The organism is Chelativorans alearensis, assembly GCF_010993735.1.
Lineage (GTDB): Bacteria > Pseudomonadota > Alphaproteobacteria > Rhizobiales > Rhizobiaceae > Chelativorans > Chelativorans alearense.
In genome coordinates, this window is record NZ_WQNI01000008.1 from 106,063 (window position 1) to 162,938 (window position 56,876).

53 protein-coding genes and 1 pseudogene (1 of these 54 running past the window's edge) are annotated in these 56,876 nt (G+C 62.1%); 35 read left to right on the forward strand and 19 right to left on the reverse strand.

All coding sequences use genetic code 11. The annotated features are described in order from the left end of the window. The first annotated feature begins 138 nt into the window (after positions 1-138). The 13 genes from GPJ75_RS13490 to GPJ75_RS13550 all read left to right on the forward strand — a co-directional run bounded on the left by GPJ75_RS13490 (position 139) and on the right by GPJ75_RS13550 (position 14,773). Positions 139-1,014: a helix-turn-helix domain-containing protein gene (locus tag GPJ75_RS13490; RefSeq protein WP_163268853.1), complete on the forward strand. Its 876-nt coding sequence runs from the start codon at positions 139-141 to the stop codon at positions 1,012-1,014. A gap of 31 nt (positions 1,015-1,045) precedes the next feature. Then, entirely contained in the window at positions 1,046-4,057 is a 3,012-nt protein-coding gene (locus tag GPJ75_RS13495; protein ID WP_163268854.1) for an autotransporter domain-containing protein, read from the forward strand. Between the two features lie 42 nt (positions 4,058-4,099). Continuing rightward, the gene (locus GPJ75_RS13500) at positions 4,100-4,360 is read left to right on the forward strand and encodes a hypothetical protein (protein WP_163268855.1); all 261 of its coding nucleotides are present in this window, start codon (positions 4,100-4,102) and stop codon (positions 4,358-4,360) included. Positions 4,361-4,394: 34 nt separating this feature from the next. Then, complete coding sequence (locus tag GPJ75_RS13505; protein WP_163268856.1) at positions 4,395-4,835, forward strand: hypothetical protein; 441 nt, start codon at positions 4,395-4,397, stop codon at positions 4,833-4,835. Next, complete coding sequence (locus tag GPJ75_RS13510; RefSeq protein ID WP_163268857.1) at positions 4,832-5,125, forward strand: hypothetical protein; 294 nt, start codon at positions 4,832-4,834, stop codon at positions 5,123-5,125. The genes GPJ75_RS13505 and GPJ75_RS13510 overlap by 4 nt, the downstream gene beginning before the upstream one ends. Before the next feature lie 33 nt (positions 5,126-5,158). Then, the gene (locus GPJ75_RS13515; protein WP_163268858.1) at positions 5,159-5,608 is read left to right on the forward strand and encodes a hypothetical protein; all 450 of its coding nucleotides are present in this window, start codon (positions 5,159-5,161) and stop codon (positions 5,606-5,608) included. Between the two features lie 52 nt (positions 5,609-5,660). Further along, a complete protein-coding gene (locus tag GPJ75_RS13520) occupies positions 5,661-6,152 on the forward strand; it encodes a hypothetical protein (RefSeq protein WP_163268859.1) in 492 nt (163 codons plus the stop codon). A 124-nt stretch (positions 6,153-6,276) separates the two neighbouring features. Continuing rightward, positions 6,277-8,109: a mechanosensitive ion channel family protein gene (locus GPJ75_RS13525; protein WP_163268860.1), complete on the forward strand. Its 1,833-nt coding sequence runs from the start codon at positions 6,277-6,279 to the stop codon at positions 8,107-8,109. A gap of 794 nt (positions 8,110-8,903) precedes the next feature. Next, a complete protein-coding gene (secDF, locus tag GPJ75_RS13530; protein WP_163268861.1) occupies positions 8,904-11,462 on the forward strand; it encodes a protein translocase subunit SecDF in 2,559 nt (852 codons plus the stop codon). Positions 11,463-11,506: 44 nt separating this feature from the next. After that, a complete protein-coding gene (tatB, locus tag GPJ75_RS13535; RefSeq protein WP_163268862.1) occupies positions 11,507-11,845 on the forward strand; it encodes a Sec-independent protein translocase protein TatB in 339 nt (112 codons plus the stop codon). Between the two features lie 15 nt (positions 11,846-11,860). Then, complete coding sequence (locus GPJ75_RS13540; protein WP_163268863.1) at positions 11,861-12,235, forward strand: hypothetical protein; 375 nt, start codon at positions 11,861-11,863, stop codon at positions 12,233-12,235. Between the two features lie 9 nt (positions 12,236-12,244). Further along, positions 12,245-14,020 (forward strand): SLC13 family permease, encoded by a 1,776-nt coding sequence (locus tag GPJ75_RS13545; RefSeq protein ID WP_163268864.1) that lies wholly within the window; start codon positions 12,245-12,247, stop codon positions 14,018-14,020. Between the two features lie 72 nt (positions 14,021-14,092). Further along, a complete protein-coding gene (locus GPJ75_RS13550; protein ID WP_163268865.1) occupies positions 14,093-14,773 on the forward strand; it encodes a DUF502 domain-containing protein in 681 nt (226 codons plus the stop codon). A gap of 84 nt (positions 14,774-14,857) precedes the next feature. On the opposite strand, the gene GPJ75_RS13555 is transcribed toward GPJ75_RS13550, so the two are convergent. Then, positions 14,858-16,117, reverse strand: coding sequence for an Hsp70 family protein (locus tag GPJ75_RS13555; protein WP_163268866.1), 1,260 nt, complete (start codon positions 16,115-16,117; stop codon positions 14,858-14,860). A gap of 525 nt (positions 16,118-16,642) precedes the next feature. On the opposite strand from GPJ75_RS13555, the gene GPJ75_RS13560 reads away from it, so the two are divergent. The 3 genes from GPJ75_RS13560 (at position 16,643) to GPJ75_RS13570 (ending at position 18,444) form a co-directional block, all read left to right on the forward strand. Beyond that, positions 16,643-16,888 carry a hypothetical protein gene (locus GPJ75_RS13560; RefSeq protein WP_163268867.1) on the forward strand — a complete coding sequence of 82 codons (246 nt, stop codon included), beginning with the start codon at positions 16,643-16,645 and terminating at the stop codon, positions 16,886-16,888. Between the two features lie 16 nt (positions 16,889-16,904). Next, entirely contained in the window at positions 16,905-17,582 is a 678-nt protein-coding gene (locus tag GPJ75_RS13565) for a DUF899 domain-containing protein (RefSeq protein WP_163268868.1), read from the forward strand. Between the two features lie 271 nt (positions 17,583-17,853). Next, positions 17,854-18,444 carry a peroxidase-related enzyme gene (locus GPJ75_RS13570; RefSeq protein ID WP_163268869.1) on the forward strand — a complete coding sequence of 197 codons (591 nt, stop codon included), beginning with the start codon at positions 17,854-17,856 and terminating at the stop codon, positions 18,442-18,444. A gap of 10 nt (positions 18,445-18,454) precedes the next feature. Here GPJ75_RS13570 and GPJ75_RS13575 read toward each other — a convergent pair whose 3' ends face one another. From GPJ75_RS13575 to GPJ75_RS13585, 3 genes are all read right to left on the reverse strand, one after another. Next, positions 18,455-18,727 (reverse strand): hypothetical protein, encoded by a 273-nt coding sequence (locus tag GPJ75_RS13575; RefSeq protein ID WP_163268870.1) that lies wholly within the window; start codon positions 18,725-18,727, stop codon positions 18,455-18,457. A 125-nt stretch (positions 18,728-18,852) separates the two neighbouring features. Beyond that, complete coding sequence (locus GPJ75_RS13580) at positions 18,853-19,620, reverse strand: glycerophosphodiester phosphodiesterase family protein (RefSeq protein ID WP_163268871.1); 768 nt, start codon at positions 19,618-19,620, stop codon at positions 18,853-18,855. A 170-nt stretch (positions 19,621-19,790) separates the two neighbouring features. Beyond that, positions 19,791-20,936, reverse strand: coding sequence for an AraC family transcriptional regulator (locus GPJ75_RS13585; protein WP_163268872.1), 1,146 nt, complete (start codon positions 20,934-20,936; stop codon positions 19,791-19,793). 75 nt (positions 20,937-21,011) lie between these two features. On the opposite strand from GPJ75_RS13585, the gene GPJ75_RS13590 reads away from it, so the two are divergent. From GPJ75_RS13590 to GPJ75_RS13625, 8 genes are all read left to right on the forward strand, one after another. After that, positions 21,012-21,806, forward strand: coding sequence for a methyltransferase domain-containing protein (locus GPJ75_RS13590; protein ID WP_163268873.1), 795 nt, complete (start codon positions 21,012-21,014; stop codon positions 21,804-21,806). A 252-nt stretch (positions 21,807-22,058) separates the two neighbouring features. Beyond that, positions 22,059-23,171: a LacI family DNA-binding transcriptional regulator gene (locus GPJ75_RS13595; RefSeq protein ID WP_163268874.1), complete on the forward strand. Its 1,113-nt coding sequence runs from the start codon at positions 22,059-22,061 to the stop codon at positions 23,169-23,171. Continuing rightward, entirely contained in the window at positions 23,165-24,187 is a 1,023-nt protein-coding gene (locus GPJ75_RS13600; protein WP_163268875.1) for an ABC transporter substrate-binding protein, read from the forward strand. Before GPJ75_RS13595 ends, GPJ75_RS13600 begins: the two co-directional genes overlap by 7 nt. A gap of 77 nt (positions 24,188-24,264) precedes the next feature. Beyond that, the gene (locus tag GPJ75_RS13605) at positions 24,265-25,092 is read left to right on the forward strand and encodes an ABC transporter permease (protein ID WP_163268876.1); all 828 of its coding nucleotides are present in this window, start codon (positions 24,265-24,267) and stop codon (positions 25,090-25,092) included. Beyond that, positions 25,089-25,868, forward strand: coding sequence for an ABC transporter permease (locus tag GPJ75_RS13610; protein ID WP_159588307.1), 780 nt, complete (start codon positions 25,089-25,091; stop codon positions 25,866-25,868). The genes GPJ75_RS13605 and GPJ75_RS13610 overlap by 4 nt, the downstream gene beginning before the upstream one ends. Then, entirely contained in the window at positions 25,861-26,886 is a 1,026-nt protein-coding gene (locus GPJ75_RS13615; protein ID WP_163268877.1) for an ABC transporter ATP-binding protein, read from the forward strand. The genes GPJ75_RS13610 and GPJ75_RS13615 overlap by 8 nt, the downstream gene beginning before the upstream one ends. Before the next feature lie 8 nt (positions 26,887-26,894). Next, positions 26,895-27,815, forward strand: coding sequence for a nucleoside hydrolase (locus GPJ75_RS13620; protein WP_163268972.1), 921 nt, complete (start codon positions 26,895-26,897; stop codon positions 27,813-27,815). Continuing rightward, positions 27,812-29,599 carry an adenine deaminase gene (locus tag GPJ75_RS13625; RefSeq protein ID WP_163268878.1) on the forward strand — a complete coding sequence of 596 codons (1,788 nt, stop codon included), beginning with the start codon at positions 27,812-27,814 and terminating at the stop codon, positions 29,597-29,599. The genes GPJ75_RS13620 and GPJ75_RS13625 overlap by 4 nt, the downstream gene beginning before the upstream one ends. A gap of 7 nt (positions 29,600-29,606) precedes the next feature. Here the strand turns inward: GPJ75_RS13625 and GPJ75_RS13630 are convergent, their stop codons facing one another. Continuing rightward, positions 29,607-30,776, reverse strand: a complete 1,170-nt coding sequence (locus tag GPJ75_RS13630) for a M20 aminoacylase family protein (RefSeq protein ID WP_163268879.1) — start codon at positions 30,774-30,776, stop codon at positions 29,607-29,609. Positions 30,777-30,914: 138 nt separating this feature from the next. Between GPJ75_RS13630 and GPJ75_RS13635 the strand changes: the two genes are divergently transcribed. The 5 genes from GPJ75_RS13635 (at position 30,915) to GPJ75_RS13655 (ending at position 35,568) form a co-directional block, all read left to right on the forward strand. Next, a complete protein-coding gene (locus GPJ75_RS13635; protein WP_163268880.1) occupies positions 30,915-31,628 on the forward strand; it encodes a phosphoribosyltransferase in 714 nt (237 codons plus the stop codon). Positions 31,629-31,661: 33 nt separating this feature from the next. Beyond that, positions 31,662-32,837, forward strand: a complete 1,176-nt coding sequence (locus GPJ75_RS13640; protein ID WP_163268881.1) for a low temperature requirement protein A — start codon at positions 31,662-31,664, stop codon at positions 32,835-32,837. 194 nt (positions 32,838-33,031) lie between these two features. Further along, a complete protein-coding gene (locus GPJ75_RS13645; RefSeq protein WP_163268882.1) occupies positions 33,032-33,568 on the forward strand; it encodes a Spy/CpxP family protein refolding chaperone in 537 nt (178 codons plus the stop codon). A gap of 39 nt (positions 33,569-33,607) precedes the next feature. Continuing rightward, on the forward strand, positions 33,608-34,306 hold the full coding sequence (locus tag GPJ75_RS13650; RefSeq protein WP_163268883.1) for a response regulator: 699 nt from the start codon (positions 33,608-33,610) through the stop codon (positions 34,304-34,306). Positions 34,307-34,308: 2 nt separating this feature from the next. After that, positions 34,309-35,568, forward strand: a complete 1,260-nt coding sequence (locus GPJ75_RS13655; protein WP_163268884.1) for a sensor histidine kinase — start codon at positions 34,309-34,311, stop codon at positions 35,566-35,568. A 280-nt stretch (positions 35,569-35,848) separates the two neighbouring features. Here GPJ75_RS13655 and katG read toward each other — a convergent pair whose 3' ends face one another. Further along, complete coding sequence (katG, locus tag GPJ75_RS13660; RefSeq protein WP_163268885.1) at positions 35,849-38,041, reverse strand: catalase/peroxidase HPI; 2,193 nt, start codon at positions 38,039-38,041, stop codon at positions 35,849-35,851. Positions 38,042-38,365: 324 nt separating this feature from the next. Here katG and GPJ75_RS13665 point away from each other — a divergent pair, with 324 nt between their 5' ends. Continuing rightward, the gene (locus GPJ75_RS13665; RefSeq protein ID WP_163268886.1) at positions 38,366-38,572 is read left to right on the forward strand and encodes a hypothetical protein; all 207 of its coding nucleotides are present in this window, start codon (positions 38,366-38,368) and stop codon (positions 38,570-38,572) included. A gap of 102 nt (positions 38,573-38,674) precedes the next feature. On the opposite strand, the gene GPJ75_RS13670 is transcribed toward GPJ75_RS13665, so the two are convergent. From GPJ75_RS13670 to GPJ75_RS13705, 8 genes are all read right to left on the reverse strand, one after another. After that, the gene (locus GPJ75_RS13670) at positions 38,675-40,207 is read right to left on the reverse strand and encodes a tripartite tricarboxylate transporter permease (protein WP_163268887.1); all 1,533 of its coding nucleotides are present in this window, start codon (positions 40,205-40,207) and stop codon (positions 38,675-38,677) included. After that, the gene (locus GPJ75_RS13675) at positions 40,207-40,671 is read right to left on the reverse strand and encodes a tripartite tricarboxylate transporter TctB family protein (RefSeq protein ID WP_163268888.1); all 465 of its coding nucleotides are present in this window, start codon (positions 40,669-40,671) and stop codon (positions 40,207-40,209) included. The genes GPJ75_RS13670 and GPJ75_RS13675 overlap by 1 nt, the downstream gene beginning before the upstream one ends. A 68-nt stretch (positions 40,672-40,739) precedes the next feature. Beyond that, on the reverse strand, positions 40,740-41,717 hold the full coding sequence (locus tag GPJ75_RS13680; protein ID WP_163268889.1) for a Bug family tripartite tricarboxylate transporter substrate binding protein: 978 nt from the start codon (positions 41,715-41,717) through the stop codon (positions 40,740-40,742). Between the two features lie 501 nt (positions 41,718-42,218). Continuing rightward, positions 42,219-42,530 carry an NIPSNAP family protein gene (locus GPJ75_RS13685; protein ID WP_163268890.1) on the reverse strand — a complete coding sequence of 104 codons (312 nt, stop codon included), beginning with the start codon at positions 42,528-42,530 and terminating at the stop codon, positions 42,219-42,221. Beyond that, a complete protein-coding gene (locus GPJ75_RS13690) occupies positions 42,527-43,042 on the reverse strand; it encodes a TRAP transporter small permease (protein WP_163268891.1) in 516 nt (171 codons plus the stop codon). Before GPJ75_RS13690 ends, GPJ75_RS13685 begins: the two co-directional genes overlap by 4 nt. 1 nt (position 43,043) lies before the next feature. Next, positions 43,044-44,330 carry a TRAP transporter large permease gene (locus GPJ75_RS13695; RefSeq protein ID WP_163268892.1) on the reverse strand — a complete coding sequence of 429 codons (1,287 nt, stop codon included), beginning with the start codon at positions 44,328-44,330 and terminating at the stop codon, positions 43,044-43,046. 51 nt (positions 44,331-44,381) lie between these two features. Further along, positions 44,382-45,365 (reverse strand): TRAP transporter substrate-binding protein, encoded by a 984-nt coding sequence (locus tag GPJ75_RS13700; protein ID WP_163268893.1) that lies wholly within the window; start codon positions 45,363-45,365, stop codon positions 44,382-44,384. Between the two features lie 27 nt (positions 45,366-45,392). Then, positions 45,393-46,310, reverse strand: a complete 918-nt coding sequence (locus GPJ75_RS13705; protein ID WP_163268894.1) for an NAD(P)-dependent oxidoreductase — start codon at positions 46,308-46,310, stop codon at positions 45,393-45,395. A 171-nt stretch (positions 46,311-46,481) separates the two neighbouring features. Between GPJ75_RS13705 and GPJ75_RS13710 the strand changes: the two genes are divergently transcribed. From GPJ75_RS13710 to GPJ75_RS13730, 5 genes and pseudogenes are all read left to right on the forward strand, one after another. Next, the gene (locus GPJ75_RS13710; RefSeq protein ID WP_163268895.1) at positions 46,482-47,225 is read left to right on the forward strand and encodes a FadR/GntR family transcriptional regulator; all 744 of its coding nucleotides are present in this window, start codon (positions 46,482-46,484) and stop codon (positions 47,223-47,225) included. A 4-nt stretch (positions 47,226-47,229) separates the two neighbouring features. Next, positions 47,230-48,885: a thiamine pyrophosphate-binding protein gene (locus GPJ75_RS13715; RefSeq protein WP_163268896.1), complete on the forward strand. Its 1,656-nt coding sequence runs from the start codon at positions 47,230-47,232 to the stop codon at positions 48,883-48,885. Between the two features lie 79 nt (positions 48,886-48,964). Then, positions 48,965-49,758 (forward strand): annotated as a pseudogene (locus tag GPJ75_RS13720) (iron chelate uptake ABC transporter family permease subunit). A 17-nt stretch (positions 49,759-49,775) separates the two neighbouring features. Continuing rightward, positions 49,776-51,524, forward strand: a complete 1,749-nt coding sequence (locus tag GPJ75_RS13725; protein ID WP_163268897.1) for an ABC transporter ATP-binding protein — start codon at positions 49,776-49,778, stop codon at positions 51,522-51,524. A 113-nt stretch (positions 51,525-51,637) separates the two neighbouring features. Next, positions 51,638-51,934, forward strand: a complete 297-nt coding sequence (locus tag GPJ75_RS13730; protein WP_163268898.1) for a hypothetical protein — start codon at positions 51,638-51,640, stop codon at positions 51,932-51,934. Between the two features lie 95 nt (positions 51,935-52,029). Here GPJ75_RS13730 and GPJ75_RS13735 read toward each other — a convergent pair whose 3' ends face one another. The 5 genes from GPJ75_RS13735 to GPJ75_RS13755 all read right to left on the reverse strand — a co-directional run. Continuing rightward, the gene (locus GPJ75_RS13735; protein WP_163268899.1) at positions 52,030-52,377 is read right to left on the reverse strand and encodes a DUF1353 domain-containing protein; all 348 of its coding nucleotides are present in this window, start codon (positions 52,375-52,377) and stop codon (positions 52,030-52,032) included. Positions 52,378-52,521: 144 nt separating this feature from the next. Continuing rightward, positions 52,522-52,950 (reverse strand): OsmC family protein, encoded by a 429-nt coding sequence (locus tag GPJ75_RS13740; RefSeq protein ID WP_163268900.1) that lies wholly within the window; start codon positions 52,948-52,950, stop codon positions 52,522-52,524. A gap of 130 nt (positions 52,951-53,080) precedes the next feature. After that, the gene (locus tag GPJ75_RS13745; protein ID WP_163268901.1) at positions 53,081-54,595 is read right to left on the reverse strand and encodes a malonate--CoA ligase; all 1,515 of its coding nucleotides are present in this window, start codon (positions 54,593-54,595) and stop codon (positions 53,081-53,083) included. Further along, positions 54,592-56,025, reverse strand: a complete 1,434-nt coding sequence (locus GPJ75_RS13750) for a malonyl-CoA decarboxylase (RefSeq protein WP_163268902.1) — start codon at positions 56,023-56,025, stop codon at positions 54,592-54,594. Before GPJ75_RS13750 ends, GPJ75_RS13745 begins: the two co-directional genes overlap by 4 nt. Further along, positions 56,022-56,876, reverse strand: the 3' portion of a protein-coding gene (locus tag GPJ75_RS13755; protein WP_163268903.1) for a TRAP transporter large permease. Its footprint extends 462 nt past the window's final position; the window shows 855 of its 1,317 coding nt (coding positions 463-1,317); its start codon lies off the right edge, out of view; it ends in the stop codon at positions 56,022-56,024. The genes GPJ75_RS13750 and GPJ75_RS13755 overlap by 4 nt, the downstream gene beginning before the upstream one ends.

Below are 56,876 nucleotides of genomic sequence, written 5' to 3' on the forward strand. Positions count from 1 at the left end.
GAGGAGACGCTTCTTGAATTTTGCAAGCGGTTGCTAAAAATTGCTCGCGGCGAGGGATTTCGGAAAATTGCTTCGGACAAGGGGGTAGTCACGGTCGGCCTTGGGTTATGCCGACTGAAGCGGTCCTAGGGGGTGACATTGGCCGAGACCGTTGGCAGCCTTTTGAGTAGCATTCCAGATGAATGGGGGCCGAAGTTCGAGACGACGAGTGGAGCGGTCACACATACGGTGACAGGCCCCAATTCGATTAGTTACCGCACGCCTTCCCACATGGCGGTGGTGATGCTGTCGCCCCAGCCCGGACGAGAGGTTGCACTCAATTCGGATGGGAGACCGCAGTTTCTGGCTCCGGTTGGCACAGTCGAGATTATCCCTGCCAGTTCCGATCTTTTTGCGCGCTGGACGGTGCCGAAGGAAAACCTGCTGTTGGCCTTGGCTCCGGAACAGCTTTCCAAGCTGGCAGCTCTGGAATTCGAAAGGGAAGATTTTGAGTTCCTGCCTCCGCCAGCCGGACATGTTGATGAGAAGGCACTTTTACTCGCCCGTTTGGTGAGAGACGAGATTCAAAAAGGGGAATCAATAAACCATCTCTATATGGGTTCCCTTCTGACGGTTTTCTCCACCTACCTCTTGCGCAATTACTCGACCCTTCAAGACTATCCATCGTCCCGGTACCGGGGAGGACTTTCGCCCAAAACCTGGCGTAATGTTCAAGATTACATCCGGGCCAATATTGGTGAACAATTGTCGATCGAACGGTTGGCGCTGCTCGCGGGTCTATCGCCCAGCCATTTTATGCGCGCCTTCAAACAGACGACCGGCCAATCACCTCACCAGTATATCCTTTCGATGCGGCTTGAACTCGCCGAGCGCTTCGTGATCACGACCGACATGCCCCTGGCTAAGATCGCCAGCCTTACCGGATTCGCCAATCACAGCCACCTGACAGCATCGATGCGGCGTCACAAATTCACGACGCCAAGTGCCCTGCGCCGGGGGCGTTTCATCCGTTGAGCAGGAGAAAGCGGTTTTGCAGGAGCCGGGTATGCGAATGAATTTCAGGGCGATCAAATTTCTGGCCGCGACGACGGCGTTCTTCGCGCCACACCCGGCGTTGCCTCAGGAGGCTCCCACGCCCGCGCCGCCGGCGGATGATGCGGAATATTCCAGGAACTGGGGCATGCCGATGATCAATGCCCTGCCGGCCTATCTGCAAGGCTATACGGGCAAAGGTGTGACTGTGGCGGTGATCGACACTGGGCTGGATGTCAACCATCCGGAGTTCGCCGGACGCATTTCTGAAGCTCTTCGAAACTTCGGTACGGAAAAGGAACGGGCTCCCGACGACGTAAGTCATACTGACGACGAAGATGGCGAGATAAACGGTCATGGCACACATGTCGCGGGCACCGTTGGCGCGGCTCGCGATGGCAAGGGCATGCATGGTGTCGCCTATGAGGCCACCATTTTGCCGCTCCGCGCGATCGGAACCGAAACGGATGACGACGCCCTGTCCCCTGACATGGCGGCCGTTGAATATGCGGCCCGTCACAAGGTCGATGTTTTCAATGCAAGTTATGGCCCGGATTTGCCGCGTAAAGAAAACAATCCCCACTACCAAAAACTCGAGTACATCCCCGTTATGGATGGGCCCGATTTCGTGACGAGGCAATATAACGCGCTCAGAAAGGCAGCTGATGCGGATGTCGTTATGGTCGTCGCCGCCGGTAATGATTTTATAGATCAACCGAAAGCGGCGGTTTTGCCGTCAGGCGGATTTGGCATGTTTCCGTTGATCACGCCGGAGAATACCGCAAACCGCCTTTACGAGTTCGTCAAGCCCCACGATGATTTCGATTACCAGAACCCGGATACCTGGGATCGTTATGATCCGTCTCATCCCGATGTCGCGGATCTGGACTTTTCAGATTTGCAAGGGTCGGTGATCGCGGTCGTCGCCGTCGACAAGGACGGGAATATCGCAAGCTACAGCCAACGTTGCGGAGCGGCAGCGGAGTGGTGCATGGCTGCACCGGGTGGCGAGTGGCCGGAGCCCGATCCATCCGTGGCCATCTATTCGACCTGGCCGATGTCGGATGGGAGCTACAAAGCCATTGATGGAACATCCATGGCAGCGCCACACGTGACAGGTGCTGCCGCAGTGGTCCGGTCCGCATTTCCTTACATGAACGCAAGCCAGACTATTGAGACAATTCTGACAACGGCGACCAAGGAAGGTTACAAAGACGAAAGCATCTACGGCCAGGGGCTCCTCAATCTTGGAGATGCCGTCAACGGTCCCATGGAGTTCCGTTATCAAGGCGTGTTCGACGTGGACACGCAAGGCTATTCCTCGATCTGGTCAAACCCGATCTCGGGTCCGGGTGATCTTACCAAGCGGGGCGAAGGCGCACTCATCCTGAGTGGCGACAACAGCACCTATACGGGACCGACCACCGTCCTCGGCGGAACGCTGGCCGTCGACGGCAGCATTGCCTCTCAGGTGGATGTCTCGGGAGCGGGCCTTGTTGCAGGCATTGGTACGGTCGGCTCCCTCACAGCAGGCGAAGGCGGCGCGATCGCGCCGGGCAGTGTACTCGATCCCGCCAAGGGCGTCTCGGCGCTGTCTGTCGACGGCGATTTCGTGCAGCAGGCCGGGTCCACCTACCAGGCTGGTCTCGCATCGACGTCCGATCTCATCGATACGACGGGAAGTGCTGCGATCGACGACGGGGCGCACATCGAATTGTTGCGGCAGGGAACGCCTTCAGTCGATACGCGCTACACTTTGCTGACAGCGGCGGGCGGTGTGAACGGGACATACGCCGGCCTGACCGGAATCTGGGCTGCGGACACACCCTTCGTCGATTTCGCACTGGCCTACGATCCGCAAAACGTCTTCCTCGATACCGAGCGGACCGCGACGGCCTTCGCCGATGTGGGAGCGACTTTCAACCAGCGCTCGGTTGCCGCGGGTTCCGAGGCGCTGGGAGCGGGCAATCCCATCCATGACAATATCCTCTTCCTGACGACACCTGAAACGCGCGACGCCTTCGATCAGCTTTCAGGTGATATCTATTCTTCCGTTCACGGCGCCCTCATCCAGGACAGCCATTTCGTCCGCGACGCCGCCAGCGATCGCATCCGCTCAGCATTCGAAGGTGTCGGCGCTTCGCCTATCCAGGTGATGGCCTACGGGCCGGATGGACCGGAGATGGCTCCGGCGACCAGTGAGAATTTCGCCGTCTGGGGACACGGCTTCGGCGCTTGGGGTCATCTTGATGACGGCGGCAACGCCGCGCGGCTCGACCGCTCGACGGGAGGCTTCCTGGCTGGCGGAGATGTGCTCGTGGGCGATCATTGGCGGCTCGGGCTTCTGGCCGGTTACAGCCATACTTCCTTCGACGTCGACAACCGAGCGTCATCCGGCTCCAGCAACAATTATCACCTGGGCCTCTATGCCGGCACCCAGCGTGGGCCTCTCGGTTTCCGCTCGGGTCTTGCGTATTCGTGGCATCGCGTCGAAACCGACAGGATCGTGGCTTTTCCAGGCTTCTCCGACAGCCTTTCGACCGAGTACGACGCGGGCACCTTTCAGGCCTTTGGCGAACTCGGCTATCGGATGGATACAGCCTCAGTGTCCTTCGAGCCATACGCCAACCTCTCCTATGTCAGGTTTGACGCGGATGACTTCTCGGAAGATGGCGGGCCGGCCGCACTCTCGAGTGGTGACCAATCCAGCGACACGACGTTCACGACCCTCGGGCTACGCGCTTCATCGGCATTCACACTGGGCTCGACGACCGCAACGGCCCGTGGCGGCATCGGCTGGCGGCATGCGTTCGGCGACGTAACGCCTGAAACGCATCTTGCCTTTGCCGGCGGCCCATCCTTCGCCACCAAGGGCACGCCGATCGCGAAGAACGCCGCGGTGCTCGAAGCAGGACTGGACATAAATCTCAGCGAAATGGCCACCGTCGGGCTGGCCTATCAGGGGCAACTCGCCTCGGACGTGCAGGAGCACGGCTTCAACGGCAAGCTCACGGTTCGTTTCTGAGGATTAGCGAAAAGCACCAAACCGACTGAAGGAGGACATGCATTGAAACCCTTACTTTACGCGACTTTGGTTTCCGCTTTGCTGGCGATCGCCGGCTGCACAACGGATGACGGCTATGATGGCTGTCATGGCGTGGGCTGCATGGTCGATGATCCTGATGCTGGGGATCGAACCATCGACGACAGGCCGCAATTCGACCGCGAAGGCAATCCCAACTTTGATGAGCACGGCAACTACCAAGGGTGCCACGGTATCGGCTGTGAAGTCGATGATCCGGACGACGACGATGATGATGATGAGTGAAAAATCCTGCAACGTGGAAAAGGAGTAGCCACTCATGACCGCATACAACAGTCCGATCCATCGACACGCTGAAATCGTCATGATCGCCCTCACAGGGCTGGGAATTACGCTGACGTCCGCTTTCGCCGCAAATAGCGCCTGCCATGGCGTGAAGGTCGAAATGACCAAGGCGCGCAAGGCCGAATATGCCCCTCTTGTCGCCTCGGTGATGGAAAGCGAGGTCAAGCCCGCTCAGGTGACGTTCAGCACGATCATGGAGAGCGGCAACTGGAGTGCCGCTTATGTCTCCACGCCCGTGAGCGACGACGGCGTCATGTTCTTTCAGACGGTCGCCGGAAAGAAGCGTTTTCGCGACGTATGGGGCGGCTGGGCGGATCCGTCGGAACGCCCAGAGCTGGTGGCCTGGGCAAAGAAGCTTGGAGCGCCAACAGATTTGGCCAGGTGTTTCGCCGAGACCGTTACGGAGGACGAATGATGATTTTTCGTATTCTTATCCCACTTTTGACCGGATCGCTGATGCTGGCCGGCTGCGCGAGTGACGACAGCGCATGGGTCAAGGATGACACGCCTCGCTCGGACACTGATCAGGCGTTGGCCGATTGCAAGTATCAGGCAGAGGCGGCCACGATCGGGATCGGTGCCAACGATCACCCGAAGACCTGGGGCGAGGCCATCGGGGACGGGCTTGGCAACGCCGTGATACAGACCATGGACGAGGAAGAACTCATCACTTCCTGCATGCGGGCCAAAGGGTTCCGGCGATAGAGACCCACGATAGATCCGTAGGAGGACGGTAAAATGCCCAAGCTGAACCAAACGCTTTTCGCAGCTCTGTTCATCAGCCTCGTGGGTGCCACGGTCGCGGGGGCACAATCGGCGAAAGAAATGAACCAGACGCTTGACGGACTGTTCGGCGCTCATGCGCCGTACCAGGCCTTCTTCGAGAAGCTGAAGAAGGCCGTTGCAGAAAACGACAAGCAGGCCGTTGCCTCGATGGTTGAATATCCTTTCAAGGCGCGGATCAATGATAAGGCGGTGACCATCAAGGATGCCGCCCATTTTGAAACGGATTACGACAAGGTCTTCACCGCCAAGGTCAAGGAAGCCGTCTCCAAGCAGGCTTATGCGACCCTGTTCGCCAACTGGCAGGGCGTGATGATTGGGGACGGAGAGGTCTGGTTCAATGGCATCTGCAACGACGATGCGTGCGAACGGCAAACGGTCAGGATCATCGCCGTCAACGACTGACAATGGAAAAGGTGATCGGGGGGCTGTTACGTGCAGACGATGGGAGAAGGGAATGAGGCTTGTTCCTATAGCGACTGCGACCACCATGCTGTTGGCATGTTCCCTACCGGCAATGGCACAGGGCGACATGGGCTTCGACCTGAAGGTCACACTCTCCAAGAAAGCGGCCGCCAAGCTTGCCGCTGAAAAGGAGGGAATCGTTGCCTTCGCCTCATACTACGGTGATCCGAAGCGGGGCGCCGAGAAGCATGCGGACGAAATCGGCCAAATCGATCTCACGCCGCAGGACGAAGAGGTGGAAATCTCCGGCTCGGGCGGACACGCCCGCATCAGCGGCGCAAAGGTCGACACGAAGCGTCTCGACTGGCTCGCCGGCCCTGCCAAGGTCAACGTCAACATTGCGTCGGCGCGCAAGAGCAGTTCGGACAATCTGCTCGACTGCGATTTCATCGACGGTGCACTCGCGGATGTCAGGAAAGCCCCGATCACGCTCCATTGTTTTCTGATCGAGGAAGAGCATCCCGATACGGAGATGAAGCCGTAAGGCTTACAAAATTCATGCCGCCTCGTTCCAATGAGGAACGCCTGCGTGGCGGAGGCCGCGAATACCGGATCGTCCCTGGAGGCAAGGCTTAGCCTCCTGACACAACTCAACTTGATCAAGTGAAATGAGCAACCGAAGTCATATTCTGCGCCTTGCCGTGGCGCTCTTGGTGGTGGTTCTCGGTGCAAGGGTGTTTGCGCAAGATATTGGACCTGATCCCGCCGGGGAGGACAACGGCGTCTCCTTTTTCCCATCCGAAAGCACACGCGGCATCGAAGCCATTCTCGATCAGCTCGCCGGACCTGATGAAGCTAACCTCCAGCCGCTGGAGGAACTCCTCGAGCCGGCAAATACGAACAGCCCCCGTGACACGATCATCAGCTTCCTCAAGCTGACCCAGCGATATTACGACCTCTTACGACAGGACGCATACACGGCGGAGGACGATGCGGAGCTGCAGCATCTGTACGACGAGATGCAGTGGTTCTTCGATCTCAGGAATGTCGCACCATCGCTGCGTCAGGATGTGGCTGTGAATTCCGCGGTTTATCTTCGTGAGGTCATCGACCGGATCGGCTTGCCCCCGGTTAATCAGATCCCAGATCGAAGACAGATGCTCGCCGCAACCAACGAGGGGTATCCACCAGCGTGGAAGATCGGCAACAGCCCGCTTCTCATCACGCGTATTGACGAGGGACCGAACCAGGGAAAGTATCTGTTCAGTGAGGAGACGCTGGAGACGGTTGAAGACCTATTCCACCGTCTTAGATCGTTTCCCTACCGGAGCACATCAGCGGAAGGCTTCTACGAAGCGTCTTTTCTGACGCCGCGCCCCACCCTGCAAGCGTGGTCGGATAGCCTGCCCGCCTGGATGCACAATGGCTTTCTGGGGCAGACCATCTGGCAGTGGGTCGCGATGGTTTTGCTCTTTGCCCTGGCGTTCCTGCTGATTTGGCTCCTGTCGTCCGTCCTTAAGCGGCTGACCAAGAACGCTCCACCCCTCGCGCGCGATGCGACACTGCTTCTTGTGCCGCTATTCGTAGTTTTCGCCAGCTATTTGCTCTATGATCTCATCGGCGACAAGATCTTCATCACCGGGCTCGTCTTTCGGACCGCCGTCTACATCATTTACGGCATCGCCCTGCTTGCAGGCATTATCTTTATCTTCTCGCTTGGAACCGTGCTGATCGAACTGGCAGCCTCGACCGAGCGCGCCAAACGACGCCCGTCCGACTTCCATCTGGCAACCCTTGGCATTCGTGTCGTGAGCATCATTGCGATTATCGCTGTCTTGCTGCAGGGGATGTACCTGATGGGCTTCTCGCTGGCCACCATTCTTGCCGGTGCCGGTGTGACGGGTCTCGCTGTTGCGCTGGCTGCACAAAATACTCTGCGCAACGTTTTCGGCAGCCTCATGCTGCTCCTGGACAAGCCGTTCGAGGTTGGCCAGCGAATCAAGCTTCGCGGCTATGACGGTGTTGTCGAAGACATCGGAATGCGCTCTACCCGGCTGCGCCTGCTCTCGGGCCATCTCGTCAGCATTCCCAATGAAAACGTTGCCGGGGTGGATATCGAGAATGTCGACATGCGCCCCTCTATCCGACGCACAATCAACCTTCCGCTGGCTTATGATACGTCTCAGGAGAAGATCCAGCGCGCCGTGACGATCCTGCGTGAAATTCTCTCCGTGCCCCGCTCAAGCATTGCGAATGCGGACGGTGAACCGCCATTGCGAAGGGAATCGCATGGTGGGCAAGAGGCGCAAACAAGGCATCCGAATGAAGCTATTAATCATCCGGACCAGCCGCCGCGCGTCATCTTTAATGAAATCAACTCCGACTCCCTCAACATCAGCGCCACATACTGGTACAGCCCGCCAGATTATTGTGCTTATCTGGAGCATTGCCAGATGATCAACCACGAAATCATCCGTCGCTTTCGTGAAGAGGGACTATAGCTTCCGCCCATAAGTTCCTAATTCTGAATAACTCTATTTCGGTCGTTACGATGATAGGTCCCGAATGGCTGACCGTTTCGCCTGTGCCAAAGATGCGCCTCAATCTGCGCTGCAGGTGCAGTTGCATCGGTTAAGAGTGAGCCGCGATTTGTGCGAACGATAAAGAGGCCAAGACAGCGCCCGGTTTTTCGGTGCATGATAAGGCCGTGTCTGGTGAGATGAAACAAGGCTGCCGCGGGCGGGATTGCGCAAGGCCCGGCGTTCTGTCGAACGTCGGAGCTGGCGTTCGGCTGCTCGCGTCGTTCTTCTTCCTGATCTGGACCGCGCAGGCGGCGACAGCCATCCAGGGCGGACCGGCTTTCGCCAAGGGAGAAGATTCGATCGTGGCGGCTGGACCCGCCGCACAGCCGACAATTCCCGTTCGAGAGGTTGCGCGCCATCTTGGTGTGGAAGCATCCCGCTTCAAACCATACGCATACGCCCATCCGGGTGGGGGAGACGGCAAGCCCGTTGCCATAGTCTGCGACCTGAACATGCAGTTCGCGGGCAGTCGGAGGGCAGTTTTCCGTGCATGGCCCAACGTTCAGCCGGATCCATCGCCAGCCCATACCTTCCACGCGCGTGCCCCGCCCATCCAAAGGGCCTGATTTTCGCCGCGTGTGATCGCGGCGCCCGATTCCTTTCCTTCAGAATTGTTGCGCGTCGCTCGGCATCGGTTTGTCGAGCCGACCGCGAATCAGAACCCCGATCCGGGATGGAATCCGACTCCCGCCATCGGCAGAACGGACAAGAACATGCTGCACTTTTCGCGGTGGAAGACTATTCTCATCTGGCTGACAGTCCTGGCCGGCGTGCTCTTCGCGGCCCCCAACCTGTTTTCCGCTTCAACCCTTGCCTCCCTGCCGAACTGGCTGCCCAGGCAGAAGCTGACGCTCGGCCTCGACCTGCAGGGCGGCTCGCACATCTTGCTGCAGATCGACCGCCAGGACCTGGCCGACGAGCGTTTGGAATCGGCGCGAGACGAGATCCGTACAGCGCTGCGCGATGCGCAGATCGGCTATACCGGTCTTACCGGCACCGGGCGCTACGTCCAGGTGCGCATCCGCGACCAGGGGCAGATAGAGGCGGCGAAGAAAGCGCTCGAGAGCCTGGCACAGCCGATCTCGACCGGGCTCTTCACAAGCGGTTCAGTGACTGAGATGGAGCTCTCCGAGCCGGAGCCAGGACTGCTGCGCTTCACGCTGACCGACGCGGGTCTCGATTACAGGGTGGCCTCGGCGCTGACGCAATCGATCGAGGTGGTGAGCCGGCGCGTCAACGAACTCGGCACCACCGAACCGATCATCCAGCGCCAGGGCACGGACCGCATCCTGGTGCAGGTGCCGGGCCTGCAGGATCCGCAGCGGCTCAAGGACATCCTCGGCCAGACCGCCAAGCTGACATTCCAGATGGTCGACCAATCGATACCGGTCGAGGAAGCGATCAACGGTCGCCCGCCTGCAGGTTCGACGGTGATATACTCGACCGACGATCCGCCGGTTCCATACCTGATCGAGAACCGGATCATCGTCTCCGGCGAAAACCTGGTCGACGCGCAGGCGACCTTCGACCAGCGCACCAACGAGCCGGTGGTCTCCTTCCGTTTCGACAATCGCGGCGCGACCCGCTTCGGCCAGGCCACGCAGACCAATGTCGGGCGCCTTTTCGCCATCGTCCTCGACGACGAGGTGATCTCCGCGCCACAGATAAGGGAGCCGATCCTCGGCGGTGCGGGCCAGATCTCGGGCAATTTCACCGTCCAGAGCGCGAACGACCTTGCGGTCCTCCTGCGGGCCGGCGCACTGCCCGCCGACCTCACCATCATCGAGGAACGCACGGTGGGACCGAGCCTCGGTGCGGACTCCATCGAGGCGGGACAGTTTGCATCTGTCGTCGCCGCCTTTCTCGTCGTCGGCTTCATGCTTTTCGCCTACGGCCGGCTGGGACTACTCGCGAATATCGCCTTGATCGCAAACGTACTGCTCATCATCGCCGTACTTTCCGTCCTCGGGGCGACGCTAACATTGCCCGGTATCGCCGGCATCGTGCTGACGATGGGCATGGCGGTCGATTCGAACGTCATCATCTTCGAGCGCGTCCGCGAGGAAAGCCGGCAGGGCCGGTCGATCGTCCTGTCCATGGACGCCGGCTTCCGACAGGCGCTGGCGACGGTGGTGGATGCCAACGTGACGACACTCATCGCCGCCGTTATCCTATTCTTCCTCGGCTCGGGCCCGATCAAGGGTTTCGCCGTCACGCTCGCCATCGGCATCGTCACCACCGTGTTCACGGCCTTCACGCTGACGCGCTGGCTGGTGGCCGCGTGGCTGCGCCGGCAGCGACCGAAAGCGATGCCGAACGGCGTGGTGCGTCTGGTGCCCGACGACACGCGCATTTCGTTCATGGCATTCCGAAAATATGCCTTTGCGCTCTCCCTGCTGCTGTCGCTCACCTCGGCCGTGCTGTTCTCTACGGTGGACATGAACTACGGCATCGACTTCCGCGGCGGGTCGAGCGTCGAGGTGCAGGCAAAGGGACCGGAGGCCGATATCAGGGATATCCGCAACCGGCTTACAACTCTCGACCTCGGCGAAGTGCAGGTGCAGGAGTTCGGCTCAGTGCGGGACGTGCTCATTCGCATCGGCACCCAACCGGGGGGCGAGGTTGCCGAGCAGGCCGCCATCGAGAAGGTGAAGAACGCGCTTGGGTCGGACTACGAGTTCCGCCGTGTCGAGGTCGTCGGCCCGACCGTGTCCTCGGAGCTTGCGTTCAATGGCACTGTGGGTGTCATTGCCTCACTCCTGGCGATGCTCGTCTACATCTGGATCCGGTTCGAGTGGCAGTTCGCGCTTGGCGCCATCATCTCGACCTTTCACGACGTCATCATGATGATCGGGTTCTATGTCGTCGCCGGCATCGAGTTCAACCTGACTTCGATCGCTGCCATCCTCACCATCGTCGGCTACTCCATCAACGACACGGTGGTCGTCTACGACCGGGTGCGGGACAATCTTCGGCGCTTCAAGAAGATGCCGATCCCCGACCTCCTCGACCTGTCGATGAACCAGACGCTGGCGCGCACGGTGCTGACCGGCGTGACTACCCTGTTCGCACTGGTGGCGCTTTCGATCTGGGGCGGCGAGGTTATCCGGTCCTTCACCATAGCGATGATCTTCGGCATCCTCGTTGGGACTTATTCCTCCGTCTTTGTCGCCGGTCCGCTGCTGATCCTGTTCAAGCTCAGGCCGGGTGCCCTCAGCCGGGAGGATCCGGCAGCCGCCGCGGGGGCAAGAACACGGCCGACGGAGGTATGAATTGAAAATGGGCATGGTGCGGATCCGCAAGGGAGCCTTCCTCGATGTTCGGCATCGGCGGTACTGAACTCTTCGTCATCGTCCTGGTGGTTCTGATCGTGTTTGGGCCCAAGGAACTACCCAAGGCGATGCGGTCGGCAGGAGCGATGATGCGGAGCTTCAACCGCGTGAGCGGCGACTACCGAAGGCAATTCGAACAGGCTCTCCGAGAGGCCGAACGGGAACTGGAGATCGAAGAGACGCGCAAGTCGGTCGAGGCAGCGTTCAAGGATTCCACCGCCGCCAACCAAGCGGCAATGCAGCCGAATGATCGGGATGGCGGCGGGACGAGCACACCCGGCAAGACCAACCAGCGTCCAGCGGACACGGAGATACGAGAGTGAAGAAAGGCCGGGGTAATGCCTGAAGAGTCTGAGTATCCGCGCTCGATGAGACAGGACGAGACGCCTTCCAGCCGCACTCAATCCACTGCGGCGGCAAAGGACTTCGTTCTGGCGCGATGGCGCGGTGAAGCACCGCTGACGACTGTCTTCTGGCGCGACATGCTGCTCGCCGGAAGCCTCGTCAACCTGATAGCCGCGCTTGGCGCGATGGCGCTCCTGGCTTCGAAGGCGCCGCTCGTCGTCGCGCTTCTACTCTTCTTCGCCCCGCTCCCGATGAACCTCTTCCTTTTCATCGCCGTGTGGCGGTGCGGCGGAAGTTCCTCACCCCTCAACGCGTTCTTCGCTCGGCTGGGAGCCACGATCTGGTTGATCGCGGCAACCGCATTATAGGACCGACACATGGCAAGTCTGTTTGCCGAATATGAAGCCTATATCGCCCTTGCGGTCATTTTGCTTCTGCTCGTCGGCTTTGTTCTGGAGCGCTACCCACCGGAGGTGACCGCCATTGGCGGCGCGGCTCTGTTTCTGCTGTTCGGCTTCGTTACGCCGGCGGATGCGATGGGCGCGTTCTCCAACTCGGCACCGATCACGATCGGGGCGCTCTTCATCCTTTCCGGCTCGCTGGTGAGGACGGGCGTGCTCGAAAGCCTCGCCAGCATCGTCGTTACGCGTGCCCTCGTGCAACCGGTGTTTTCGATTGCGATCTTCCTCACCGCGACGGTGACCGCATCCGCCTTCATGAACAACACGCCGGTCGTTCTCATCCTGATCCCGATCGTGATGCGGCTGGCAAGATCGCTCGACGTCGCCGCGACCCGGCTTCTCATTCCGCTTTCCTACGCGGCGATCCTGGGCGGCACATGCACGCTGATCGGCACTTCGACCAACATTCTGGTCGACGGTGTCGCCCGGTCGGCGGGCCTGCAGCCGTTCACGGTCTTCGAGATCACGCCGGTCGGGCTCGTGGCGGCGGCCGCGGGCACGGTGACCATGCTGATGCTCGGGCGCTATCTTTTACCCGACCGCGGCACCGACGACGACGCTTCTACTGCCGAAGGGCAATTCCTGTCCGAGATCACGATCCGGGGAGATGGAAAATATGTGGGCAGGAACATCGGCGCGATCCCTGATTTCAATCGGCCAGGCCTCAGAGTCCAGGCGCTGCGCAGCGGCGGCGAGATGATCCGCACCGAGATCGGCCAACGGAAGCTCAAGAAGGGCGATTCCCTGGTTGTCTACGGGACCACGTCGGAACTGCTGACCCTCAACGAGAAACCGGACCTCCGGGTGGGGCTCCGCCGCGGCACGGAGCGCTCCCAGGACGCCGTGGTGGTGGAGGCCATTGTCGCTCCGCATCGCGCGAGCGCCGGCGGGCGCATCGTGGACCTCGCGCTGGGCCGCCGGTATGGCATCCGTGTGCTCGGCGCTCATCGCCATCGCCACCTGCCGGGCCCGGACCTTGAGAATGTCAGGCTGCGCCCGGCGGACAAGCTGCTGCTCGAAGGACCGGCGGCCAATCTCGATGCGTTGACAGAAGATGCCGACCTCGTGTCCGTCACCCGGCCGCGCGGTCGTCCCTACCGCCGCGGCAAGGCACCCATTGCCGTCCTGGCACTTGCGGCGGTCGTAATCGTCGCCGCATTCGGTCTTATGGACATCGGAATATTGGCGATCCTCGCGGTCGCGGCCATGCTCCTCCTACGTTGCATCGACGCCGACGAGGCCTGGAGCTCGATTGAAGGTTCAATCCTGATCCTGATCATTGCCATGCTGATTGTTGGTCAAGGCCTTGCCAACACCGGTGCCGTCGAACTCATCGTCGATGGCCTCACGCCATGGATTGCCGGCTTGCCTCCCTTTGTGACGCTTGTCGCCCTCTACGCCCTCACGTCGATCTTGACCGAAGTGGTAACCAACAACGCCGTCGCAGTACTGATCACGCCTTTGGCCATCGGGCTCGCAAACCAGCTGGGGATGGACCCCCGGCCATTCGTCGTCGCTGTCATGTTGGGGGCAAGCGCCAGCTTCGCCACGCCGATCGGATACCAGACCAACACACTCGTCTATGGCGCCGGCAATTATCGCTTCTCCGATTTCCTGAAGATCGGCATCCCGATGAACGTCGTCGTCGGTGCAGCCACCTGCACGGCCATCTACCTGTTCTTTCCGCTCTGAAGGTGTTCGCAACGGGAGCGGTCAATTCCTTCAAAACACAATCGGCGGGAGCCGGATTTCGAGAGGCACCTCATGCAGTCCATAACCCGATACGTCGTTACCGGTATTCTGACGATCGTTCCGTTGTGGGTGACCGTTTGGGTCGTCTGGTTCGTGGTGGATCTGCTGATCCAGACCGGACGGCCGATCGTGGGTGCTCTCTCCCGGGCACTGCGGCCCACCTCGGGCGAACTGGCGGACCTCTTGCTCGCCGGCTGGTTTCAGTCGGCACTCGCGGTGCTGATCACGTTGGCGCTTCTTGCCTTTCTGGGGCGCGCGGCAAACGCTGTCATCGGACGGCGCTTCCTGCAGCTCGTGAACAAAGTGGTCGATGCGATCCCCCTCGCGCGAACCGTGTACGGAGCCACGCAGACACTGATCGATGCGCTTCGCGGCGACGGAACGCCGGGTGGGCAGCGGGTCGTCCTGATCGAGTTCCCGACGCCGGAGATGCGTGCGGTCGGTATCGTCACGCGCATCTTCCCGGCTACGGAGGATCGCGAGGAGCTTGCCGCCGTCTATGTCGCGACCACCCCGAACCCGACCTCGGGATTTGTCGAGATCGTCCCGACATCACGCCTCGTATGGCTCGACTGGACGAAGAACGACGCCATTGCGTTCATCGTGTCAGGTGGCGCGATGGCACCCGACAAGATCCGCTTCACCAACGATCCTGCTTCTGGCAGCGGCGAAGGTGCGGATGCCACCTATTGAGGCCATGCCTCTGTCGCCGCAGCCATCGGAAACCTTACCGAGCAAGGCAGGCACACCTGTCCAAGCCCACATGTGCAACAAGGGCTACGCGAAGCGCCGGGCAGCGTCGACCGCAAGCCCCAGTCCAACCGATCCGAACTGGTCGGACCGGGTGACGCGGGCATCGGGGAAGCGCGAGGTCGCGGCTTTTTGCACCAGCGGAACCTGCGCCCCGCCACCGGTCAGGATCACGGTTTCGATAGCCCCTGCGGCTACCCCGGCACCGAGAAGCGCATCATCGATCGCAACGCCGATCTTTGCCACCAACTCTGTGGTCGCCACCTCGAACGCGCCACGGCTGACCGGCAGCGCCAGTGACAGGCCCGGCTCATCGAGATGGATGACGGTGTCGGGCGCATCCGTCAGTTCGATCTTGGCCTTCTCCACCTGGGCCGCCAGCCTGTGGCCGGAGCGGTGGATCAGCAGATGCTCGAAGTGCGCCAGCTTTTCCGGCTCGGCCGCCTCGCGCGCCAACGACTGGATGTCCCGCAGGGTCTTCGCCGTATAGAGCTGATTGATCTTGTGCCAGGTTGCCATGTCGTTGAAATACCAGACCGGCAGATGGCGCTTGCCGTCGCGGGTCTTCGTGCCGAGCCCCATGTGCGGCATGACCTTCGCGATGCTGAGGCAGCGGTCGAAATCGGTCCCGCCGATATGCACGCCCGACGTGCTCAGGATGTCGCCGCGCCGATCCGTCGCGCGCGAGCGCTCGGGCGAGAGCCGCAGAACAGAGAAGTCGGACGTGCCGCCGCCGATGTCGACCACCAGCGCGAGCGCTTCCTCGTTGAGCTTGCGCTCGAAGTGAAGTGCCGCGGCGACCGGCTCGAACTGGAATTCGATATGACGGAAGCCCTCCGCGCGCGCGGCAGCCTCGAGCTGGCCCTGCGCGGCGCGATCGGCGGTCTCGTCGCCGTCGACGAAGAAAACGGGTCGGCCCAGCACGACATGATCCGGCATGCCGTGGGGTTGCTGTTCGAGACGCTCCTTCAGATGACGGAGGAAGCGACCGATCAGCCCCTGGAACGTCATGCGGTCGCGGCCGACCTGTGTGGTCTCCTTCATCAGACTGGTGCCGAGGATCGACTTCAACGCCCGCATGAAACGCCCCTCCGCACCGTCCATGTACTCATGGACGGCCGATCGGCCAAAATGCACGCTGCCGTCCTCGAGGCTGAAGAAGAGCGCGGACGGGATGGTGATATGATCGCCCTCGACGGGGATCAGGAACGGGTCGCTGCCTCCCGCGCAGAGGCCGACAGTCGAGTTGGTGGTGCCGAAATCGACACCGCAATGAAAACGGCTCATGGAAAACGGCTCGCAAGGGCGTGAGCCGGGCGCTATCACGCCCCGCAAATGAGAAATGATCGGAAGGGGCACTCCTCTAGCCCATCGCGGATCGAATGGAAACCCTCACAGGCCGCCTCTCGCCTGGCGATCGCCGGTTAAGGCCAGTACCCTGCGCCGGGCTGAGTTGGTTGTCGGCTAGTGGTGTGGCAGAGCCGGCCGGCGCTTCCGTCATCCCGCACGCGACTATGCGGCCGAATGCGCCCGCGGTGCCTTTCCTGCCTCTCGCAACCAAGACCGCGGCCGTCGTCAACTGGAAGACGTCGATGTAACTCGATGTCCCATACGGTCGAAGAGGAGAACCCGCTCCTCATCAACACTGAGCCGGCAATCCCCTCGCCCACCGCAGGTGCGCGGGGCGCAGCCGTGATAAGCGCACTCATCGAAATCCCGTCACACTTGTCACTCTCACCCGGCTTCCGCCCCGCCCTATAGTCCCGCTCGATCCTGCAACGGCGGGCAATGGCAATCGACCGGGAGCGAAGAATGACAACCTCGGCAGCGAATAACGGAAGCGCAATGGCCGGCTGGCTCGCCTACGCCACCTCGCCGACCTTCGCGCTCATGGGTCTGATCGCTGCGAGCGATGCGACCGGGAACGCGCTCTGCTCCGTAGTTCCGAGCATCCTGCCAATCGACGGCATGACCGCGATGTACCTGCTGATGAGCCTCTTCCACCTGCCGCCCTGGCTGAGGCTTTTTTCCACCACTGGGCGCGCACCGAACCGATAACCAAAGGAGACCGACCATGAACCATCAGATCGTTTCACGCGAAGAGTGGCTGAGCGCCCGCAAGGCGCTTTTCGCCAAGGAGCGCGCCATGACCCACGCGCTCGACGGACTTCGCGCCGAGCGCCGGCAACTGCCCTGGGTCAGGATCGAGAAGCCCTACGTCTTCGAAGGGCCCGACGGCGAATGCACGCTGGGCGACCTGTTCGGCGGCCGCAGCCAGCTCGCCATCTATCACTTCATGCTGACGCCGGGCTCGGACCATATCTGCCCCGGCTGCTCGTATACCGTCGACCATGTCGACGCGGCACGGCAGCATTTCGAGCATGCTGACCTCGCCTTCGCCGCGGTATCGCGCGCACCGATCCAGCGGATTAAGGAGGTCAAGGAGCGGATGGCCTCCTCGGGAGACAGCGACTTCAACTACGATTTCGGCGTGTCGTTCACGGAGGAAGATCGCGCCGCCGGCCATGCGACGTACAATTTCGGCCTTACGCCCATCCGCAACAGTCCGGACATGTTCGGCGTCAGCATCTTCGTGAAGGACGAGAATGGCAGTATCTTCCACAGCTATTCGACGTATCACCGCGGCACCGAACTCTTGATGGGGGCGTTCAACTGGCTCGACCTGACCCCCAATGGCCGCAACGAAACCGATGGCACCATGAACTGGGTCCGGCTGCACGATGAGTATTGAATCGGACGACCCCTGGTTGTCACAAATGACTGAAAGTCGGCTCGCAGGGCTCTCACTTCACGTTCAATGGCAACCGACCGAATAAGAGGCGAACGGTGGCTTTCAAATTTCGGAAGCCGCCGTTCCGCTCTCAGGGCACGTTTCGCCCGCGACGAGCGGTGGTATTTATATGGCCAGAACTTCGGTCAGGAGGTTACCTTCCGCCATGCGCAGAGCCTTGAGGGCGCAGGCGCCGTGATCCGGTTGGACCAACGAACATGGAGACACCGACATGACCAAAGCCGAACCCAAGGTGAGCCGCTTCCCCGTGCCGGAAATCGCCGACATGCCCGAAGACATCCGAGAACGCATCCTCGCGGTGCAGGAGAAGTCCGGCTTTATTCCCAACGTCTTCCTCGTGCTCGCCCACCGGCCCGAGGAATTCCGCGCGTTCTTCGCCTATCACGACGCGCTGATGGACAAGCCCGGCAACCTGACCAAGGCCGAGCGCGAGATGATCGTGGTCGCCACCTCAAACCTGAACCAATGCCAGTATTGTGTGATCGCACATGGGGCGATCCTTCGCATCCGGGCGAAGGATCCGCTAATCGCCGACCAGGTTGCGGTGAACTACCGGAAGGCGGACATCACCGACCGGCAGAAGGCGATGCTCGACTACGCCGTGAAGGTCTCGCAGGCCGCCCATACGGTCGGCGAGGACGATCTGGAAGCGCTCAAATCGCACGGTTTCACCGAGGAGGACGCTTGGGACATTGCCGCCATTTCGGCCTTCTTCGCCCTGTCGAACCGGCTTGCGAATGTCACCGACATGCGGCCCAACGAAGAGTTCTACACGCTCGGGCGCGTCCTGCCGTTGCGCTGATGCGCGCCCTCTAGGCCTCAGCCTCGCGCAGTTCCGCAAGCCGGGCGCGGGCTTCCCGAAGCAGCAGGCGGAATTCGCGCATCATGGCGCCTTCGATCGCGAAGGCGCCGCCGGTGGGCACGGCACCCGGGTCTTCCTGGTGGTCCTGGAACTGGGAATGCTCCTCCAGCGCATCCAGCAGGCCGTCGCCTTCCAGATGCGTGAGATGAGCAATGAGGAACGCCAGCGTCTCGCGCTGGGCGTTCAGCCTGCCTTCGAGTTCGTCATTTGCCAGATGAGACATGGGTCGGCCTCCTATCGAAGCAGAGCCGTCAGGTGGTCTCTGCTCTCTTCTGTAGATGCGGTCGACCGCCCGGCGACCGCCGCGCGCCAGGGGCCCCGCATCGTGTGCCAGCGCCGCTCCATTCATCAGGCGCCCGTCCATTGGCCACGCCGCTGGAGGACTTCTTTGAGGAGGCTCGGACGGTCTGTCATAATGCCGTCGACGCCCAACTCTGCCACCTCATCCATCTCCTCCTCAGCATCGACCGTCCACACATGCACGTCGATGCCAAGAGCATGAGCGGCATCAACGAAACGCGGCGTCACAACTTCGATGGGACCATAGGTCCGCGGAACCTGCACAACAGGGAAGGGAAACCTTCTCATGGGAAAGCCCCAGCCTGCCAGCCACAGTCGGGTGACGTCAAAGTGGGCCGGCGACCAGCACAGATTCGGCCCCAGCATCTCCCGCAGCCGCTTCACCCTGCGCTGGTCGACGGATCCGACGCATACCCGGTCCAGCGCGTTGCATCGGGCGACCGCCTCGGCAATCGGCGATACCGCCGCATCACTCTTGGGCTCAAGGTTGAAGTAGCAATCTGGCCATACGGACAGCACATCTTCAAGCCTGGCCAAGCGCCCGCCGCCAAGCGTGCTCATGCGCTCGAGGTCCGACCATACGAGCGCGCCAACCGGTTCCGGCCGGCCGGTCAAACGCTCCAACGTATCGTCATGGAAGATGACGGCGACATCGTCGCGGCTGGCCTGTACGTCGGTTTCGATATGCCGGTAGCCAAGCATGATCGCGCGCTCGAATGCAGCCCACGTATTCTCTTCCGCCTCCTGCGCACCACCGCGATGGGCAATCGGAATCGGCCGGGAGTGTTCCAGAAAGGGAAAGAGCGGGCGCTTCATCCGGTGTTTCCCCTGCGCACTATAATATCGCGCGAAGGCGTGCCGCGGCAATGCGTGGAGGAATTATTCATGCCGAAGACTTCCTCGTCGATCCCCAAGGATGCGCTCCACAGGCGCGCGCACGACGCCTTTGTGCAATGAAACTTGGGACTGGCCGCCGAAACCCGTGGCTATGCGCGACCAGGGTGGGCCGGTCGGCGCTCTTGGGATCGGCCGGTTCCAACGGCGCCGTTGCGCCATGCAGCGGGTGAGACGCCCACGGTCTTCTTGAACGCCCGGCTGAAGGCCGCCTCGGATTCATAGCCGATCTCATGGCCCACCGTGGCTACCTTCATGGAGCTATCCGCAAGAAGGCGCGCGGCAATCTGCATGCGCCAGAGCGTCAGATACTGCATTGGGGCATGACCCACCACATGGGTGAAGCGCGCCGCAAGTGCCGCCCGCGACATGCAGGCACGGCCCGCCAACTCGTTCAGCGTCCACGGATACGCAGGCTGTTCATGGAGCATGACCAAGACTTTGCCGATTGCCGGGTCGCGCAGGCCTGAAAGCCAGCCCGTCTCGTGGGCCGGCAGGGTCTCCAGATATTGGCGCATCACCTCGACGAAAACCAGCTCGCTCAGTCTCAGCCGGATGGACTCGCCGCCGACCCGCGGCTGGCGCGCCTCGGCAAGCGTGAGATCGATGAGACGGCTCAGAAGATCCTCGCGCCCGTCGTGGGACCGCTTGATCCGCAAGAGACGCGGCAGGGTGGAGAGCACAGGATTGAAGGGCTGCATGTCGCAACCGAGAAAGCCGCAGACGAATTCGCTATGTGGCTCGCCGCCGCCGCCTTCCTTCGACACGAAGGGCAGCCTGCCCGCTGCCATGTCCCGAAAATAGTCCATCGTCGCTTCGACGTCGAACTCCGGCGGCTGGCTGGGCTCGCTAAGCATCGAATACGGGTCGCCATGCGGCAGAACCAACACGTCACCCGCCTCGAACCACGTGGAGGCGACGTTCGGAATCCCGGCCCAGCCCAAGCCCTTCAGGATGACATGATAGGACACAATATGCTGAGCGCCCGGCAGGATAATGGACGAAAACGCATCCGCGCGCGGCACCTCGACCCCCCAGGGGAAGGACGCGTCCACCAGGAAGAACAACGCGCCCGTCAGCTTGACCGTGCGCAGGACGTCCGAAAGCGGATCGGTGCCATGCGTCCTGTACTGGGCAGGCTGCTCCACCGCCGCCAACGCGCGGTCCGACCGCTCCGCATCGAGCGCCGTGGACGATGCGGCAAGCGACAAAGACGTATGGTCATGGGCCCGGACCATCCTCGAAGCATACTCTGCGCGCACCGGTATATCCACCGGTTGTACCCGGCTTGACGGTGAGATGGAGGAACGACCATGACCACGCTTGAGGAACTGCGCAGCCCTGCCGAAATTTATGACACCCACTTCGTGCCCGCGTTGTTTGCTCAATGGGGGCCAGTCGTCGCCGCGGAAGCCGGGGTGCAGAAGGGCGACCGCGTGCTTGACGTGGCCTGCGGCACCGGCGCTCTGACACTCGCCGCGGCCGAGATCGTCGGCCCTTCGGGTTCGGTTGTAGGGCTTGACGCCAACCCGGAAATGCTGGCGGTTGCGCGTCGCAAGCCTGTGCAGGTCGAATGGCTGGAAGGATCGGCCGAGGCGCTGCCTTTGCCGGACAGCAGCTTCGACGCCGTTGTAAGCCAGTTCGGTTTCATGTTCTTTGAGGACAAGCCGAAGGCACTCGCCGAGATGATGCGGGTCCTGAAACCGGGCGGCCGGATGGCGGTTGCCGTGTGCGATGCGGTCGAGAGTTCGCCAGGCTACGGCGCCTTCGCGCTGTTGCTCGACCAGCTGTTCGGAAAAGAGGTGGGCGACGCATTCCGCGCCCCCTTCAGTCTTGGCGATGCCGGACGGCTGTATGAAATCTGCAATGAAGCGGAGCTTGCGGGAGCGGAGGTTGTCCAGCGCAATGGAAAGGTCCGCTTCAGATCGATCGATGCACTGGTGTCGACCGAACGCGCCTGCGTATGGACGCTCGGCGGCTTGCTGACCGACGAACAGTTCGAGCGGCTTCTCAAGGAGTCGGAGACTGTGCTGAGGCCCTTCGTGATCGATGACGGCACGATCGAATTCGACATGCCGTCACTCATTATAAAGGCACGGATATCCTAGTCGAAGGCTAAGGTGAGAGGGCGAGTTATGCTCCGCGACGGGTTGAGGCCGGGCGGCCCCGAGGCTTCAGTATCGGTCGCCGTGAAGGTCTCTGAAAGAATCAGGATTTGCTGTGGGGCTTTTTCGAACGAGGAGCAAAGAAAAGGAGAAAATACCCGAGTTTTCCACCGGTGGAGAAAATCGAGTCGACATTGGGTAATTGCGGCGGCATAAGTTGCTTAAACGCTTAACCATTACTGGAACTGCGCTTGCATGGCCCCTCGCTTCAATCTAGCCGACATCGCGAAGGCACTTGGCGTCTCCGTCGCCACGGTCTCCAACGCGCTGTCCGGCAAGGGGCGGGTCTCGGTGGAACTCGCGCAGACAATCCGTGAAAAGGCCAAGGAGCTTGGCTATATTCCAAGCCTCGCCGGCCGGGCCCTCAGCACAGGTCGCAGCCATGTACTCGGGCTCGTGCTGGCGGATATCGGGCATCCTCTGTTCCCCCAATTCGCTCAGGCCATCGAGAATGCCGCATCGGTTGCCGGCTACGGTGTCCTGATCGGCGACAGCCGGGGCGACATTCAAGCCCAGACCCGCGCCATCAACCGGCTGGTCGAGCGCGGGGCCGACGGTATCGTGGTTGTGCCGCGCCACGGCACACGGATCGCCGACATCGGCCATCCGATCGCTGTCATCGATTCCCCGTCATCACCGGGCAACACGGTTTCGGCCGATCACTGGAACGGCGGCGTGCAGGTCGGCGCGCACCTGTCTTCGCTTGGCCACCGGTCAATCGCGATCATCGGCCTGCATCCCGATTCCAATGTCCAGAATGACCGTGCTGGCGGCATCAGATCTGCCCTTCCGGAGGAGACGCATGTCGAGCTTCTTTGGATTGACGAGTTGGAAGACGAGCATGGTCCCGGCTGCGAACTGGGCCTCCTGCCCTTCGTTGAAAAAGGCGTCACGGCCTTTGCCGCCGTTTCTGATCTGCATGCTCTGCGCGCCATCACCGAGCTACAGCGCCGCGGGGTCTCCATTCCGGGCGACGTCAGCGTCACCGGTTTTGACGATCTGATCTGGGCTGGCGTGATTGCGCCGACGCTCACCACCGTGCGCATGAATATGGCCCGCATTGCCGAAATCGCGGTTGCCGACCTCCTTCGCCAGATCGAAGGAGCATCCGGCGAGGAAAACGCCACGCCGGCCGCGCAAAGCGGCCAGGGCGTACCGATGCAGCTCATCATCCGCCAATCCAGCGGGCCGGCTCCATTCGGCCCCGTAGGCAATAGGTCAGGCGGCGGTCCTCGCCCGGCCACCAACAAAGCGAACGGGCCGATTTTGGAAAACACCACCAGAGAAGGAAGCGATCAGACATGCTGAAGACCCTCCTAGCCTCCAGCGTCGCCTTCGCGGCGCTTGCAGGCACCGCGAACGCGGCCGACAAGAAGCTCGTCATCTCCGTCTATGGCTTTGCCCAGGACGAATTCAAGGAGATCGTCTACGACCCGTTCAAGGCCATCTGCGACTGCGATCTCGTTGTGGAAACCGGCAACAGCGTCGAGCGGCTGGCCAAGCTGGAGGCCCGCAAGGACGATCCCGAGATCGACATGGCCGTGATGTCTACCCACGATGCGCTGGCCGCCGCCCGCAAGGGCGTCACCCAACCAATCGATGTCTCAAGGCTCACCAACTATGACAAGCTCTACGACATCGCCAAGGATCCTCTCGGCGACCATCTGGGCGTTGGCTACACCTTCTATGCAACCTCCATCGCTTACCGTGCCGACAAGGTGAAAATCGAGAGCTGGGCCGATCTGTTCCAGGACGAGCTGAAGGGCCGCGTTGCCTTCCCGAACGTGACCACCAATCAGGGCCCGCCCGCGCTCTACATGCTCGGCATGGCGATGGGCAACGATGCCGCCGACCTCAAGGCCCCCATAGATGAGGTCGCCAGCAATAAAGACGATATCGTCACCTTCTATGAGCGATCCTCGCAGGTGGCGCAGCTCATGCAGCAAGAGGAGATCCTCGCCGCCCCCATCGGCCGCTTCTCCTGGGGCCCCTACTCCAAGATGGATATGGACATGGCCTGGGCCACGCCCAAGGAAGGCGAGACAGGCGGCATGAATGTCATGATCCTGACGAAAGGCGCGAAGAACGAGGACCTTGCCTATCAGTTCATGGATTTCTGGCTCTCTACCGACATCCAGACCAAGCTCGCCGAGGCGCTGGTCGATAGCCCGGCCAATTCAGAGGTCGTCGTCTCGGATGAGATCGCCGAAAACCTCACCTATGGTGCGGAGACGGTGAAGAACCTCAAGCTCCTGCCGCCGGACGTCATCCTGGATAATCGCGAAGCGTGGCTGTCCGAGTGGAACGCCAAGGTCGGCCAGTAGGGCACCGTCCGCCCGAGACGAAAAACGGGCGCCGCGCCGCCTGCGCGTTTCCCAGGTGAACACAAGGGTCCCGTTCAATGTTCCACAACCGGACGGAAGCGCTGGCGCTGGCCATGCCCGCGGCTATCTTCGCGGCGATCGTTTTTCTCGTCCCCGTCGGCATCCTCCTGTCGGAAGGCTTTCGGGCCGCCGACAGTTGGACGCTCTCGGCCTACACCGGCTTTTTCGATAACGAACTCAACCGCGTAGTCTTCTGGCGCACGCTGAAGCTCGGGGCACTTGTCACGGCCGCCTCGGCGGTGATCGGCTACGCCACGGCCTATGCTATCGTCACCCTGCCGCCGACCGCGCGCGGGCGGATGATCGGCCTCGTCGTCATGCCGCTGATGATCTCGCCGGTGGCACGCACCTATGCCTGGATCGTCATCCTGGGGCGCACGGGCATCGTCAACAAGGCGATTGTCGGCCTCGGCCTTTCCGACGAACCGCTCCGGTTTCTGTTTACTGAAACGGCTGTCTTCATCGGCCTGTTGCAGCTCTTCCTGCCGCTCATGATCCTGTCGCTCATCAGCGCGCTGGAAAACATGCCGAAGGATGCGGTGCCGGCCGCGCGCGTTCTCGGCGCCAACTGGTTGCAGGTCTTCCTCAAGGTCATTCTGCCGCTCACCAAGGAAGGGCTGGTGATCGGCGGCACGCTGGTCTTCACCGGATCGCTCACGGCCTATATCACCCCCGCCATCCTCGGCGGGTCCAAGGTGCTGATGCTCGAGACGCTGCTTTACCAGCGCGTGACCGTCGCCAATGACTTCGCCTCCGCCAGCATCATCGCCATGATCCTGATGGTGATGAGCTTTTCCGCCAACATGCTTCTCAAACGACTGGCCACCGCGAGGAGCAAGCGATGACCTCCCGTCTCTATTCCTATCTGACGCTCGCCCTCGTCTTCCTGTTCCTCATCGGGCCCTTCGTCATCATCGTCGCAGCCGCGCTTTCGGGCGGCGAGACGCTGGCTTTTCCGCCGCAGGGCCTATCCCTGAAATGGATTGCCAAGGTCTTCGAGGTGGAGAGTTTCCGGGAGAGCTTCGCGCTCTCGATGTTTCTTGCAATCTTCGGCACACTGGCCGCGCTGGTGCTCGGTGTGCCGGTGGCCTATGCCGCCTCGCGCTACCGCCTGCCCTTCGGCGAAACAATCCGCACCATCGTCTCAGCGCCCATCATTGTGCCCGGCATTATCGTCGGACTGGCGCTTCTGCGCTATCTGGTGATCCCGCTCGACGTCAGCGTCGGCTTAGCGCTGTTCATCGCTCACACGGCGCTGATCCTGCCCTATGCGGTGCGTGTTGTTTCCGCCTCGCTCGACAATCTGCGCAGCGACATCGAGGAGGCGGCGGTGCTTCTGGGCTCCTCACGGGTGGCGACCTTCTTCCGCATCGTCCTGCCGAATATTCAAAGCGGCATCCTTGCGGCCTTCATCCTCGGCTTCGTCACCAGCTTCAATCAGGTTCCCGTGTCGTTGTTTCTCTCGGGTCCGGGCGTGCGCACGCTGCCCATCGACATGATCTGGTACATGGAAATTACCTACGACCCATCGGTTGCGGCGCTTGCCGCGCTGCTTGCCTTCCTATCGATCTCCATCGTTTTCCTCGCCGAACGCTTTCTGGGTTTTTCACGTTATGTCTGATGCTGCCTACCTCAATCTGAGCGATCTGACGCTCGCCTATGGCAAGACCATCGCGGTCGAGCGGCTGGACCTGCCGATCCGCAAGGGAGAGTTGATCGCACTTCTGGGTCCTTCAGGTTGCGGCAAAACCACCACCATGCGCGCCATCACCGGGCTCCTGAAGCCAGCCTCCGGCACCATTACGCTCGACGGCAAGGACATCACACGCCTGCCCGCCAACAAGCGCGAGGTGGGGCTGGTCTTCCAGTCCTATGCGCTGTTTCCGCATCTTTCCGTCTTCGAAAATGTCGCCTTCGGCCTGCGCCTGAAAAAGCTGCCCTCCGCCCAGATTGTGAAGAAGGTGGAAGATGGACTTGCCATGGTCGGGCTCGGCCAGTTCCAGAGCCGCAAGCCGGCCGAACTCTCCGGCGGCCAGCAGCAGCGTGTGGCGCTCGCCCGCTCGCTGGTGATGCAGCCCAAGGTTCTGCTGCTCGACGAGCCGCTGTCCAATCTCGACGCTCGGCTGCGGCTCGAAATGCGCACAGAATTGCAGCGCGTACAGCGCGAAAGCGGTGTCACCATGGTGTTCGTTACCCACGACCAGAACGAGGCGCTGGCGTTGGCGGACCGGATCGTGGTGATGAAGGACGGGCGCATCGAACAGCTCGGCACGCCGGAGGAAGTCTATAACAGCCCGGTCTCTCGTTTCGTGGCGGATTTCGTCGGCTTCGAGAACATCTTCCCGGTCAAGGACGGCCAGCTGCAAACGCAAAACGGCCCCACCGAACTTTCCATACCGCTCTCCGCGCAAACGACCGGCCTCGCCTGGCGGCCGAGCATGGTCCGACTCGGCGAAGGCCGTTTCGAGGGAGAGGTCCTAGGCGTGGCTTTTGCAGGCGGCACACGCGAATATCTGTTGAAGACGCCGCTCGGCCCGATCAAGGCCGAGATGGACGCCACTGCCCCCGCTTTCGCCCCTGGCAGCAGACTCGCCTTCGACCTGCCGACAGAGCGCGCTGCCGTCCTCGATCGCATGTGAGGGAGCCGATTGTGGTCTGGATCGACACCGATATGGGCTTCGACGACATGCTCGCCGTCATGATGGTGGCAGCTACGCCGCAGAAGATAGCCGGCGTCTCGCTGGTCTTCGGCAACGCCGCGCTAGAGCAGGTACGCCGCAACGCGGCTGGCGCGACAGAGCTGCTTGGTTGGCGCTTCCCAATCTTCACCGGCGCTGAAACGGCTATTCTCGGTGGCGTCGAGACGCCTGCCCACGTGCTCGGCCCGACCGGCATCCCAACGCGCGGGAAACCCCTGCCCGAGACGCCGCCGGTGCCCCTCTCCAGCGCCTTTGCAGCGCTTGTCTCCTGGCTGGAGAACCTTGAGACACCGGGCGAAATCCTGGCGCTCGGCCCGCTGACCAACATCGCCACCGTCGTGCTCGCGCGGCCCGACCTTAAGCCGAAGATCAGCCGTCTGACCTGGATGGGGGGTGGCGCAACAAGCGGCAATCATACGGCTTCTGCCGAGTTCAACGCCTATGCGGACCCGGAAGCCGTAGCCATTGTTCTTGCCGGCGGTCTGCCGCTGCGCGTGGCCGATCTCGATCTTTGCCGCCAGGTGCAGGTGTCGCCGGACGACCTCGCGCCACTGAAGAAACCGGCATCTCGAAAGGCGGAAATCCTGACCGATCTTTTCGGCGCCTATATCGACATCGCAACGACACGCGGTCGCCGCTCCATGGCGTTGTACGACCCGGTGGCCGCCGCAGCGCTTATCGCCCCCGGCGCCTTCGTCTTCGAGCCGGCGCAGGTGACCATGGAACTGGCTGGTGCTCATACGAGAGGCCGCACCATCGTCGATCAGCGCCCACAGGCAACGCCGAACGCCGAGTGGGGCATGAAGGCTGACGCCGCGCGGATCCGCGAACTGGCACTGGGCGCCCTGTTGGAGGCCGCACGGGCATGAGTGCGCGTTGCGCCGAACCCCACGACCTTACCGACCGCGCCTTGCGCGACCGGGCAGTCGCGGCCGCGCGCGGAGATGCGCCGTTCGACCTCCTCATCCGCGGAGGACAGGTTTTCGATGCGGTGACAGGCCGGCTGCGCGAGGCCGATGTCGGCATCACCGGCAAGCTGATCACCAGTGTCCACGCATCTGCCACCCGCACTGACGGCGTAAAGGTTCTGGACGCTGAAGGTCTGATCCTGACCCCCGGTCTGATCGACACGCATATGCACATCGAAAGCTCGATGATCACGCCGGCCGCCTATGCGGAGGCTGTACTGCCACGCGGTGTCACGACGGTGGTCTGGGACCCGCACGAATTCGCCAATGTGCATGGGCTGGCCGGTGTTTCCTGGGCGCTTGAAGCCTGCGCCAACCTGCCATTGCGCGTCATCGTGCTCGCCCCCTCCTGCGTGCCTGCCGCCCCTGGCCTCGAACGTTCCGGCGCCGCCTTTGGAAAAGCGGAACTTTCCGACATGCTTGCCCGACCCGGCATCGGCGGGGTAGCAGAAGTCATGAACATGCGCGGCGTCATCGAGCGCGCGCAGATCATCAGCGATGTTGTGCAGGCCGGGCTTGAAAGCGGCAAACTCGTCTGCGGTCATGCGCGCGGCCTTTCCGGTTCCGATCTCAACGCCTTCATGGCCGCCGGCGTCACCTCCGACCACGAGCTCACTTCTGGCGGCGACCTGATGGCCAAGCTCAGCGCCGGCCTCACCATCGAATTGCGCGGCTCGCACGATCACCTGTTGCCGGAATTCGCCGCAGCGCTGAACGCGCTCGGCCATTTGCCCTCCACCGTCACGCTCTGCACGGACGATGTTTTCCCCGACGATCTGGCGCAGGCCGGCGGGCTCGACGATGTGCTGCGCCGGCTGGTGCGCTACGGCATGCCGGTTGCCTGGGCCTTGCAAGCGGCGACGCTCAACGCATCCCACCGGCTGGCACGCCCCGACCTCGGTCTTGTCGCCGCCGGCCGGCGGGCAGACATAGCATTGTTTGAGGATTTGTCGGCATTCAGCGCGGCAGCGGTGATCGCCAACGGTGCGCTCGTTGCGCGAGAGGGAAAATTGATCGAGAAACCAGCGGCGCTTTCCACCGCTCCCCTCAAGAATTCCATCCACTGCCCAACCTATTCGGCCGATGATTTCAAGGTGCGTTCCGAGGGCCGGCGCATCAAGGTCGCGACGATCCACCGCCCGCGCTTCACTGAGTGGGGTGAGGCGGAGACCTATGTGAAGGGCGGCTTCGTCGTCCCGCCCAGGGGCGCGACCCTGGTCACCGTCATCCACCGCCACGGCCGCGGACCGGCCATTCCCCGCACGGGTTATCTAACCGGCTGGGGCAATTGGCGCGGCGCCTTCTGCACGACAGTTTCCCATGACAGCCACAACGTCACCGTCTTCGGTGGCAACGAGGCGGACATGGCCGTCGCCGCAAATTGGGTGATCGAGGCCGGCGGCGGCATGGCCGTCGCACGGGACGGCCAGGTGGCGACTTCGCTGCCGCTGCCGCTATCCGGCCTCGTCTCCGACGCTCCGCTTGCCGAAATCGCGGGTGATTTCACCGCGCTGCGTTCGGCCATGGATGATATTGTCGAGTGGGAGCCGCCCTATCTGGTCTTCAAGGCGTGCTTCGGCGCAACGCTCGCCTGCAACGCCGGCCCGCACCAGACCGATCTCGGCATCGCCGACATCACGCGGCCAACCGTCATGGAGACGCCGATTCTGGAAATTCTGGAATAGGATGCGGCTACGCCGCGAGCTCCCGCTCCACCAACCGTGTCCAAAATCTAACACCGGTCGGGATGGCGTCATCATTGAAGTCATAGGCCGTGTTGTGATGCAGCGCGCCATCGACTGCCGGGCCATTGCCAAGCCAGACGTAGGCCCCCGGCACCTTTTGCGAGAAGAAGGCGAAATCGTCACCCGCCATCGAGGGCGGAAACGCGGTGCGCACCTTGTCGCCGCACACCAGGCGGGCAGCTTCCAGCGCCCGCGCAGTGGCATCCGGCGCATTTACCACGGGGGGAATACGTCGCACAAAGCGATATTCGGCCGTAATCCCGAACATCGACGCCACGCCCTGCGCGAGCCGTCCGATTTCCTCTTCCAGCTGGTCGCGCACCAGCGGCGTATAGGCGCGCGCCGTACCGCCGATCTCGACAAAATCGGGAATGACATTGAGCGCCTTGGGATCGCCCGCCTGCACGGAACAGGCGCTGACCACCGCCGGCTGCAAAGGATCGACAACCCGACCGACAATCGTCTGCAGGCTCGACAGGAAGTGACCGGCGGCCGTCACCGGATCCTTGCCGAGATGCGGTTTTGCGCCATGCGTGCCGACGCCTGTGAAAGTCACATGCCAGCTGTCGGAGGAGGCAAGCTGCGGCCCGGCGACAACCGCCATCTCATCCGTCGCCAGACCCGGCATGTTGTGCAGCCCATAGACGGCATCGCAGGGGAAAAGATCGAAAAAGCCTTCGTCGACCATCCGCTTTGCCCCGCCGCGCCCCTCTTCGGCGGGCTGGAAGATGAAGTGAACGGTGCCGGAAAAATACCGCGCCTTCGCCAATTGGCGTGCGGCGCCCAGAAGCAGGGTCGTATGGCCGTCATGACCACACGCATGCATCTTGCCAGGTACGGTGGATTTGTAAGACCGCTCGGCGGTCTCCGGCATGGCAAGCGCATCCATGTCGGCCCGCAGCCCGATCGCGCGCGTGCCGTTGCCGACGGTCAGGGTTCCCACAACGCCCGTGCCGCCCAGCCCGCGATGCACCTTTACGCCGGTCTCGGCAAGGTGATCAGCGACGATCTGGCTGGTTCGTTCCTCCTCGAAACCAAGCTCGGGATGAGCGTGCAGATCGCGTCGCAGGGTAACCAGAAAATCCATATCCGCCTGCACGTCATCCACACTTGTCATCAAAACACCCTTTCCATCGTCGCCCCAACCCGGATAATGCGCCTGCCTTCGGTGCGCCAGGGATCGGAAACCACCTTGTCCGGAAACGAAAACCCAAAGAAATCAAACGCATTTTAACGTGAGCGTATCTTGCAAACAATGACGCAGGCCGATTTCCAGAACCATCCGTCTGCTTTCTGGCAGGAGATTGCGCCCGCCGGCACCTATGAGATCGCGCCGCGGGACGGCCACCGAGTCTTCTACCCGGCGCAGCTGCCAGACGGGCGGCAACTGGCCCTGCCGATCCGGGTGCTTTCCTGCGGTGAGAAGGCACTGGCTTCGCTGATCGTGAACCAGGCAAGCTTCCATGTTGGCGACACACTTGCAAGCGCGCTTGCAGAAAAAGCGTCCATGTTCAGCCCGGACATCGTCGTTGGTCTTCCGACGCTCGGCCTGACGTTGGCCGCACAAGTCGCCCGCGCGCTGGGTCACAGCCGCTACGTGCCGCTGAGCACTTCGCGCAAGTTCTGGTATAACGAGGAACACTCCGTCGCGCTGCGCTCGGTAACCAGTCCCGAGCAGGAAAAACGCCTATATGCCGACCCTCGCATACTGCCACTCCTCGACGGTAAACGCGTCCTTCTGATCGATGATGTCATCAGCACGGGCAGTTCAATCCTCTCCGGCCTGCGGCTTCTGAAACTTTGCGGCATCGAACCGGTCGCCATCGGTGCAGCAATGCTCCAGACGACACATTGGCGGAGCGCGCTTGCGGAAGAGGACGCCACGCTTCCCGAACGTGTCATCAGCGTTTTCCAGACGCCTGCCCTGGCGCCGACACTCAACGGCGGCTGGTTGCCCGAGACGCTATAGGAAAAGACAGTAAGCCAAAGCAAAGAACGCAGCATGAGCCAGACAATTCTTTCGCGCCTTTTTCCGACGGAGGCCTTGCGCGACCTGCCCGAGGGCGAGTCGCCTCGCGTCACCAATATGGAACTCTTCTTCGACCTGGTTTACGTCTTCTCGATCATCCAGCTCTCACATTTCCTGCTGGCGCATCAAACGTGGCTCGGGGCGCTGGAGGCAGCGACGCTTTTCGCGGCCGTGTGGTGGGCCTGGAACTACACAGCCTGGGCGGCGAACTGGGTCAATCCGGATCATCGCAGCGGCCGGCTTCTCATGGTGGCGCTAATGGCATGCGCGCTGCTCATGGCGATTGCGATGCCATCCGCCTATTCGGAGCGGGCCGGCCTGTTTGTCGGTGCCTATGTCGTCATGGCTTTGCTGCGCGCGGGCTATATGGCGCTGGTGTTCCGCGGCCAACAGATGAGCCGCAACTATGCTCAACTCGGGGTCTGGAGCGGCCTGTCCGGCCTACTTTGGATCGCTGGCGTCTTCCTGCCGGAGGCACGGCTCGGACTGTGGCTTGCCGCCGTCATTGTCGACTATGCGGCGCCCTATGCGGGGTTCTGGTTGCCGGGCGTGGGGACCACGCCGATGGATTCCTGGCCGCTGCGCGGACTGCATCTACTGGAACGTAACCAGCAAGTCTTCATCATCGCGCTCGGCGAGTCGATCCTGCTTCTGGGCGGCATACTGGTCCGTCAGCCGTTGAGCGCGCCTGTAGTGCTGGCGGCGGCAGCGGGCTTCCTGCTGATCGTCACGCTCTGGTGGCTCTACTTTATCCATACGAGCGAGAAGGGCGAACACGCATTTGCCCACGCATCCCAACACACCCGGCTGGCACGTGCCGGGCTTGCCTATGCGCACGGGATCATGGTCTGCGGCGCGATTGTTGTGGCGGTTGCGATCGAACAGATCGTCTCCCACCCTACAGAGGCCGTGCATCTGCCGACTGCGCTTGTCGCCGGCGCCGGACCGGTCATCTTCCTGCTAGGCAGCGCAGTCTTTCATGGGACGATGGCGAAGCAGATGCCATCGGCCTACCTTCCCGCCGCAGTGGTGCTTGGGGCATGGTGCTGGATCGCGTTTGCACTGCACCTTACAGGGTTACTCCTCGGGGCAGGCGTGCTGGCCGTTCTCCTGGCGCTTGCCTCCCGGCAAGCCGCTTATGGCCGGTAAAACGACGCCAATTAATCCGAGGAAGCGAAGGACTGTTGCGAGCCCCTGGCTCCGATCCAAGAGGATCTTCACCCCACGCCGCGAAGGCGCCGCTCCAGCTTTACATTTCTTTACATTCGCCCAGAACGCTCGAAACGTTGCGCGGTTAACTTCCCTCCATTGCAGCAGGTGCTGCGGAGTGAAAGGAAGCTACTATGGAAAACGAGGACAAGAACCTGGCAAGCCCGACCGCCGGCGAACCCGCTTCGAGGAGCTGGGGTCGGCGCACAGCGATCGGCGGCCTCGCGGCCGTCGCGATTGTCGGCGCGATCGGCTTTGCAGCTGCCCGCAGCGACGGTTTCAGCTTCGGCATGGGCGGTCATATGATGCACGCGCATATGGGAGGTGGCGGTTTTATGGAACACCGGATCGGCTCTGTGCTCGACGAACTCGATGCGACGCCCGAGCAAGAAGACAAGCTTTGGGATATCATCGACAACGCGCGCGGCGAGATCAGGCCGACTTTCCAGGACTTCCGCGAGACGCGTGAGGAGGTTATCGAACTCCTCGGCGCGCCGACCATCGACCGCGCCGCCGCCGAGAAGCTGCGCAGCGAGCGTATCGCGGCCATCGAAGAGGCATCGCGCAAGATGACGACTGCGCTCCTCGACGCCGCCGAAGTGCTGACACCCGAGCAGCGCGCCAAGCTCGTCGAGCATTTGAAAGAGCGCAGGGGCCACGGCCGGTGGTAAGACTGGGTCGGCCGGGCAACTGAACGGAGTGCGAGAGAGATGGCGGAGCGGGTCCTGATCGTCGACGACGACACGCGCCTGTCCGCCATGCTCGCCGAATACCTTGCCGGAAACGGCTACACCGTCCACACCGCGACGACCGCCACGGCAGGCCTTGCCGACCTCGGCCGCCATGCGCCGGGCGCGGTGATCCTCGACGTCATGCTGCCGGACCTCGACGGCTTCGAGACCTGCCGGCGCATGCGTGCGGTTTCGGACGTGCCGATCCTGATGCTCACCGCCAAGGGCGAGGAGACGGACCGCATCGTCGGGCTGGAGCTCGGCGCCGACGATTATCTGCCCAAGCCTTTCAATCCGCGCGAACTCTTGGCACGACTGAAGGCGATCCTGCGCCGCCGCAACGGTGGCGCGGTGGTTTCGCGTGTCCTGCGTTTTGGACGACTGGAGATCGATCCGGGCTCCCGATCAGTCAGGATCGACGGCCGCGAATGTGCCCTGACCAGCCACCAGTTCGACCTGCTCACGGCACTTGCCGAAAATGCCGGCCGCACGCTGTCGCGCGAGCAGCTGATGGACATGGTCAAGGGCGAGGAGTTGGAAGCCTTCGACCGCTCCATCGACGTCCACATCTCGCGCATCAGGGCGGCCATCGAGAACGACCCCAAGCATCCAAGGCGCATCATCACCGTGCGCGGGGCCGGCTATGTCTTCGCCCGCTTTCAGGATGACGAGAGATAGAAATGCGCAGCCGGCTGTTCGTGAAAATCTACCTGACGCTGCTGGCGAGCCTTGCCGCAGTCGCTGTCGCCAGCGCGGTGTTCTGGTGGCACGGACAAGGTGAGGAGGAGTCCAGCTGGCAGAGCCAGCGCGCGCGGTTTGTCGCCGCGCTGATCCCGCCCGACATGGACCGGCGGTCAGTCGAGGCCATGCTGGAGCGGCTTTCACGGGCCTTCGACGCCGACATAGCGGTCTACGACCCGCACGGCAGGCTGATCGCGGGCGCCGGCCGGCCGCTCTCACCCGACATCCTCGAGAGGCCCTGGCGCCACGGCCCGCGAAGCAACTTTCACACCATGGTGACGGAGCTACCAGACGGCCGCGCGGTGGCCGTGCGCATGGAGCGGCCTTTCGGCCCGACCGGCCGCAATCCGCTTGCATATCTGGTGTTGATCGCCGGTGTCATCGGCCTCGCCGCCTACCCGGTGGTGCGTCACCTGACCCGTCGGCTGGAGCGGCTACGCGGAGGCGTGGATGCCTGGGGCAGAGGCGATTTCGTGGCGCGCGTGCCGGAGGACGGCAGTGACGAGGTCGCGGCGGTGGCAAAGAGCTTCAACAAGGCCGCCGATCATGTCGAGCGGCTGATCAAGTCACACCGCGCACTGCTCGCCAATGCCAGCCACGAATTGCGCTCGCCGCTTGCGCGCCTGCGCATGGCGATCGACCTCTATGAACAAGCGCCTGACGAGAGCCGCAAGGAGGAGATCGTGCGCAACCTCGCCGAGCTGGACACGCTGGTCGATGAGATCCTGCTGGCGAGCAGGCTCGACCATGTCGAGAAGCTCGATGCGCCCGAGCACGTCGACCTCCTCGCCCTGGTCTCGGAAGAAGGGGCGCGCAACGGTGTCGAGGTTTCCGGCATGCCCGCGACTGTCACAGGCGTTGCACGCCTGCTCGGCAGGCTCGTGCGCAATCTCATGCAGAACGCGCTGCGCCACGGCGCTCCGCCAGTCACAGCCGCTATAGTGCAGTCAGGCAGCACGGTGGAACTCAGGGTCCGCGATCACGGCCCGGGTATACCGGATAACGAGAGCGCGCGCGTTTTCGAGCCGTTCTACCGGCCCTCGGGGCGCAGCGAGGCAGCAGGCGGCTGGGGCTTGGGGTTGGCGCTGGTGCGCCAGATCGCCGAGCGCCACGGCGGCGCGGTCCGCTACGAATCCCCACCGGGCGGCGGCGCCTGCTTTGTCGTGACATTGCCAGTGTATCGGCCGCCCAAAAGATGAACTGGAGCTGGTCTATGGTTGCGCGTTTTCCCCCTCACCCGCGCCTCCGCCTGAAGCAGTAGGGTCTCTAGAAAGGGAGCCTGGTGCTCGGTCGGGGCCCCGCTGCTATTCCTGCTGCTTGCCGAGCAGGATGTGTCCGCATAGCAATTCCAGGAAAAGTGGAAACCGGTTTCCGTCCGGATTGCAAGGAGTTAGACCGGCGCCGGGAAACCGCAGGCAAGCATGGATGCGGTTCGCCCGGCGCCTAACGTTTGGCCGCCGCTGAACGGCTCAACCGGTATCAGGCAAGGTCGAAGCGGTCAGCGTTCATCACCTTGGTCCAGACCGCCACGAAGTCTCGCACGAACTTCTGCTGCGCGTCGTCCTGAGCATAGACTTCCGCCAGCGCCCGAAGCTGGGAGTTAGAACCGAAGACGAGATCGACACGGGTGCCGGTCCACTTCAGTTCGCCAGTCTTGCGATCACGGCCTTCGAACTCTTCCTCGTCTTCCGAAACGGCCTTCCACTCCGTGCCCATGTCGAGCAGGTTGACGAAGAAGTCGTTGGTCAGCGTCTCCGGCCGCTTGGTGAAGACACCATGCTTGGACTGGCCATGGTTTGCACCCAGGGCGCGCAGACCGCCGACAAGAACTGTCATCTCCGGCGCTGTCAGCGTCAGAAGCTGCGCCTTGTCGATCAGCAACTCTTCAGCCGGGATGGTGAACTTGGTCTTCAGGTAGTTGCGGAACCCGTCCGCGACCGGCTCAAGCGCATTGTAGGAGTCTATATCGGTCTGCTCTTCGCTCGCGTCCATACGGCCCGCCGCGAAGGGAACTTCGACGTCCTGCCCGGCGGCCTTCGCCGCCTTTTCGATGCCGGCGGAGCCGGCCAGAACGATCAGGTCGGCAAGCGAGACCTTCTTGCCACCGGTCTGCGCAGCGTTGAAGTCCTTCTGGATGCCTTCGAGCGCTTCGAGAACCTTCGCCAGTTGTACCGGCTGATTGACTTCCCAATCCTTTGCGGGGGCGAGCCGGATACGCGCCCCGTTTGCGCCGCCACGCTTGTCGGAACCGCGGAAGGTGGCCGCCGAGGCCCACGCGGTGGAGACCAACTCGGAGACGGTGAGACCGGTTTCAAGGATCCTGGTCTTGAGATCAGCGATGTCCGCGGCATCGATCAGATCATGGTCGACAGCCGGAATCGGATCCTGCCAGATCAGATCTTCAGACGGGACCTCGGGGCCAAGATAGCGAACCTTGGGGCCCATGTCGCGGTGGGTCAGCTTGAACCAGGCGCGGGCGAAGGCATCGGCAAACTCGTCCGGGTTCTCGTAGAAGCGGCGCGAAATCGGTCCGTAGATCGGGTCGAAGCGCAGCGAGAGGTCGGTGGTCAGCATGGTCGGTTTGCGGTGCTTGGACGGATCATGCGCATACGGGATCGATTCGGGAGCATCCTTCGCCACCCACTGCTTCGCGCCGGCCGGACTCTCCGTCAGCTCCCATTCGAAGCCAAAGAGGTTCTCGAAGAAGTTGTTGCTCCACTTCGTCGGCGTCGTGGTCCAGGTGACCTCCGGGCCCCCACCGATCGTGTCATCGCCCTTGCCGCTGCCAAAGCTGCTCTTCCAGCCGAGGCCTTGCTCTGCGAGGCCGGCGGCTTCCGGATCGGCTCCGACAAGCGAAGCATCGCCAGCGCCATGAGTTTTGCCGAATGTATGACCACCAGCGATGAGCGCGACGGTTTCCTCGTCATTCATGGCCATGCGGGAAAATGTCTCGCGAATGTCCTTGGCTGCAAGGAGGGGATCCGGATTGCCGTTCGGCCCCTCCGGGTTCACATAGATCAGCCCCATCTGCACGGCAGCGAGCGGATTTTCCAGTTCGCGGTCACCGCTGTAGCGCTTGTCGTCAAGCCAAACGTCCTCGACCCCCCAATAGACATCTTCTTCCGGTTCCCAAATGTCCGCGCGGCCTCCGGCGAAACCAAAGGTCTTGAAGCCCATGGATTCCAGAGCGACGTTGCCGGCTAGGATCATAAGATCTGCCCAGGAGATCCTGTTGCCGTATTTCTGCTTGATCGGCCAGAGCAGCCGGCGCGCCTTGTCGAGGTTCACATTGTCTGGCCAGGCGTTTAGTGGCGCAAAGCGCTGCTGCCCTGTGCCGCCGCCGCCGCGGCCATCGCCGGTGCGATAGGTGCCAGCGCTGTGCCATGCCATGCGGATCATGAGCGGCCCGTAGTGCCCAAAGTCGGCCGGCCACCACTCCTGGCTGTCAGTCATCAGCGCATGGAGATCCTTCTTCAGCGCTTCCAGGTCGAGCTTCTTGAACTCATCGGCGTAGTTGAACGCCTCGCCCATGGGATCGGACAGGGAGGAGTTCTGATGGAACATCTTGAGGTTCAATTGGTTCGGCCACCAGTCGCGATTCGACCGCATACCCACATTTGTGGCTCCGTGCGCGATCGGGCACACGCCCTTTTTCTCTACCTTAGCGTCCATTTTTCTCTCCGATCGGGGCTACGATGATTTCGTGGCTGCGTTGATTGAACTGGTCCGGGGACAAAGGCTGCGTACAGCGCGATGACAAGGCGCCAGATGGAATTCCTTATTGCTGAGACCGTCCTGGCAGGTGGCGGTCCTGAAACAAGATCGAGCCGGATGCGCCCGTGTTCTGAATGGTCTGAACATCGGTGATTTGCGCCGCCGGACGGCGCTGCGTGAGACTGTCGCGACATTGAGTATCCCGACTTCCTATTGAGATTGTACCAAAGCCACTTCATTAATTTAAGTTGGATTTACTGATCACAGCGATAAGATGGCATTATGACAAACCTGGCGCTCAAGCCGCAGCGCCTGGGGATTCATGGCGATTCTTATGGGCAGAGACGTGTTGTGCTCGAACTGCCGCTCAACATTGCTTATCGAGACGCGCCCCGCGCCAGCATCCCTGCGGATCTAAAGGGATATGCGGAAGTGCCAGCGTCGAGCTGGAACTACGACTTCTCGCGCATGTGGAAATGCGAGGGGTAGCTGGGGAAGATCAACGGGGGCGGCGTCGACAGTAACCGTCGACGCCGACAAGCGCCCGTCCAGCTACGCTACGGCACAATCGCCAACGTTCCCGGTGTCGCTCTAAACTGTCGTTTTCCCTTCGATTCCGGCTTGCTTCGGTCTCCTAATGGCCATGAAGTAGACGAACACGGCCAGCAGGGCGAGGAAGAACAAGCTGTCGGGACTGGTCAGGAAAACCATCGGATTGCCGTCGCTTAGGGACAGCGAGCGGCGCAGATATTGTTCGAGATCCGGCCCCAGAATGAAGCCCAGCAGGAGCGAGACGGTAGGATAGTTCTGTTGGCGCAGGAAGAAGGCCAGGATGCCGAAGAGCAGCGCCAGGGCCATCTGGAAGATGGAGAAGGTCGCAACATAGCTGCCGACCAGCGCGACCACGGCGATGCAGGCGTATAATAGCCCCTTGGGGATCGACACGATCCGCACGAACCACGGACCGAGGAGGAACAGCGTCAGAGGTATGAGCACCAGCGCGCTTACGAAGAGCGAGGCGAACATGGGCGCGATGAGATCCGTCTGCGTTTCCAGCAGGCGCGGCCCCGGTTGCAGGCCGTTGATGACGAGCACACCCAGGACGATGGCCGTCGTCGGATCACCAGGAATGCCGAACATGAGCATCGGTACAAAGGCGCCGCCGCACATGGAATTGTTGGCGGTTTCGGCCGCGGCAATGCCCTCGCGGCTGCCGTTGCCATAGACGTCGGGGCGTCTTGAGCGGCGTTTGGCGTCGGCATAGGCCACGAAGGCCGCCATGGAGCCGCCGACGCCCGGCAGGATGCCGATACCATATCCCAGCAGCGTGCTTTTCAGATAGGTTATAATCCCGATCTCACGGATCTGGGCGAAGGAGGGCAGGAAGTCGCGCCGGCGGATGGTTGCCGACGCCGCCTGCGAAAGGGAAATCCGCAGGTCGCCGTGGTTCTGATGCGCCTGGTAGAGCACTTCGCTGATGGCGAAGGTGCCGATGATGATGGGCATCATATCGATGCCTTCCACAAGCATTTCCGTGCCGAAATTGAACCGCGGGATGGGCTGCATCACATCGATGCCGATCGTCGCGATCATGACGCCGAGCATCGTGGCGATCAGCCCCTTGGCGATGGCGTCACGCTGAACGATCACGATCACCACGAGGGCGAATAGGACCAGCGAAAACTTGCCGGGGGTCTGGATCAGCAGCGACGCCTTGGCCGCAAGCGGCATCAGCACCATGAGCAGAAGCGCGCCCAAGCTGCCGCCGATCATCGAGCCGAGGGCGGCATGGCCGAGTGCATTGGCGCCCTCTCCCTTTTTCATCAGCGCGTAACCCTCTATGGCCGTCATCATCGATGATGGCGCTCCGGGTATGTTGATCGTCGTTGCGGTGATGCTGCCGGCATACATACCCGACATGAAGATGGCGGCGCACATGACAAGCGCCGGCACCACATCCATGCTGTAGGTGATCGGCAGAAGCAGCGCGATCGCCAGGACAGAGGTCAGCCCGGGAACCGCGCCGAAGAAAGTGCCGATGATGAAGCCGAGCACCATATAGGCCAGGACGTCCGGGCGGGCGAGCGTGGCGAAGCCCTGCAAGAGCTCGAGAAGGAAATCCATCAGATAATATCCAAAAGGGTCGGCAACCTGATCCCGAACACCAGCGCGAACAGCCCGTAGAAGACGGCCGTCACCGCTATCGCGTAGAGCAGCCTGCGTAGCGGCCGACCCTGCTGATAGTGGAAAATATGAAACAACGCATAGACATAGAGGAGTGTCGCAAGGCTGTAGCCGAAAGGCTTAAAGAGGGCGATGTAGGCGGCGGTCGCCAGTACTACCGCCACGGGTTGCCAGAAAGCCCCCTTTCCGCTCTCGTCATCCGAAGCCAGTTCGCGCCGTATGACATGAACAAGCGCTGCATATGTGAGCAAGGCTGCCAGCAACGGCAGGAAGCGCGGCCCTACCAGCCCCTCGCTGAATTGCGGCGTGATCCGGAATGTCGCCACCACGTAAATCGTCGTCAGAACAAGGAGGAACAGCGGCAAGAGCAGCCGCTTCCTCCAGCGCATTTCTCGCATCACCATCGGCGGCCTCCCGACAAGCTCTGGCGTGACCGCCGGCGGGATGAGCCCCGCCGGCGGCCGCATCCGGTCTATTTCTTGATGACGCCCTGTTCGACCAGCATGTCCATCTGGTTGAACAGCGTCTGGCTTGTCTCGTCTGCCCACTGCGTGACCTCGTCAGTGCCGAGCCAGTCTGGAGTGACACCGACGCTGGCGACCCACGTCTGGAACTCGTCGCTTTCAAGCGCCTCCTTGTAGGCCTGTTCGATGGCAGTGATCGCCTCGTCGGGCGTGCCGGCCGGCGCCGCCAGCACGATAAAGCTGCCGATGCGCAGATCGAGGCCCGCTTCCTTGGCGGTAGGCACCGTGTTGAAGGTCGGGTTCGTGGTCTCGGAAAATTCGAGGATGCCGCGCACGTCGCCACTTTCCAGAAGCGGTGCGAAATCGCCAAGGCTGGTCGCCGCCACATCGACCTCGTCGTTGAGAATCGCCTCCTTTTGGGGGGCCGCGCCGCCTGGATAGGCGATGATCTTGAACTTGGTGTCGGTCTCGTCCTGAAGCTGAAGGATCGCCAGATGCAGACGCGAGCCGATGTTCTGGATCCCCACTTTCACAGAATCGGGGTTTTCCTTCACTGCGGCGAGGAGATCCTCGAAGGTGTTGTAGGGCGCGTCGGAATCGACGATGATCGCGTCGGGCTCGCTGGTGACACGGGCAATCAGCTTTAGCTTGTCCAGATCGTAGCTGGGTAGCAGCCCCTGCCAGGGCACCGTCACCACGCTGTCATAGGTCAGCGCGCCAATCGTATAGCCGTCCGGGCGCGCGCTCATGACCTGCGATATGCCGGTGGCGCTGATGCCGCCTTCGATGTTCTCCACATACATCGATGTACCGAGATTCTTTTCGGCAATCGAGGTGAGCTTGCGCACGATGCCGTCGGTGCCGCCGCCCGCGCCCCATGGCACGATGACGCGGATGTCCTTTTCCGGATAATCGGCCAGCGCCGCCGAGGAAACGAAGGCGCCCATGGCGCCGGCCGCCAGCAGTGTCAGAAATCTCTTGCGCATTTTTCTCTCTCCCTGAATTGCAGTTCGCAGTCATCGCACGCGCCTCATGAGAACGCGTCTTCTGGCGAGCAATCCTTTGCGGCGGACAGCTCCCTTCCTCTCGCCGAGAGCCGAACGCCTCAGCGGCATGCAATGGCGCCCAGCCAGCAGGTCGCCTGATCTGATATGTCGCCAAGTCATATGATGACTTAGGAAAATCGTCAAGATGACTCGTCATCAGATGCCATTTTAAAAGCACGGCGTCAGCGCACGGTAGCGCCTGGGCAAGCTGCCGGAATGCAGGTAACCACCCCGCTCTCTGGAAAGCGCCTCACTCCTATCCTCTGCAATCTGCCTAGTTTGCTTACTCTGCGGGCTCTTTCCCCGGCAAGGCGGTGGAACTGTGCGGACACGAGGTCGGACAACCCCCGTACTAGATTTCGCGCCGAACCGGCGGGAGCCAAGTGATATGATAAAACTCATATTCATATGATAAGACGGCACGTCTCATGGCTCCCATACTTAGAAAAACGGCACCGGCTTCAGGATCTGATTCTTTTGGCTGATAAGGTAGCCGGCCTCCGCGCTCATCTCGAGATATCGCTTCCAGGCGGGGTCGGTCTGGAGGGCGGCGCGTCGGGCCTCGCGGTCGGCGGCATCCTCATAGACCCAGATGTGGACATAGCTGTTGACGTCGCCAGTCTCGACCGCGGCATAGACAACCGGCCTGCCCAGATGCTTCGACTGAATCGCCCAGCCATTAGCCTCGTAAAGCGCCAGGTGCTTCCTGATCGTGCCTGGGCGGCAGGTGTAGGTGCGGTGGTCGAGTATCATGCTTCGGTCTCTTGTGTTGCTGGGTGGGATGACGTGACGAAGATGCAAGCGTCGCGGCAAAGATGCGCCACGCTGTAGACGAGCATTATGAAGCCCGAGAGCGGGATGGACACGTAGAGGAAGGCTACGGGGATGTTCAGGATCGGCGTGAGAGCGCGGCTGCGCAGCGTCAGATCGAGTCCGGTCCAGACCATCAGCCCGAGAAAGGCGAGCGACAGAAGGCCGAGCAGTACCCGCAGAGCTTCGCGCCGCCCCCCCTCCCCCAGAGCCGTCTCCAGCCAGTCGACGCGAAAATGCTCCTTCTCGCGCCAGAGTGCGGCGGCGCCGATGAAGACCATCCAGGCGAACAAAGCCTCGACAACTTCATTGAACCAGGGCAGCGACCACACGGCGAGCGTCCGCGAGACCACATTGACGAAAAGCACGATGAAAAGGGCCACGAGGCAGAGGCCGGCAACGGCACGCAGAACAAGGCCTACCGCATGGTCGATCGCTGTCAGGATGCTTCTCATCTCACGGCCCCATCAACAGTGTCGGCAGCCAGATGGAGGCCGCCGGCAGCCAGGCGACGATGACGAGAACCGCGACGAGACCGATGAAATAGGGCAGCAGCGCACGGCTCAGCCGCCCGACCGTCAGACCGCTGATGCTGGAGACAGCGAACAGCACCATCCCGACCGGCGGTGTCAACAGACCGAACATCGAGCACATGATCATGACGACGCCGAACTGGACCGGGTCGATACCGTATTGCTGCACGACCGGCAGGAACAGCGGCACGCACAGCACGATGACGGCGATGCCCTCCAGGAACATGCCAAGCACCAGCAGGATCAGGATGACGATGCCCATGATGACGGCGGGGCTGTCCGACAGGCCGAGCATCGCCGAAATGAGCTGGTTGGGGATGCGTTGATGGATCAGGAGCCAGCCAAAGAAGCCGGCGGCGGCGATAACGAACATTACTCGCACCGTGTGCACTAGCGTGTCCCAGAGCACGGCCGGCAGGTGCGCCCAGGTGATCTCGCGATAGACGAACATGGAGATCGCCAGTGCGTAGGCGGATGCGACCACGCCGGCTTCCGTCGGCGTGAAGATGCCGCCGAAAATGCCGCCAATGATGATGACCGGCGTGAACAGCGACAGCGCCGAATCGGCGAAGCTGGTCGCGATTTCGCGCAGCGAGGCGCGCGGTTCGCGCGGCATGCGGGTGAGGACAGAGATCAGATAGACCGACGCCATCAGGGCGACGGCCATCAGCAGCCCAGGAATGACGCCGGCCAGAAAGAGCTTCGTGACGGAGACGCCGGTGATCGACGAATAGAGCACGAAGGGAATGGACGGCGGGAAGACCGGCCCGATGGTCGAGGAGGCGGCGGTGATTGCGGCGGAGAATTCCGGGTCGTATCCGCGGTCGGTCATGGCCTTGAACTCGACCTGGCCAAGCCCGGCGGCATCGGCCACCGCGGCCCCAGACATCCCGGAAAAGATCAGGCTCGCCAGTACATTCACCTGGCCGAGACCGCCGCGGATATGGCCGACACAGGCATTGGCGAAGCGGAAGATGCGGCGGGTGATGCCGCCCGTGTTCATCAGGTTTCCCGCCAGAATGAAGAAGGGAATGGCAAGCAGCGTGAAGGCGGTGGTGGCCGAAAACATACGCTGCGGCAGCATCGACAGAACGCCGAAATCGCCGGAGACGATGTAGAAGCCCGCGGCCACCGCGCCGAGGGCGACTGCAACCGGCACACCGAGGAAGATGAGCGCGAGCAAACACAGGAGGATGACGAGGGCAAGCATGAAGCAGGTCCCGTTCGATGGGAGGAAGGAAGCCCTTCCTCCCATCCGTTGTTATTTCTGGAGGAAACCGAGGAAGGTTTTCATGTTTTCCTCGCCCGCATATTCGGCCACACGCTCACGCGCGGGCCCCATAAGCGCCGCGAATGCCGAAAGATCGGGCCGCGTCACCTTCATACCCGCCGCCTCGAGCGCGGCAACCTCCTCCTGTTCCTGCTCCTGCACCAGCTTGCGCATCAGGGCGCCGGCGGCGGTGCTTTCCTCGCGGATGATGGTCTGCTGTTCCGGCGTCAGCCTGTCCCAGGAAGCCTTCGAAACCACATGCACCATGCTGTTATAGACATGGCGGGTCAGCGCCAGGTGGTCCTGGAGTTCGTTGAGCTTGAAGTGATAGATCACGCCGATCGGGTTTTCCTGGCCGTCGACCACGCCCTGGTTGAGCGCGTTTGGCAACTCGGGAAAGGCGATCTGCGCCGTGCTCGCGCCAAGCCCCTCGACGGCGGCGACGATCTGCAGTTCCGGCGGCGTGCGCAGCTTCAGCCCCTTCACGTCGTCAGGCGCATTGATGGGGCGGACACCGTTGGTGATGTTGCGGAAGCCGTATTCCCAGTGGCTGAGCATGACAAGCCCGTCTTCCTCCAGCCTGGGTGCCGCCCATTCCGTGAACGGGCCGTCGAGCACCTGATGGGCGTGATCGTAGTCACGAAACGCGAACGGCGTCATCACAGTCGCGAAGGCCTTTTCGTATTTGTCGAGCCCGCCATGGGTCGGCAGGTTCATATCGACGACGCCCAGAACGGTCTGCTCGAGCTGTTCGGGCGGCGAGCCAAGCTCGTTGGCAGGATAGAGCTCGACCTCGACCGCCCCACTCGTGCGCTCGGCGACACGCTCGGCAAACTGCTTTGCGGCGATGTGGCCCGGATGGGTCTCGGCCGCGAAATGCGCCAGCTTGAGCGTCACCTCGGCGGCGTGCGCCGCCAGCGGCGACATCATGGATATGGCGGTAATCGCAGCCAGTGCAGTCCGTCTTCCAAGCATGATTTCCTCCCTGGTATGCTTGTCGGGTCAGGTTTTGGGATCGGGCAGTTTCGCCTCGATCCCCGTCAGTTGCTCATAAGCCTTGATCACCGCCGTGCAGCTTTCGCCGGCATGTCCCATGATCGAGGCGAGCGCGTAGGTCTGGTGCACCGATTCCGCCATGAATCCGGGCAGCCCTGCCTCCTCCAGCCAATGCGCGTAGTAGCGAATGTCCTTCTGAGCGTTGGCGAGCGACATGTGCGGTGTGAAATCGCGTCTGAGCGTCATCTCGCCATAGAGATCCATCATGCCGGACTTGCCGCCGGCGGCGGAGATGATGGAAATCACCTTGCTCATGTCGAGCCCCTCGCGGGCGGCGAGCGCAAACCCCTCGCACCAGGAAGCGACATTGGCGAAGGCGATGTAGTTGTGGATCAGCTTGAGGCGGATGGCGTGACCGGCCGGGCCGACATGGAAGATGTTTTCGGCATAACAGTCGAAGACAGGCCGTAGCCGCTCCAGAAGCTCGGCCTCCCCGCCAAACAGGACATTGACCTTGCCGCGATCGGCATGGGCGGGGGTGCGCGTCATCGGCGCCTCGGCATAGGCGATGCCGCGCGCCGCGCATTCGCCGCGCATCAGATCGACATGCTGCGGAGAGACCGTCGTGTGATCCAGGAAGATCGCCCCCTCGCGCATCGCGTCGAGAACGCCGCCCGGCCCCAGCGCCATCTCGCGCACGGCTTCCGCGGTGGTGATGCAGACGGCAAAGACATCCACCTCGGCGGCGATGGCCGCCACGTCGTCGCAGGAGCGAGCCCCCTGCCCGACGGCGACTGCGACGGCGCTTGCGTCGATATCATGTACCGTAACGGTTATGCCGCGCTTGAGCAGATTCTTGACGAGACCGCGGCCCATTCCTCCCAAACCGACAAATCCCACATGCGGCGAAGCAGGCTCCCGCATCGTTCCTCCCTATGGCTTGCAATGCGATTTCACAGCAAGACAATCATAAAACAGATTGTCAGACAACTGTTTTATCGCTATCCCCTAGTACGAGTGATTGTCCGGTGGCCGGAGACCGGGTAACCAGGACGGCACGACAAGCCGGACGCGAACCAGGCAGAAAGAGGTCCCGTGCAGCATCCAGAGCTATTCCCCAAGATCGACCGCCCGCGCCGACTGCCCGACGAGATCGCCAAGAACATCTCCTCGGCGATCGAGGCGGGCCAATTGAAGCCGGGAGACAGGCTGCCGACCGAGCAATCTCTCTCGGACCAGTTCGGTGTCGCACGCACAGTGGTGCGGGAGGCTATCTCGCTTCTAAAATATGACGGCGTCATTCAGGCTCGTCAGGGCGTCGGCGCCTTCGTCACCGAGGCCCGGCAGCGCAGTGCTTTCCGCATCAGCCCCGCGTGTTTCGAAAAGCGCAAGCAACTCGTGCAGCTGCTGCAACTGCGGACCGGCGTGCAGGCCGACGCCTCCGCCCTTGCCGCCACGGCGCGCACCGTCGGCCAGCTCGCCGGCATTGAGAGCTTTCTGCAGGAGATGGTTTCGGCCATCGCCCAGGGCGACGACGCCGTCGAGCGGCGTGTTGACGCCGAATTCGCCTTCTACCGCGCCATCACGGAGGCTTCCAGCAACGATTACTATGTCGAGTTCATTGGCATGATCGAGGCAAAGATTTTCGAGAATCTGCATTCCGTGGCGGTCAAGAACGCCAAGGCGACCGAGTGGGGAACGGCTGTGCTCGCCGAGCATCAGGCTGTCTTCGAGGCGATCCGTGCCGGCGATACGGAAGCCGCCAGGAAAACCACCCGCGACCATTTCGAACGCGCCGCGCAACGGCTTGCCGACCGCGCCGACATTGCGGATGTGTGAGACCATGCTGAAACAGACCGACGCCCGCGGCGGCCTGCGTCACGGCGGCAAAATTCTTATCGATCAGCTGAAGATACAGGGCGTGGAGCGCGTCTACTCCGTTCCTGGCGAGAGTTTCCTAGCCGCGCTCGATGGCCTCTACGAGAGTGGCATCGACACCATTGTCTGCCGGCAGGAAGGCGGCGCCGCGATGATGGCCGAAGCCCATGGCAAACTGACCGGACAGCCGGGCATCGCCTTCGTGACGCGTGGCCCCGGCGCCACCAACGCATCGGCCGGCGTCCATGTCGCCTACCAGGATTCGACGCCGATGATCCTCTTCGTCGGTCAGGTGGCACGCCACCAGCGTGACCGCGAGGCCTTTCAGGAACTGGACTACCGGCAGATGTTCGGGCCGCTCGCCAAATGGGTGGCGGAGATAGAGCTCACAGAGCGCATCCCGGAATATGTCAGCCACGCCTTTCATGTGGCGATGTCCGGTCGACCAGGACCGGTGGTGCTTGCCCTGCCGGAGGACATGCTGTCGGCGCATGCCGAGGTCGCCGATGCACCGAGGGCCGCAGTGCCCCGCATGGAGGTCTCGCCGGAGGCGGTCGACGAGATTCTCGCCGCCTTGAAAAAAGCATCGCGCCCGCTTGCAATTGTCGGTGGCGGCGGCTGGTCGGCGGAAGCCGCTCGCGACATGGCTCGCTTCGCCGAAGCCCATGACCTGCCGGTCGGCGCCTCCTTCCGCTGCCAGGATTATCTGGACAACCGGCATCCCTGCTATGTCGGCGACATCGGCATCGGCGTCAATCCGAAGCTGGCCAAAAGGGTGCGCGAGGCGGACCTCCTGCTGGTGCTGGGCGCGCGGCTCGGTGAGATGACGACGAGCGGCTATACGCTGGTGGACATCCCGCAGCCCGCGCAGGACCTTATCCACGTCTATCCCGATCCCGACGAACTCGGCCGCGTCTACCGCCCGAGCCTTGGCATCGCGGCCCGACCCGCAGCACTTTTGAGGAAGCTCGCCGCCGCAACCCCCTTCGCTCCTTCTGCCTGGGGCAGTTGGCGCCACGAGGCCCGCGCCGACTACGAAGCATGGCACAAGCCTGCCGAAACACCCGGCGCTTTGAAGATGGAAAACGTGATCCGGCACCTTTCCGAGATCTTGCCTGACGACGCCATCCTCACCAACGGCGCCGGCAATTATTCGGCCTGGCTGCACCGCTATTTTTCCTACAAGAGCTGGCGGACACAGCTTGCCCCGACCTCGGGCTCGATGGGCTACGGTCTGCCTGCCGCCGTCGCCGCCAAGCTCACCCATCCCGAGCGGGACATCGTCTGCCTTGCCGGTGACGGCTGCTTCCAGATGTCGATGCAGGAGTTCGGCACCGCCTGCCAGTACGGCGCCAATATCATCGTCCTGGTCTCCAACAACGGCATGTATGGTACGATCAGGATGCATCAGGAACGGCACTACCCTGGGCGCGTTTCGGGAACGACCATCGTCAACCCGGACTTTGCGGCACTCGCACAATCCTATGGCGCCTATGGCGAGACAGTATCGCGCGACGATGATTTTCCCGCCGCCTTTTCCCGCGCCAAGGCATCCGGACAACCGGCCATCCTGGAACTCCAAATCGACCCAAAAGCGCTGTCGCCAAGGCTGGTTCTGTAGGGAAGGTGCATCGGCCCTGCCGGCCGGCGCGAGTGAGCAGCGCGGTCCGCGCGTGGTCGTAGCCGCCATGGCGGGCGCCATGCTCGCCGCCGGCGTGATCCTTCAAAGGCTGACGGGAAATCCCCTAGCGAGTCCTGAGGTGCTTGGCGTCGGAGCGGGGGCCGGCGTGGGGCTCACGGCAGCCCTCTTTCTCTTCGCCGCGCCGGGGCTTCAGCTCCGCTTCGGCTTCTCGCTTCTCGGCGCGATGATCGCGCTCGCCCTCATGTTGGCGTTCGCCGCGAAGGCCCGGTTCGGGCGCGGCCATTTCCTTCTGGCAGGTGTCGCCATGGGGGCGCTGTGCAGCGCTGTGCTCACCTCGGTCATCGCCATGGGAAACATGCAGTCCTTCGCACTTCTGGGCTGGCTCAGCGGCTCGACCAACGGTGCGGCCTGGACGGACGCCGCCTTCGCGGCCGGTGCTACAGCACTGCTCGTCCCGCCCCTGCCGCTCGCCCGCCGCTGGCTGGAAACCCTGCCGCTCGGCGACGGCACGGCATCCGCCCTAGGCCTGCCCGTGCGCCGCTGCCGCATCGTGCTGGTGACAGCGTCGGCCTTGCTCACGTCAGCAGCGTCCCTTCTGGTGGGCCGCTGAGCTTCGTCGGCCTCGTCGCACCGCATGTCGCCCGCCGGATCGGACTTCCCGTGGGGCTCGGGCACCTGGCAGGCGCGGTGCTGATCGGCAGCGGGCTGATGGTCGCGGCCGATTGGCTTGGCCGCATGGCCGCTTTCCCGTATCAGATGCCCGTCGGGCTTTTCGCCGCACTCCTTTCAGGGCCTTATCTCGTCTGGCTTCTCGGAAGGGGCGTATCTTCGGGGCCCGGCAACACCACGTAGCCACTCGCGTGAGGTCCATGCTCCGACGTTTCTTTTCCTACTACGCACCGTATAAAAAGCTGTTCCTGCTGGATTTCTCCTGCGCCATCCTGGCCGGGCTCCTGGAGCTTGCCTTTCCGATGGCTGCCAAGCTCTTCATCGACAATTTCCTGCCAACCCACAGCTGGTCGCTCATCCTGTTAGCCGCGGCCGGGCTCCTTGCCATGTACATCGCCAACACGGCGCTGAACGCGGTGGTGGTCTACTGGGGCCACATGCTCGGCATCAACATCGAGACCGATATGCGCCGCAAGGCGTTCGACCATCTGCAGAAGCTCTCCTTCCGCTTCTACGACAACAACAAGACCGGCCATCTCATCGCCCGCGTTACCAAGGACCTGGAGGAAATCGGCGAGATCGCCCATCACGGCCCCGAGGATCTCTTCATCGCCGTCATGACCTTTGCCGGCGCCTTTGTGCTCATGCTCACCGTCAATGTGGAACTGGCTCTGATAACGGCCGTCATCGTACCTCTTATCGCCTGGGTGACCACCACCTATGGCGGACGGATGACGCGTAACTGGCAGACCCTTTACAACAGGGTCGGCAACTTCAACGTCCGCATCGAAGAAAATGTCGGCGGCATGCGCGTCGTCCAGGCCTTTGCCAACGAAGACCACGAACGCGAGCTCTTCGCCCAAGACAACAGCCGCTATCGGGACACTAAGCTTGAGGCCTACAAGATCATGGCCGCATCGACCTCGCTCAGCTACATGGGCATGCGGATGGTCCAGATCGTGGTCATGCTCGCCGGCAGCTACTTTGTCCTGCAGGGTAGCCTGACCTATGGCGGCTTCGTCGGCTTCCTGCTTTTGGTGACGGTCTTCTTTCGGCCGATCGAGAAGATCAATGCCGTAATCGAGACCTATCCCAAGGGTATCGCGGGTTTCCGCCGCTATCTGCAGCTCCTCGAAACAGAGCCTGACATCGCCGACCGCCCGGGCGCACCGCCCGCCCCGGCGCTGCGGGGCGACATACGCTACTGCGATGTCACCTTCGCCTATGATGGAAAGCGCAAGGTGCTGGAAGGTGTCGACCTTGCGATTTCAGCCGGCGAGACCATCGCATTCGTCGGTCCGTCCGGCAGCGGCAAGACGACGTTGTGCGCGCTGCTGCCGCGCTTCTACGACGTTCGGGCGGGCGCCATCACCATCGACGGCATCGACATCCGCGACATGACGCTCGTCTCGCTGCGCAGGCAGATCGGCATCGTGCAGCAGGACGTGTTCCTGTTCGGAGGAACCATTCGCGACAACATCGCCTATGGCCGGCTCGGCGCCGGCGAGGCGGAGATCCTGCACGCAGCGCACCGCGCGCGGCTCGAGGAAGCGCTGAGCGACCTGCCGGAGGGCTTGGACACCGTCATCGGCGAGCGCGGCGTGAAGCTGTCCGGCGGCCAGAAGCAACGCCTGGCGATCGCCCGCATCTTCCTCAAGAACCCACCCATCCTCATCCTGGACGAAGCCACCTCGGCGCTCGACACGGAGACTGAGCGCGAGATCCAGAAATCTCTCGCCGAACTCTCGCAAGGGCGCACCACGCTCGTCATCGCCCATCGCCTTGCCACGGTCCGCAACGCGGACAGGATCGTCGTGATCGACAGGTCCGGCATCCGCGAACAGGGCACGCATGAAGAACTTCTAAGGCGTGGCGGCCTCTATCGGCGGCTGCATGGGGATGACCAGGGTGACCCTCGTACAACCCTCACCGAGCTACTTGCTGAGTAATCACGTTTCCTCCAAGCAGATTCAACGCCCGTTACCACGTTCCCATCCACGTGGGCTTCTATGCATATGCCTTATCTCTGAAGACCTCGCAGAACCAAACAGTGGAGGTTAATATGCATAAGATTGTCATTCTCACCCCCGTTCTCACCATGCTTAGCGTCGGCAACGCCGCAGCCTTCGACGCCGCGTGGGGCTTCTGGCCCAGCGATGCAAACAGTCAACCTATCCCCCGCTTGCAGACCACGCCTGCGCTTGATCGGACGGGTGTGACCTCGAGCGTCGGGAGCGCCAGCACATCGCTCAGTTTCCCCGTCGGCGCCGGCGGACCCGTCGGCTTCTCGGCCGCGCAAGGGTTCGGTCCAAGCGACGAGAATAACGAACCCACCCCCCGCTTTCAGATTGCACGCTGACGGGTAGCGGTCGTCCAACGAACAGAGGCAGCCCCGGGATGCCGGGGCTGCAACTATCTAGTGCCGGCTCATCCCGCTAGATCGGTCCCGTTGGCCTACCGGTACTTCCAGAGCGCGACGGACAGAAACATCACCAGACGGCGCAACGCCGGCACATCGTCGGCCATCAGGGCGTTGTGGAACTCGGCGGCTGCGGTGATCCGTGACCAGTCAGCTTCCAGCATGTGATCGTGCAAGGCGGACGCCTTGAAATATCGCTTGTCGTGCGGGTCGGTAAGCCAGCGGAGAAATGCCGGCACCGACACGTCGAAGATATAGCCCGCCGGCACAGTATAAGCCGGCCCATCCTCTACGCCGATATGCCAGATAAGCGGCTCGGTGAGCGTGTAGCGGATACCGCCCACGTGGCGGACAGTGCCGGTGAATTCCGTATAAGCGCTCACGGCCAGTACCCCCTCGCCGGTATGGCTTGCCGTAGTGCAGAAGGTACACCGCTTGTCACGCGTTCGCCATGGGGCAGACGGCGGCAGCACGATCAGGAGGGATCAGGGGTGAGCCGGCGTCCAAATAGACGCAGGCGCTCTAGATCAGGCGATTTCGGTGGTGTCGATGACCTCGAAATCATGGGTGATCGTCGCCGTCTTTGCGAGCATCGCCGACGCCGAGCAGTATTTTTCGACCGATAGCCCAATGGCGCGTTCAACCTTGTTTGTCGCCAGGCTACGACCCTTGACTATGAAATGCATATGAATGCGGGTGAACACCTTCGGGTCTTGTTCCGCACGCTCAGCATCCATCTCGACGACACAGTCCTCGACCGCCTCGCGGCCCCGTTCAAGGATGTGCACGACATCGAAGGCCGAACAGCCCCCGGTCCCGATCAGTACCATCTCCATGGGGCTCGGCCCCGGAGTTCGCCCCTCCGGCCCAAAAGCCGTCCCAAGCACGATTTTGTGCCCGCTTCCCGACTCGCCGATGAAGGTCCGGTCCTCGACCCATTTGATGCGTGCTTTCATGAGATTCACCCCTGTCGTCACAACGCATCCATCATAGTCCGGTGGACCTGGTCAACTGCAAACACCGACCGATGCGCCTATGCAAGCGCTTGCACATAGCCACGGCATCGGCAGGGGTTTGCAGGCTGCTTCAGCCGCCAGAGTAGAGCGACTTGTAGCTGTCGCGCAGGATGTTCTTTTGCACCTTACCCATGGTGTTGCGCGGTAGATCTTCGATGAAGATCACGCGCTTGGGCTGCTTGTAGCGCGCGAGCCGCTCCTTGAGACCCTCAAGCACTGTGTCTTCGTCGATCTCAGCATCCGGCTTGCGCACGACGATTGCCGTGACGCCCTCGCCGAAATCCGGATGCGGCACACCGATGACCGCACTTTCGATGACGCCGGGAAGCTGGTCGATCTCCGCTTCGACCTCCTTGGGGTAAATGTTGTATCCACCGGAAATCACGAGATCCTTGCCACGCCCGACAATATGCACATAACCCTTCGCATCGATCTTCCCGAGGTCCCCTGTGATAAAAAAACCGCCCGGGCGAAATTCGGCTTCCGTCTTTTCCGGCATCCGCCAATAGCCCTTGAAGACATTGGGGCCTTTCACTTCGATCATGCCCGTCTCATCGGTACCGAGCGGCCTGCCCGCTTCGGGATCCGTGATGCGCAATGAAACGCCAGGCAGGGGAAAGCCAACGGTGCCGGCGATACGCTCGCCGTCATAGGGATTGGACGTGTTCATGTTGGTTTCGGTCATGCCGTAGCGCTCCAGGATCGCGTGGCCGGTAATCTCGCGAAAGCGCGTATGCGTCTCCGCAAGGAGCGGCGCCGAACCGGAAACGAACAGGCGCATGCCAGCAGCCACCTCTCGGTTGAGGCCCTCGTGCTGCACGAGCCGCACATAGAAGGTCGGCACTCCCATCAGCGCGGTCGCCTTCGGCATCAGCCGCAACACCTCGTCGGCATCGAATTTCGGCAGGAAATACATTGATGCGCCAGACAGAAGGATCACGTTGGAAGCGACGAACAGTCCATGTGTGTGGAAGATCGGCAAGGCATGGATCAGCCGGTCGGCGGTGGTGAAGCGCCAATATTCGCGCAACGTCAGTGCATTGGACAAGAGATTGTCATGCGTGAGCATCGCCCCTTTCGACCGGCCGGTGGTGCCGGAGGTGTAGAGAATGGCGGCCAGATCGTCCGGCCCGCGCGCTGCATTCTTGAAATCAGGCTCCATCTCCTGCGCGAGATGCAGCAAGGTGCCGCCGCCCTTGCCGTCAAGGGTTTCGACGCGTGCCCCATGTTTCGCCGCAACGACGCGAACGCCGTCGGCCGCATCGGGCGTCGACACCACCAGCCGCGGCTCCGCGTCACCGATGAAATAATCAAGTTCGGCGATCGTGTAGGCGGTGTTGAGCGGCAGATAGACAGCACCCGCGCGCAGACAGGCGAGATAGAGCATCAAGGCCTCGGGGCTCTTTTCCACCTGAACGGCGACACGGTCACCCGGCTGCACTGACAGCTTTTCCAGCGTGGCTGCGAGCCGACCGGAAGTTGTGAGCATGTCATCATATGTCCACACCCGTCCATCGAGCGTCTCGATGAAGGTGGCGCCCGGCCTTGCGGCATCACGGACGGCGTCGAACATATGGTTGCTCATTGAGAAAACTCCTTGCTGCTTTTTGTTCTTATACGTTCGCCTGCCGGGCCCTCACCTGCTGGCGTGCCGGACATCGGGCTTCGTGCGGTGCGGCCTGCCGGCGCCAGCCGGCGGATCGGCTGCGCGGCGACCACCTCGCCACGTGCGGCGAAAGCCTCGTGGTTGGCCTCGATGTCCTCAAGCTTGTAAAGATAGTTGACCATCAGACCATGCGCCTGACGCATGGCCCGCGGCGAGCGGTCGGCGAGAAAATTGATCCTCTCAAGCCGCGCGCCGTTGCCAAGATGAAAACGGGCAACAGGATCGACGACCTTGCCCTTCGCCGTGCGCGCCCGCAGGAAATAGCGGGCGGCAAGCGCCGTCATGACCGGCTTCAGATGCGCGGCAACGTCCTGCTTGCCCGCCCATTCGGGATCATCCAGCGCCTCCAGCCGCTCGCGTTCCTCGGCACCCAGCACTTCGGAGGCTTCCGCCCGGCGCTCACGCGACAGCCAGTCGGCAAAGCCTGGAACCGGTGAAAGAGTGACGAAGACGGTAAGCTTAGGCAACTCGCGGCGCAAATCCTCGACCACCTGCTTGATCAGGAAGTTGCCGAACGAGACCCCGCGCAGCCCCGCCTGACAGTTGGAAATGGAATAAAAGACGGCTATCGTCGCCTCTTGAGCCGGCAGCGGCGCCCGGTCCTCCCGCAGGACGTCGGCGATGTTCGTCGGGATCTCCTTCATCAGCGCGACTTCGACGAAGATCAGCGGTTCATCGACAAGCTGCGGATGAAAGAAGGCAAAGCAGCGCCGATCCTCCGGCTTGAGCCGCCGCCGCAATTCGTCCCAGCCGTCAATGTGATGCACCGCCTCGTAGCGGATTACCTTTTCGAGGATATCCGCCGGCGTTGACCAGCTTATCGGCAACAACATCAGGAAGCCGCGATTGAACCAGGATGTGAAAAGATGCGCGAAATCGGCGTCGACGGCCGCAAGCTCCGGCTCCTCGGCCTTGAGGCTCAAAAGCGTCTCACGCATGCGTACGAGGATGGAAATGCCCTTCGGCGCCAGATTGAGACGGCGGATCAGTTCCTGGCGGCGCGGCTCAGCCGCCGTATGCAGCTCAAGCAGCGCCCTCGGTGTCCGTTCGGCGCGATAAGCGTCGATGGCGCGTTCCAGCCGCTCCGCATCCGGCCCGAAGCGCAGAAGCAGCATCATCATGAAATCGCGCCGCTGTGCCTGGTCGAAATGTTCCCAGCGATCCAGAATATCCTTTGCGAGCGCCATGCCGGACGCCTCACCCCGGCTCGAAAGCAGCGTCTCGCAGGCCGCTTCCACGGCGCCCATGCCTATGCGTGCAGCGCCATCGCGCGGACTGAGGGACAGCACCCGGCGCCCGCGATCGGTGATGGCCTGGAGCATATCGCTGAAGAACGTCGCGCCGTTCATTGGACAACTCCCATCATCTGGTTGGGCAGCCAGGTGGCGATACCAGGAAAGAGGCAGAGGATGAGGATGGCCAGGAACATGGCCAACACATAGGGAAGCGCACCCCACAAAATGTCCCTGGTGGGCACGTCGGGTGCGATCGCGTTGATGACGAACAGGTTGAGCCCGATCGGCGGGGTAATCAGCCCTACCTCCATGTTGATGGTCAGCACGATCGCGAACCAGTACGGGTCGAAACCCGCCTGGGTGATGATCGGGAACAGCATCGGCGCCGTCATGACGATGACGGCCACCGGCGGCAGGAACATGCCCGCCACCAGCAGGAACAGATTGATGATGCCCATCAGCACCCAGCGATTGACCTCCATGTCGGCGATGGCCGCCGCGATGGTCTGGGTGATGAAGAGCGAGGACAGCGCGAAGGCAAATAGCTCCGCCGCCGCCATGATCATCATGATCATGACGCTCTCTCGCATGGCCGAACCGAAAATGCCGGCAATCGGACGGAAGCGGAACAGCCGGTAAGCGATGACAACGACAAGAAGCGTGAGCATCGCCCCCACGCCCGCCGCCTCGGACGGCGTAGCGATCCCGCCGTAGAGGACATAGAGCGTGCCAACGATGATCAGCAGGAAAGGCAGGACGCGCGGCAGCCCCGCCAGCCTTTCGCGCATCGTGAAGCGCATGGCGCGCGTGTTGAAGTCATATCCCTTCCGCCTGCAGTCGATGATCGCCCACATCATGAACATGAAGGTCAGCATGATCCCCGGAAGCACGCCGGCCATGAACAGCCTGCCGATCGAGGTCTCCGTGGCGATGCCGTAGACGATCAGCGTTACCGAAGGCGGGAT

Bases quoted from the DNA above. Each gene is read 5' to 3' on its own strand.
- GPJ75_RS13630 (WP_163268879.1), bottom strand. From the start codon at position 30,776: ATGACAAGTGTGGATGACGTGCAGGCGGATATGGATTTTCTGGTTACC.
- GPJ75_RS13525 (WP_163268860.1), top strand. From the start codon at position 6,277: ATGAGCAACCGAAGTCATATTCTGCGCCTTGCCGTGGCGCTCTTGGTG.
- GPJ75_RS13715 (WP_163268896.1), top strand. From the start codon at position 47,230: ATGCTGAAACAGACCGACGCCCGCGGCGGCCTGCGTCACGGCGGCAAA.
- GPJ75_RS13595 (WP_163268874.1), top strand. From the start codon at position 22,059: ATGGCCCCTCGCTTCAATCTAGCCGACATCGCGAAGGCACTTGGCGTC.
- GPJ75_RS13505 (WP_163268856.1), top strand. From the start codon at position 4,395: ATGACCGCATACAACAGTCCGATCCATCGACACGCTGAAATCGTCATG.
- GPJ75_RS13695 (WP_163268892.1), bottom strand. From the start codon at position 44,330: ATGCTTGCCCTCGTCATCCTCCTGTGTTTGCTCGCGCTCATCTTCCTC.
- GPJ75_RS13740 (WP_163268900.1), bottom strand. From the start codon at position 52,950: ATGAAAGCACGCATCAAATGGGTCGAGGACCGGACCTTCATCGGCGAG.
- GPJ75_RS13560 (WP_163268867.1), top strand. From the start codon at position 16,643: ATGACAACCTCGGCAGCGAATAACGGAAGCGCAATGGCCGGCTGGCTC.
- GPJ75_RS13665 (WP_163268886.1), top strand. From the start codon at position 38,366: ATGACAAACCTGGCGCTCAAGCCGCAGCGCCTGGGGATTCATGGCGAT.
- GPJ75_RS13585 (WP_163268872.1), bottom strand. From the start codon at position 20,936: ATGGTCCGGGCCCATGACCATACGTCTTTGTCGCTTGCCGCATCGTCC.
- GPJ75_RS13520 (WP_163268859.1), top strand. From the start codon at position 5,661: ATGAGGCTTGTTCCTATAGCGACTGCGACCACCATGCTGTTGGCATGT.
- GPJ75_RS13565 (WP_163268868.1), top strand. From the start codon at position 16,905: ATGAACCATCAGATCGTTTCACGCGAAGAGTGGCTGAGCGCCCGCAAG.
- GPJ75_RS13540 (WP_163268863.1), top strand. From the start codon at position 11,861: ATGCCTGAAGAGTCTGAGTATCCGCGCTCGATGAGACAGGACGAGACG.
- GPJ75_RS13725 (WP_163268897.1), top strand. From the start codon at position 49,776: ATGCTCCGACGTTTCTTTTCCTACTACGCACCGTATAAAAAGCTGTTC.
- GPJ75_RS13680 (WP_163268889.1), bottom strand. From the start codon at position 41,717: ATGCGCAAGAGATTTCTGACACTGCTGGCGGCCGGCGCCATGGGCGCC.
- GPJ75_RS13495 (WP_163268854.1), top strand. From the start codon at position 1,046: ATGCGAATGAATTTCAGGGCGATCAAATTTCTGGCCGCGACGACGGCG.
- GPJ75_RS13515 (WP_163268858.1), top strand. From the start codon at position 5,159: ATGCCCAAGCTGAACCAAACGCTTTTCGCAGCTCTGTTCATCAGCCTC.
- GPJ75_RS13645 (WP_163268882.1), top strand. From the start codon at position 33,032: ATGGAAAACGAGGACAAGAACCTGGCAAGCCCGACCGCCGGCGAACCC.
- GPJ75_RS13650 (WP_163268883.1), top strand. From the start codon at position 33,608: ATGGCGGAGCGGGTCCTGATCGTCGACGACGACACGCGCCTGTCCGCC.
- GPJ75_RS13685 (WP_163268890.1), bottom strand. From the start codon at position 42,530: ATGATACTCGACCACCGCACCTACACCTGCCGCCCAGGCACGATCAGG.
- GPJ75_RS13550 (WP_163268865.1), top strand. From the start codon at position 14,093: ATGCAGTCCATAACCCGATACGTCGTTACCGGTATTCTGACGATCGTT.
- GPJ75_RS13570 (WP_163268869.1), top strand. From the start codon at position 17,854: ATGACCAAAGCCGAACCCAAGGTGAGCCGCTTCCCCGTGCCGGAAATC.
- GPJ75_RS13615 (WP_163268877.1), top strand. From the start codon at position 25,861: ATGTCTGATGCTGCCTACCTCAATCTGAGCGATCTGACGCTCGCCTAT.
- GPJ75_RS13580 (WP_163268871.1), bottom strand. From the start codon at position 19,620: ATGAAGCGCCCGCTCTTTCCCTTTCTGGAACACTCCCGGCCGATTCCG.
- GPJ75_RS13745 (WP_163268901.1), bottom strand. From the start codon at position 54,595: ATGAGCAACCATATGTTCGACGCCGTCCGTGATGCCGCAAGGCCGGGC.
- GPJ75_RS13605 (WP_163268876.1), top strand. From the start codon at position 24,265: ATGTTCCACAACCGGACGGAAGCGCTGGCGCTGGCCATGCCCGCGGCT.
- GPJ75_RS13610 (WP_159588307.1), top strand. From the start codon at position 25,089: ATGACCTCCCGTCTCTATTCCTATCTGACGCTCGCCCTCGTCTTCCTG.
- tatB (WP_163268862.1), top strand. From the start codon at position 11,507: ATGTTCGGCATCGGCGGTACTGAACTCTTCGTCATCGTCCTGGTGGTT.
- GPJ75_RS13600 (WP_163268875.1), top strand. From the start codon at position 23,165: ATGCTGAAGACCCTCCTAGCCTCCAGCGTCGCCTTCGCGGCGCTTGCA.
- GPJ75_RS13700 (WP_163268893.1), bottom strand. From the start codon at position 45,365: ATGCTTGGAAGACGGACTGCACTGGCTGCGATTACCGCCATATCCATG.
- GPJ75_RS13575 (WP_163268870.1), bottom strand. From the start codon at position 18,727: ATGTCTCATCTGGCAAATGACGAACTCGAAGGCAGGCTGAACGCCCAG.
- GPJ75_RS13670 (WP_163268887.1), bottom strand. From the start codon at position 40,207: ATGGATTTCCTTCTCGAGCTCTTGCAGGGCTTCGCCACGCTCGCCCGC.
- GPJ75_RS13590 (WP_163268873.1), top strand. From the start codon at position 21,012: ATGACCACGCTTGAGGAACTGCGCAGCCCTGCCGAAATTTATGACACC.
- GPJ75_RS13690 (WP_163268891.1), bottom strand. From the start codon at position 43,042: ATGAGAAGCATCCTGACAGCGATCGACCATGCGGTAGGCCTTGTTCTG.
- GPJ75_RS13635 (WP_163268880.1), top strand. From the start codon at position 30,915: ATGACGCAGGCCGATTTCCAGAACCATCCGTCTGCTTTCTGGCAGGAG.
- GPJ75_RS13750 (WP_163268902.1), bottom strand. From the start codon at position 56,025: ATGAACGGCGCGACGTTCTTCAGCGATATGCTCCAGGCCATCACCGAT.
- GPJ75_RS13555 (WP_163268866.1), bottom strand. From the start codon at position 16,117: ATGAGCCGTTTTCATTGCGGTGTCGATTTCGGCACCACCAACTCGACT.
- GPJ75_RS13640 (WP_163268881.1), top strand. From the start codon at position 31,662: ATGAGCCAGACAATTCTTTCGCGCCTTTTTCCGACGGAGGCCTTGCGC.
- GPJ75_RS13655 (WP_163268884.1), top strand. From the start codon at position 34,309: ATGCGCAGCCGGCTGTTCGTGAAAATCTACCTGACGCTGCTGGCGAGC.
- GPJ75_RS13625 (WP_163268878.1), top strand. From the start codon at position 27,812: ATGAGTGCGCGTTGCGCCGAACCCCACGACCTTACCGACCGCGCCTTG.
- GPJ75_RS13705 (WP_163268894.1), bottom strand. From the start codon at position 46,310: ATGCGGGAGCCTGCTTCGCCGCATGTGGGATTTGTCGGTTTGGGAGGA.
- GPJ75_RS13730 (WP_163268898.1), top strand. From the start codon at position 51,638: ATGCATAAGATTGTCATTCTCACCCCCGTTCTCACCATGCTTAGCGTC.
- GPJ75_RS13510 (WP_163268857.1), top strand. From the start codon at position 4,832: ATGATGATTTTTCGTATTCTTATCCCACTTTTGACCGGATCGCTGATG.
- katG (WP_163268885.1), bottom strand. From the start codon at position 38,041: ATGGACGCTAAGGTAGAGAAAAAGGGCGTGTGCCCGATCGCGCACGGA.
- secDF (WP_163268861.1), top strand. From the start codon at position 8,904: ATGCTGCACTTTTCGCGGTGGAAGACTATTCTCATCTGGCTGACAGTC.
- GPJ75_RS13545 (WP_163268864.1), top strand. From the start codon at position 12,245: ATGGCAAGTCTGTTTGCCGAATATGAAGCCTATATCGCCCTTGCGGTC.
- GPJ75_RS13675 (WP_163268888.1), bottom strand. From the start codon at position 40,671: ATGGTGATGCGAGAAATGCGCTGGAGGAAGCGGCTGCTCTTGCCGCTG.